General features: G+C 70.6%; 53 protein-coding genes (1 of these 53 running past the window's edge). 20 read left to right on the forward strand and 33 right to left on the reverse strand.

Features of this window, described 5'->3' with window-relative positions; all coding sequences use genetic code 11:
- Positions 1-212 precede the first annotated feature (212 nt).
- A complete protein-coding gene (locus tag K8638_RS31445) occupies positions 213-1,256 on the forward strand; it encodes a serine/threonine protein kinase (protein WP_223758514.1) in 1,044 nt (347 codons plus the stop codon).
- A 15-nt stretch (positions 1,257-1,271) separates the two neighbouring features.
- Here the strand turns inward: K8638_RS31445 and K8638_RS31450 are convergent, their stop codons facing one another.
- From K8638_RS31450 to K8638_RS31465, 4 genes are read right to left on the reverse strand one after another with little or no spacing between them, the layout of a single operon-like run.
- Positions 1,272-1,892, reverse strand: coding sequence for an MOSC domain-containing protein (locus K8638_RS31450; RefSeq protein ID WP_223758374.1), 621 nt, complete (start codon positions 1,890-1,892; stop codon positions 1,272-1,274).
- A 45-nt stretch (positions 1,893-1,937) separates the two neighbouring features.
- A complete protein-coding gene (locus K8638_RS31455; RefSeq protein ID WP_223758375.1) occupies positions 1,938-2,915 on the reverse strand; it encodes an MBL fold metallo-hydrolase in 978 nt (325 codons plus the stop codon).
- A gap of 42 nt (positions 2,916-2,957) precedes the next feature.
- Positions 2,958-3,929 (reverse strand): DMT family transporter, encoded by a 972-nt coding sequence (locus K8638_RS31460; protein ID WP_223758376.1) that lies wholly within the window; start codon positions 3,927-3,929, stop codon positions 2,958-2,960.
- Positions 3,930-3,981: 52 nt separating this feature from the next.
- Positions 3,982-4,965, reverse strand: a complete 984-nt coding sequence (locus K8638_RS31465) for a GNAT family N-acetyltransferase (RefSeq protein ID WP_223758377.1) — start codon at positions 4,963-4,965, stop codon at positions 3,982-3,984.
- Between the two features lie 111 nt (positions 4,966-5,076).
- Here K8638_RS31465 and K8638_RS31470 point away from each other — a divergent pair, with 111 nt between their 5' ends.
- Complete coding sequence (locus K8638_RS31470) at positions 5,077-5,634, forward strand: cytochrome c oxidase assembly factor Coa1 family protein (protein ID WP_223758378.1); 558 nt, start codon at positions 5,077-5,079, stop codon at positions 5,632-5,634.
- A 76-nt stretch (positions 5,635-5,710) separates the two neighbouring features.
- Here the strand turns inward: K8638_RS31470 and K8638_RS31475 are convergent, their stop codons facing one another.
- The 4 genes from K8638_RS31475 to fsa form a co-directional block, all read right to left on the reverse strand.
- Positions 5,711-6,676: an electron transfer flavoprotein subunit alpha/FixB family protein gene (locus K8638_RS31475; RefSeq protein ID WP_223758379.1), complete on the reverse strand. Its 966-nt coding sequence runs from the start codon at positions 6,674-6,676 to the stop codon at positions 5,711-5,713.
- Between the two features lie 64 nt (positions 6,677-6,740).
- Positions 6,741-7,538, reverse strand: a complete 798-nt coding sequence (locus K8638_RS31480; protein ID WP_223758380.1) for an electron transfer flavoprotein subunit beta/FixA family protein — start codon at positions 7,536-7,538, stop codon at positions 6,741-6,743.
- A gap of 151 nt (positions 7,539-7,689) precedes the next feature.
- Entirely contained in the window at positions 7,690-8,826 is a 1,137-nt protein-coding gene (locus K8638_RS31485; protein ID WP_223758381.1) for an acyl-CoA dehydrogenase family protein, read from the reverse strand.
- Between the two features lie 175 nt (positions 8,827-9,001).
- Positions 9,002-9,670 carry a fructose-6-phosphate aldolase gene (gene fsa, locus K8638_RS31490; RefSeq protein ID WP_223758382.1) on the reverse strand — a complete coding sequence of 223 codons (669 nt, stop codon included), beginning with the start codon at positions 9,668-9,670 and terminating at the stop codon, positions 9,002-9,004.
- A gap of 177 nt (positions 9,671-9,847) precedes the next feature.
- On the opposite strand from fsa, the gene K8638_RS31495 reads away from it, so the two are divergent.
- On the forward strand, positions 9,848-10,906 hold the full coding sequence (locus K8638_RS31495) for an SIS domain-containing protein (protein ID WP_223758383.1): 1,059 nt from the start codon (positions 9,848-9,850) through the stop codon (positions 10,904-10,906).
- A 9-nt stretch (positions 10,907-10,915) separates the two neighbouring features.
- Here K8638_RS31495 and K8638_RS31500 read toward each other — a convergent pair whose 3' ends face one another.
- The 9 genes from K8638_RS31500 to mutM form a co-directional block, all read right to left on the reverse strand.
- On the reverse strand, positions 10,916-12,280 hold the full coding sequence (locus K8638_RS31500) for a lipopolysaccharide assembly protein LapB (protein WP_223758384.1): 1,365 nt from the start codon (positions 12,278-12,280) through the stop codon (positions 10,916-10,918).
- A complete protein-coding gene (gene folK / locus K8638_RS31505; protein ID WP_223758385.1) occupies positions 12,277-12,801 on the reverse strand; it encodes a 2-amino-4-hydroxy-6-hydroxymethyldihydropteridine diphosphokinase in 525 nt (174 codons plus the stop codon). The genes K8638_RS31500 and folK overlap by 4 nt, the downstream gene beginning before the upstream one ends.
- Positions 12,798-13,571 carry a fumarylacetoacetate hydrolase family protein gene (locus tag K8638_RS31510; RefSeq protein ID WP_223758386.1) on the reverse strand — a complete coding sequence of 258 codons (774 nt, stop codon included), beginning with the start codon at positions 13,569-13,571 and terminating at the stop codon, positions 12,798-12,800. The genes folK and K8638_RS31510 overlap by 4 nt, the downstream gene beginning before the upstream one ends.
- Entirely contained in the window at positions 13,568-14,383 is an 816-nt protein-coding gene (dapB, locus tag K8638_RS31515; RefSeq protein ID WP_223758387.1) for a 4-hydroxy-tetrahydrodipicolinate reductase, read from the reverse strand. The genes K8638_RS31510 and dapB overlap by 4 nt, the downstream gene beginning before the upstream one ends.
- A 56-nt stretch (positions 14,384-14,439) precedes the next feature.
- Entirely contained in the window at positions 14,440-15,327 is an 888-nt protein-coding gene (dapA, locus tag K8638_RS31520) for a 4-hydroxy-tetrahydrodipicolinate synthase (RefSeq protein ID WP_223758388.1), read from the reverse strand.
- Positions 15,328-15,342: 15 nt separating this feature from the next.
- Positions 15,343-16,584 carry a diaminopimelate decarboxylase gene (lysA, locus tag K8638_RS31525; protein WP_223758389.1) on the reverse strand — a complete coding sequence of 414 codons (1,242 nt, stop codon included), beginning with the start codon at positions 16,582-16,584 and terminating at the stop codon, positions 15,343-15,345.
- Positions 16,581-16,799, reverse strand: coding sequence for a hypothetical protein (locus tag K8638_RS31530; protein WP_223758390.1), 219 nt, complete (start codon positions 16,797-16,799; stop codon positions 16,581-16,583). The genes lysA and K8638_RS31530 overlap by 4 nt, the downstream gene beginning before the upstream one ends.
- A 2-nt stretch (positions 16,800-16,801) precedes the next feature.
- Positions 16,802-18,622 carry a TIGR04551 family protein gene (locus K8638_RS31535; protein ID WP_223758391.1) on the reverse strand — a complete coding sequence of 607 codons (1,821 nt, stop codon included), beginning with the start codon at positions 18,620-18,622 and terminating at the stop codon, positions 16,802-16,804.
- Between the two features lie 76 nt (positions 18,623-18,698).
- Positions 18,699-19,544: a bifunctional DNA-formamidopyrimidine glycosylase/DNA-(apurinic or apyrimidinic site) lyase gene (mutM, locus tag K8638_RS31540; protein ID WP_223758392.1), complete on the reverse strand. Its 846-nt coding sequence runs from the start codon at positions 19,542-19,544 to the stop codon at positions 18,699-18,701.
- A gap of 140 nt (positions 19,545-19,684) precedes the next feature.
- On the opposite strand from mutM, the gene K8638_RS31545 reads away from it, so the two are divergent.
- Positions 19,685-20,293, forward strand: a complete 609-nt coding sequence (locus K8638_RS31545) for a superoxide dismutase (protein ID WP_223758393.1) — start codon at positions 19,685-19,687, stop codon at positions 20,291-20,293.
- 6 nt (positions 20,294-20,299) lie between these two features.
- Here the strand turns inward: K8638_RS31545 and K8638_RS31550 are convergent, their stop codons facing one another.
- A complete protein-coding gene (locus K8638_RS31550) occupies positions 20,300-21,250 on the reverse strand; it encodes a Ku protein (RefSeq protein ID WP_223758394.1) in 951 nt (316 codons plus the stop codon).
- A gap of 235 nt (positions 21,251-21,485) precedes the next feature.
- On the opposite strand from K8638_RS31550, the gene K8638_RS31555 reads away from it, so the two are divergent.
- A complete protein-coding gene (locus tag K8638_RS31555; RefSeq protein WP_223758395.1) occupies positions 21,486-22,313 on the forward strand; it encodes a M48 family metallopeptidase in 828 nt (275 codons plus the stop codon).
- A gap of 12 nt (positions 22,314-22,325) precedes the next feature.
- On the opposite strand, the gene K8638_RS31560 is transcribed toward K8638_RS31555, so the two are convergent.
- The 5 genes from K8638_RS31560 to K8638_RS31575 form a co-directional block, all read right to left on the reverse strand.
- Positions 22,326-23,375, reverse strand: a complete 1,050-nt coding sequence (locus tag K8638_RS31560) for a YihY/virulence factor BrkB family protein (RefSeq protein ID WP_223758396.1) — start codon at positions 23,373-23,375, stop codon at positions 22,326-22,328.
- Between the two features lie 97 nt (positions 23,376-23,472).
- Positions 23,473-24,813 (reverse strand): hypothetical protein, encoded by a 1,341-nt coding sequence (locus K8638_RS31565; RefSeq protein ID WP_223758397.1) that lies wholly within the window; start codon positions 24,811-24,813, stop codon positions 23,473-23,475.
- Complete coding sequence (locus K8638_RS45365; RefSeq protein WP_370644155.1) at positions 24,810-25,097, reverse strand: hypothetical protein; 288 nt, start codon at positions 25,095-25,097, stop codon at positions 24,810-24,812. Before K8638_RS45365 ends, K8638_RS31565 begins: the two co-directional genes overlap by 4 nt.
- Positions 25,064-26,704: a hypothetical protein gene (locus K8638_RS31570; protein WP_370644156.1), complete on the reverse strand. Its 1,641-nt coding sequence runs from the start codon at positions 26,702-26,704 to the stop codon at positions 25,064-25,066. The genes K8638_RS45365 and K8638_RS31570 overlap by 34 nt, the downstream gene beginning before the upstream one ends.
- Positions 26,705-27,430: 726 nt before the next feature.
- Positions 27,431-28,318, reverse strand: coding sequence for an MTAP family purine nucleoside phosphorylase (locus K8638_RS31575; RefSeq protein WP_223758398.1), 888 nt, complete (start codon positions 28,316-28,318; stop codon positions 27,431-27,433).
- 101 nt (positions 28,319-28,419) lie between these two features.
- Between K8638_RS31575 and K8638_RS31580 the strand changes: the two genes are divergently transcribed.
- Complete coding sequence (locus K8638_RS31580) at positions 28,420-29,301, forward strand: hypothetical protein (RefSeq protein WP_223758399.1); 882 nt, start codon at positions 28,420-28,422, stop codon at positions 29,299-29,301.
- A gap of 84 nt (positions 29,302-29,385) precedes the next feature.
- Here K8638_RS31580 and K8638_RS31585 read toward each other — a convergent pair whose 3' ends face one another.
- A complete protein-coding gene (locus K8638_RS31585) occupies positions 29,386-29,610 on the reverse strand; it encodes a hypothetical protein (RefSeq protein ID WP_223758400.1) in 225 nt (74 codons plus the stop codon).
- 175 nt (positions 29,611-29,785) lie between these two features.
- Here K8638_RS31585 and K8638_RS31590 point away from each other — a divergent pair, with 175 nt between their 5' ends.
- The 3 genes from K8638_RS31590 (at position 29,786) to K8638_RS31605 (ending at position 32,578) form a co-directional block, all read left to right on the forward strand.
- Positions 29,786-30,151, forward strand: coding sequence for a hypothetical protein (locus tag K8638_RS31590; protein WP_223758401.1), 366 nt, complete (start codon positions 29,786-29,788; stop codon positions 30,149-30,151).
- A gap of 217 nt (positions 30,152-30,368) precedes the next feature.
- Positions 30,369-31,889 carry a polysaccharide deacetylase family protein gene (locus K8638_RS44990; protein ID WP_305071204.1) on the forward strand — a complete coding sequence of 507 codons (1,521 nt, stop codon included), beginning with the start codon at positions 30,369-30,371 and terminating at the stop codon, positions 31,887-31,889.
- Entirely contained in the window at positions 31,802-32,578 is a 777-nt protein-coding gene (locus K8638_RS31605; protein WP_223758402.1) for a hypothetical protein, read from the forward strand. The genes K8638_RS44990 and K8638_RS31605 overlap by 88 nt, the downstream gene beginning before the upstream one ends.
- Positions 32,579-32,684: 106 nt before the next feature.
- Here the strand turns inward: K8638_RS31605 and K8638_RS31610 are convergent, their stop codons facing one another.
- Positions 32,685-33,881 carry an acyltransferase gene (locus tag K8638_RS31610; protein ID WP_223758403.1) on the reverse strand — a complete coding sequence of 399 codons (1,197 nt, stop codon included), beginning with the start codon at positions 33,879-33,881 and terminating at the stop codon, positions 32,685-32,687.
- A 184-nt stretch (positions 33,882-34,065) separates the two neighbouring features.
- Here K8638_RS31610 and K8638_RS31615 point away from each other — a divergent pair, with 184 nt between their 5' ends.
- Positions 34,066-36,207: a M28 family peptidase gene (locus K8638_RS31615; protein ID WP_223758404.1), complete on the forward strand. Its 2,142-nt coding sequence runs from the start codon at positions 34,066-34,068 to the stop codon at positions 36,205-36,207.
- Positions 36,208-36,250: 43 nt separating this feature from the next.
- Here the strand turns inward: K8638_RS31615 and K8638_RS31620 are convergent, their stop codons facing one another.
- From K8638_RS31620 to K8638_RS31640, 5 genes are all read right to left on the reverse strand, one after another.
- Entirely contained in the window at positions 36,251-37,255 is a 1,005-nt protein-coding gene (locus tag K8638_RS31620; RefSeq protein ID WP_223758405.1) for an SRPBCC domain-containing protein, read from the reverse strand.
- 188 nt (positions 37,256-37,443) lie between these two features.
- Entirely contained in the window at positions 37,444-37,983 is a 540-nt protein-coding gene (locus tag K8638_RS31625) for a flavodoxin domain-containing protein (protein WP_223758406.1), read from the reverse strand.
- A 196-nt stretch (positions 37,984-38,179) separates the two neighbouring features.
- Entirely contained in the window at positions 38,180-39,148 is a 969-nt protein-coding gene (locus K8638_RS31630; protein WP_223758407.1) for a DMT family transporter, read from the reverse strand.
- Complete coding sequence (gene queG / locus K8638_RS31635) at positions 39,121-40,140, reverse strand: tRNA epoxyqueuosine(34) reductase QueG (protein ID WP_223758408.1); 1,020 nt, start codon at positions 40,138-40,140, stop codon at positions 39,121-39,123. Before queG ends, K8638_RS31630 begins: the two co-directional genes overlap by 28 nt.
- 9 nt (positions 40,141-40,149) lie before the next feature.
- Positions 40,150-40,716, reverse strand: a complete 567-nt coding sequence (locus tag K8638_RS31640; RefSeq protein WP_223758409.1) for a cob(I)yrinic acid a,c-diamide adenosyltransferase — start codon at positions 40,714-40,716, stop codon at positions 40,150-40,152.
- 101 nt (positions 40,717-40,817) lie between these two features.
- Between K8638_RS31640 and K8638_RS31645 the strand changes: the two genes are divergently transcribed.
- The 5 genes from K8638_RS31645 to K8638_RS31665 all read left to right on the forward strand — a co-directional run bounded on the left by K8638_RS31645 (position 40,818) and on the right by K8638_RS31665 (position 45,323).
- Positions 40,818-41,612, forward strand: a complete 795-nt coding sequence (locus K8638_RS31645; RefSeq protein ID WP_223758410.1) for a thymidylate synthase — start codon at positions 40,818-40,820, stop codon at positions 41,610-41,612.
- Complete coding sequence (locus K8638_RS31650) at positions 41,609-42,088, forward strand: dihydrofolate reductase (RefSeq protein WP_223758411.1); 480 nt, start codon at positions 41,609-41,611, stop codon at positions 42,086-42,088. Before K8638_RS31645 ends, K8638_RS31650 begins: the two co-directional genes overlap by 4 nt.
- A 156-nt stretch (positions 42,089-42,244) precedes the next feature.
- Complete coding sequence (locus tag K8638_RS31655) at positions 42,245-42,601, forward strand: hypothetical protein (protein WP_223758412.1); 357 nt, start codon at positions 42,245-42,247, stop codon at positions 42,599-42,601.
- Between the two features lie 66 nt (positions 42,602-42,667).
- A complete protein-coding gene (locus K8638_RS31660; protein WP_223758413.1) occupies positions 42,668-44,518 on the forward strand; it encodes an FTR1 family protein in 1,851 nt (616 codons plus the stop codon).
- A gap of 37 nt (positions 44,519-44,555) precedes the next feature.
- Positions 44,556-45,323: a GlsB/YeaQ/YmgE family stress response membrane protein gene (locus tag K8638_RS31665; protein ID WP_223758414.1), complete on the forward strand. Its 768-nt coding sequence runs from the start codon at positions 44,556-44,558 to the stop codon at positions 45,321-45,323.
- Here the strand turns inward: K8638_RS31665 and K8638_RS31670 are convergent.
- The gene (locus K8638_RS31670) at positions 45,320-46,846 is read right to left on the reverse strand and encodes an MBL fold metallo-hydrolase (RefSeq protein ID WP_223758415.1); all 1,527 of its coding nucleotides are present in this window, start codon (positions 46,844-46,846) and stop codon (positions 45,320-45,322) included. The genes K8638_RS31665 and K8638_RS31670 overlap by 4 nt on opposite strands.
- Complete coding sequence (locus K8638_RS31675) at positions 46,843-48,138, reverse strand: HD domain-containing protein (RefSeq protein WP_223758416.1); 1,296 nt, start codon at positions 48,136-48,138, stop codon at positions 46,843-46,845. Before K8638_RS31675 ends, K8638_RS31670 begins: the two co-directional genes overlap by 4 nt.
- 148 nt (positions 48,139-48,286) lie before the next feature.
- Here K8638_RS31675 and K8638_RS31680 point away from each other — a divergent pair, with 148 nt between their 5' ends.
- The 5 genes from K8638_RS31680 to K8638_RS31700 all read left to right on the forward strand — a co-directional run bounded on the left by K8638_RS31680 (position 48,287) and on the right by K8638_RS31700 (position 54,203).
- Entirely contained in the window at positions 48,287-49,366 is a 1,080-nt protein-coding gene (locus K8638_RS31680) for an ATP-grasp domain-containing protein (protein WP_223758417.1), read from the forward strand.
- A gap of 16 nt (positions 49,367-49,382) precedes the next feature.
- Entirely contained in the window at positions 49,383-49,745 is a 363-nt protein-coding gene (locus K8638_RS31685) for a GNAT family N-acetyltransferase (RefSeq protein ID WP_223758418.1), read from the forward strand.
- A 67-nt stretch (positions 49,746-49,812) separates the two neighbouring features.
- Entirely contained in the window at positions 49,813-51,318 is a 1,506-nt protein-coding gene (locus K8638_RS31690; protein ID WP_223758419.1) for a transglutaminase family protein, read from the forward strand.
- A 125-nt stretch (positions 51,319-51,443) separates the two neighbouring features.
- Entirely contained in the window at positions 51,444-52,700 is a 1,257-nt protein-coding gene (locus K8638_RS31695; protein WP_223758420.1) for a hypothetical protein, read from the forward strand.
- Positions 52,701-52,889: 189 nt separating this feature from the next.
- Complete coding sequence (locus tag K8638_RS31700) at positions 52,890-54,203, forward strand: polysaccharide deacetylase family protein (protein ID WP_223758421.1); 1,314 nt, start codon at positions 52,890-52,892, stop codon at positions 54,201-54,203.
- Positions 54,204-54,257: 54 nt separating this feature from the next.
- Here K8638_RS31700 and K8638_RS31705 read toward each other — a convergent pair whose 3' ends face one another.
- Positions 54,258-56,036: the 3' portion of a thioredoxin domain-containing protein gene (locus K8638_RS31705; RefSeq protein WP_223758422.1), read on the reverse strand. Its footprint extends 306 nt past the window's final position; only the last 1,779 of its 2,085 coding nucleotides appear in the window; the start codon falls outside the window, past its right edge; its stop codon occupies positions 54,258-54,260.

Consider the following 56,036-nt stretch of genomic DNA (forward strand, 5'->3'; position numbering starts at 1 on the left):
GGAGGAGAGTTCATGTCCATCCCCCCTTCTGACCATTCAACCCTCCCCGTCTTTAGCCACTTCCCCGAAGCTGTTTAAAAAGGAAAAGAGATGAACTCCCCACCGAACCAGAACTTGGCAGCCATCATCGGGAGTGCGGTCCGCGTCGCCCTGCAGCGGCTGGAGCTGACCCAGGCCGACGTGGCCACGTCCTCGCCCGCCTCGCCAGCGCCCTGGCTGCCACCCATTCCGCGGGCGGCGTTCACCGCGACTTCAAGGGCGACAACGTCCTTGTGCGCGAGGCGGATGGCTGGCCCTTCCTCACCGACTTCGGTTCCGGCCACTTCCTCGGCGCCGCACCGCTGACCGAGCCCCCCTTTCCTCCCGGAACTCCGGCCTACCGCTCTCCCGAGGCCTGGCGCTCCGCGCGCCGGCCCGTCCCGGAGCCGGTACTCCCGTATGCACCCACGGCCGCGGATGACGTCTTCGCGCTGGGCGTCACGGCCTGGCGCCTGCTGACCGACGAGTACCCTTCTCCACCGGACTCCGCTTTCCGCCCCTCTCCCCTGGACGAAGCCGCGCCCCCGTCCCCGCGCACACTCAACCCCCGCTGCATCGAGGTGCTCAGCGGCCTGACGACCCGGATGCTCTCCGCAAACCCTGAGGCCCGTGGCTCCGCCCGCGAGCTGGCCAAGGCGCTGGAGCAGGCGGCGCGTGAAGCAGGAGCGGAGGCGGATGTGCCGCTCTTCTTCGACCGAGAGGCAACGGGGCCCATGCTCACGCGGCCCAGGCACACACTCGCCGCGCCGCATGGCCGCGCCCGTATGGTGCACCCCTGGCTCACGGCCGCGGGCCTGGGGGCTGCTCTGGCGCTGGGAGCCGTGTGGACGCTCCGCGCTCACCCCGGCGTGGAGGTCGAGAAGGAGCACGCTTCAAGAGCCGAGGAGGGGGAGGACGGGGGCACCGTCGCCGTCGGAGACACGGCGCTGACATCCCCGGTACCTCTCTCGCCGGCCCCCTCTGCATGGTCCACCATCTCCGTGGACATGCCTCCCAGGCCCGTGCCAGGGCAGCAGCGGCTGGACGCCAACGGTCGCTGTCCCAAGCTCCAGGTGCCCATCAATGGAGGCTGCTGGTTCAAGCTGCGCCTGGAACCGAAGGACTGCGAAGGGGAGGGCTACTACGTCTACAAGGGCGGGTGTTATGCGCCCGTCCTCGCTCCCGCGCGCCCGCCGACTTCGCGACCCGTGGAGCGTACCGGAGACACTCCAAGGTAATGCCGCTCCGAGCCGTCATGCGTCATCGCACAGCCGTCCCTTCCCGCCCGTGGGCTCCGCCGGCAGCACGTACGTCACGGGCTTCGGCAGCATCACCCGCACCTCATCCCCCGCGCGGATGAGGCCCGGCCGCTCCACCCAGGCCACCAGCCCCCGGCGCTGCCACGCGGCCTTCACGAAGCGGCTCGCCAACTTCTGCATGTCCGGGAAGTGCGCCTCGATGACGCGCCCCGGGCCGGTGCAGGGCTCGTTCTCCCCTTCCACCGCCAGCACCGCGTCCTCGGGGAAGAACAGCCGCGTGCCCGGCGGCAGGTGCGTCAGCCTCGGCACTCCCGCCACCTCCAGGTTCGCTCCCAGCCACGCCGCCAGCACCTTCGGAATCCCGAGCGCCTCCGCTACCTGCGCCAGCTCCTCGCTCGACACCAGTGACAACTGCCGCGTGTTGCGGATGGGCGTGCCCTTCGGGAACCACGGCGTGCGCACGTCCGCCGGCCGCGTCAGCCCCGCGTGCCGGTCTCCCTCGATGCCCTCGAAAGTCAGCCGCGTCTCCGACAGCTCCCGGGTGACGAAGGTCTTCCGCTCGGTGCAGACGAGGACGCGCACGATGCGTCCGAAGAGCTGAGGCGTACGGGCCATGATGGCCCGCGTTCTAACCCGCCCCGCCCTCCCGCGCTCGTTGCGTCAGAGCAGCGTGAGCTGCTGCGGCTTCCCGCCCAGCGGGCGCGCGTCCATGCCCGCGTCCCGCAGCGCCTGCGCCAGCTCCTCCGCGAAGCCATGGCACGTAATCACCTCTCGCGCGCCCGTGGACTTCGCATAGGCCACCAGTGACGGAAAGTCCGCATGGTCCGACAGCGGGAAGGCCACGTCCGCGCCGTAGCGCCGCGCCGCCCCCGGGTCCACCGCCCAGCCCGTCAGCACCGCCGTCGCCCTCGGCCATAGCGGCGCCAGCGCCCCACCCCGCGCCTGGTGCGGAGGGATGAAGAGCACCTCGCCCGGCTCCACCTTCCCGCTGTAGAGCCGCAGGTTCTCGATCGGCACGCCCAGCTCCGCGTAGAGCCGCGCCACCTCGTAGATGGACGCGTGCGCCACCAGCGGGAAGCCCCGGCCAGCGAGGTACTTCATCGCCTCCTGGCTCTTGCCCAGCGGATAGCCGAGCAGCACCGGCACCGCTCCACGCTCGAGCTGCGTGCGCACCCACGCCTCCACCTGCCCCAGCACCTCCGCGCGCGGCGGGAAGCGGTAGCGCGGGTGGCCGAACGTGGACTCGATGACGAGCGTGTCGCACTCGGCCACCTCCGTTGCCTCGGCCGTGAGCGAGGGCGCCACGTTCAAATCACCGGTGTAGACGACGCGCCGCCCGTCCGAGCGAATGGCACGAAGCTGCGTGCTGCCCAGGATGTGGCCCGCGGGCAACAGCTCCAGCACCAGCGGCCCCAGCTCGAAGGGTTGGCGGTAGGGCACCGCCAGCGGCGCATTCACCGGCCCCAGCCGGTGCGTCATGAAGCGCAGCGTGGCCGCCGTGGCGATGGTCCGCTCATGCCGGGCGATGTGGTCCGAGTGCCCATGACTGACGAAGCAAAGCGGCGACTTGCGCTTCGCGTCCAGGGACAGGGGGGTGCCCGTCAGGTGCATCCCGTTTCGCCGCAGCTCCACGCTCATGGGAAGGACCCGCGATATAGCGCGTCCCGCCGCCGCTGGCCCTCAGTGGTTCTCCGCCCCGCCCGCCTGGCTGCTGTGCAGGCCCGCCCGCGCCCTCCACCATCCCCAGGCCGCCGCGCCCACGTCCGATACCAGCACGCCCAGGAGGATGAGGCTGCCCCCCGCCCACTCGCGCGCACCCAGCACCTCGTAGCCCAGCGCCACCGAGTACGCCGCGGCGAACACCGGCTCCATGGAGTAGATGACCGCCGCCCGCACCGCCGTGGTGCGCGCCTGTCCCCAGGTCTGCACGCTGATGGCCACCGCGCTGGCGAGCACGCCGCAGACGAGCACCGCCCCCACGAAGGACGGAGTCCACTCCACCCGCCGCTCCACGAAGGGCAGGCTCAGCGCCGACAGCAGCGCCACGCCCCAGAGCTGCACCGCCACCAGCCCCGTCACGCCCTCCTTCGGCGCGTAGCGCTCCGTGAGGGTGATGTGGCCCGCGTACGCCACCGCGCAGCCCAGCGTCAGCAGGTCGCCCCGTGCGAGCCCGCCCTCTTGCGCGCCCACCTCCGGCCGCGTGAGGAAGTAGAGCCCCACCGCCGCCAGCACCACGCCCAGCAGCGACGTGGGCTTCGGTACCCGCTTGAAGAGCAGCAGCGAAAGCAGCGGGACGAACACCACGCTCATCCCGGTGATGAAGGCCGAGCGCGACGGCGTGGTCAGCGTGAGCCCCACCGTCTGCAGCGCGAAGCCCGCGAACAGGAAGAGGGCCAGCACCGCGCCGTTGCGCAGGTTGCGGGGCTGGAGCACCTGCCGCCCCGCCAGCGCGCTCAGCACCAGCGCCCCCACGAGGAAGCGCAGCGCGAGGAACGAGAACGGGTCTCCGTACCCCAGGGCGTCCTTCACCACCACGAAGGTGACGCCCCAGAAGACGGTGATGAGGGCCAGCGCGCCGTCCGCCTGGAGCCGCTGCACGCGCTCGGCGCGGGTCGCGCCGCCGTCCATGATGTCGGAAGTCGAGGTGCTCAAGACGCGGAGGCTTCTGGCCCAGGTCGGGGGCGCGATGCAACCGCACGCCCCGTCACGGTGGCAGCTCCCGCTCCATGACGACCAGGGCCTTGGTGCGGCCCGCCGCGTCCCAGGCCAGGTTGGTGCGCCAGGTGAGCTCCGGGGAGGAGGGCCGGAAGCCCATCCCTCCGAAGGTGCGCAGCGAGGCGGTGTTGTCGTCGTCGATGTCGGCGTACAGGCGCTCCTCGCCCTGACGCCGTGCCTCGGCCATCAGGCAGCCGAGCAGCCGAGTGGCCACTCCCATGCGCCGGGCCCGCGGCGCCACCACCAGCGAGCGCACCCAGAAGCCGTCCAGCGGGAGCGCCTCCTGCCGGTAGGAGTCCACCCAGGCGAAGCCATGCAGCCGCCCCTGCGCGTCGAACGCGCCCGCGGCGGCGCCCCGCCGGTCCGGCTCGGGCAGGCCCCACCGCTCGCGGAGCTGGCGGCGAAGGAAACCGGGGGACACCACCAGCTGCTCGCCCGCGAAGGCGAGCAAGGCGTCCAGGTCGTCGGTCCGCAGCAGCCGCACGTCCAGCGGCCCCACGAGCCTCCGCCGCAAGGGTCGCGACCAGCCGGAGAAGAAGAAGTCCCGCACGTGGCGGTAGACTACCCGGCTCTCGGGCCGGGCCCACGCCGCCGACAGGGCTTGTTGCGTCATCCACATCGCCGGCCGGAAGGGCCGGGGCAACGGCAACACCCACTGCCCGCGCCGCACCGCCACCACGCGCCCCAGCGTCACCCCGCCCGGAGGGTCCATGCCCCCCACCAGCGAGGCCGTCGCCCACGGCTCCGTGGACACCACCACGTGCGCCACCAGCTGGCGGCCCTGCCGCACCAGCGCCACGTCGCCCCGCGACATCGCCCCGGGGCCACACCGCAGCACCCGCACCGAGTCCCCGCCGCGCAGCAGGGGGTACAGGCTCCGCCCCGCGCCACGCACCCACAGCCGCTGCCCGGGCGGCAGCGCCTCGAGCACGTCCAGCAGTACCTCGGTGGGGGGAGACTTCCGCGGCGGCATGTACTCAGCCCTCGACGTTCCTACATCCGGGTTCTACCCCGCCCTTCGCGGTCCCGATATGAGGGGCACCCGCACCTGCCCGCCGCTGGCAGGCGAAGGAAGGATGGGTCCATGGACACGAGGCCGGAAGGCTCGTTGGTGCCCCAACAGGGCTGGTGGAGCCGCAACTGGAAGTGGGTGGTGCCCGTGGGCTGCCTGGGCACGCTGGCGTCGTGTGGCTGCCTGGGCGCCGCCATCGTCGTCATGGGCCTGTCCTCTCTCACGAAGCTGGGCGCATACACGGAGGCGGTGGCCATCGCCACCTCGGACGCGGAGGTGCGGCGCGAGCTGGGCACGCCCATCGACACCGGCTGGCCCCGCCAGTCCTCGGTGAGCTCGAACAACGGCCGCACCCAGGCCCGCTTCTCCATTCCCCTGGATGGCCCCGAGGCGGACGGCACGCTGCACGTGGACGCGGAGAAGGAGGACGACAGCGAGTGGCGCTACCGTACTCTCGACGTGGAGCTGGAGAACGGCACCCGCATCGACCTGCGGGACGACGCGCCTCCCGGTGAGCCCCTGCCTCCCCCAACGCCGCCCGTCCCTCCGGAGCCGCCCTTCGGAGCCGAGCCGCCCGGACGCGGTGAGGAAGAGCCCCCGAGCGAGGGCGAGAGCGACATCGAGCTGTAGCCCGCAAGCACGAAGGGGCGGCGCGGGGAATGTCCCCACGTCCGCCCCTCGCGGCCCGACCGGTGTACCGGTGGGACTACTTCAGCTTGGCCAGCTCCGAGCGCAGCTCGGGCAGCACCTTGAAGAGGTCCGCGACGATGCCGTAGTCCGCCACCTGGAAGATGGGGGCCTCCGGGTCCTTGTTGATGGCGACGATGGTCTTCGAGCTCTTCATGCCCGCCAGGTGCTGGATGGCGCCGCTGATGCCGGCCGCGATGTAGAGCTGCGGAGCCACCACCTTGCCCGTCTGGCCGACCTGCAAGTCGTTGGGCACCCAACCCGCGTCGCACACCGCGCGGGACGCGCCCACCGCGGCGCCCAGGTCATCCGCCAGCGCTTCAATCTCCTTGAAGTCGCCCTTGGTGCCACGGCCGCCGGAGACCACCACGCGCGCCTCGGTCAGCTCGGGGCGGGCGCTCTTCACTTCCTTGAAGTCGACGAACTTCGTCTTGGAGGCCTCGACCTTCGGGGTGAAGGCCTTCACCTCGGCGGCGCCCTGGCCGCCCTGGGCGGCGGGGAACTCGGTGGCGCGCAGGCTGAACACCTTCACCGGCGTGGTGAGCTTCACCTCGGCGAAGACGTTGCCGGCCCACATGGGGCGGTTGAAGGTGATGTCCGCGCCGCTGCCGTTGAAGCCCATGACGTCCGTGGCCATGGCGGCGCGCAGGCGGGCGGCCAGGCGCGGCATCAGGTCCTTGCCCTGCGCCGTGGAGGCCATGCCCACGTAGTCCGCCTTCAGCTCCTGCGCGAGGGCGGCCAGCGCGGGGGCGTACGTCTCGGCGAGGTAGTGCTCCAGCTCAGGGGCGGCGCCCACGTGCACGGCCTTGGCGCCGTAGCCCTTGAGCTCGTCCGCGACCTTCGCGGGGTCCTTGCCCACCAGGGCGATGTGAAGCTCGGCACCGGCCTTCTCGGCGAGCTGCTTGCCCGCGCCAATGGCGTTGAGGGTGGCCTTGCGGAGGTTCCCGTCCGGCTGCTGCTCGGCGACGATGAGAACGATTGGCATCTGAGTGACTCCGTATCTCTCTCTAAAGGTTCGTTCCGAAGAAGGAGGAAGCGGCCAAAGCCGCTCAGACGACCTTCGCCTCGTTGTGCAGCTTCTCCACCAGGGCCGGCACGTCCGCCACCTTGATGCCCGCCTTGCGAGCCGGGGGCGCCGACATCTTCAGCACCTGGATGGCCGGGGTGACGTCCACGCCCAGCTTGGCCGGCGTCAGCTCCTCAATCGGCTTGCTCTTGGCCTTCATGATGCCCGGGAGGCTGGCGTAGCGCGGCTGGTTGAGGCGCAGGTCCGTGGTGACGATGGCCGGCAGCTGGCACTCCAGGGTGGCCAGGCCGTTGTCGACCTCGCGAATCACGCGCACCGTCTTGCCGTCGGCGCCGACGACGAGCGCGGGCACCTTGTTCTTCTCCTGCTCGCTCTCCAGCGACTCGACCTTGGAGGCGAAGGTGGCCTGGCCCCAGCCGAGGAACTCGGCGAGGTACTGGCCCACCTGGTTCTGGTCATCGTCGATGGACTGCTTGCCGAGGATGACGAGGTCCGGCTTCTCCTTCTCCACCACCTTCTGGAGCAGGCCGGCGATGGCGAGCTGGTCCAGCGGGCCGGTGTGGTTCACCCACACCGCGCGGTGGGCGCCCATGGCCAGGGCGTGCCGGAGCTGCTCCTGCACCTCCTTGCCACCAATGGACACCACGACAACCTCACCCTGGTGCTTCGCCACGAGGCGCAGGCCCTCTTCGACGCCAATCTCGTCGAAGGGGTTGATCTTGTACTTGAGCCCCTCCTGAACGATGCCCGAGCCATCCGGCTTCACCTTGATTTTGGACTCGGGGTCTTCCACGCGCTTGGCGGTGACGAGGATCTTCACGGCGGTGCTTCTCCTTGCCGAGGAGGCAGTTGAAGGCTGGAAAACAGTCCGCACGCGCCGCATTGACGCGACGCACGAGCGGTCCGGGTTAATAGGCATCCGTGTGTCACGGCGGCAATGGGAAACGGCCGCCGGACACAGTTCTGCTTTTCTACTTGAACAGTTCCCGCGCGATGACGAGCCGCTGGACCTGGCTGGTTCCCTCGTAGACCTGGATGAGCTTGGCGTCGCGCATCAGCTTCTCCACGGGGTAGTCCTTGATGTAGCCGTAACCGCCGTACACCTGCACGGCGTCGGTGGCGACCTTCATGGCCATGTCCGCGGCGAAGCACTTGGCATAGCTGGACTGGAGGGTGTTGCGCTTGCCCTCATCCAACAGCCAGGCGCTCTCGTAGGTGAGCATGCGCGCGGCGTGGGTGTTCATGGCCATGTCGGCAATCATGAACTGGATGGCCTGGTGCTCGATGATGGGCTTGCCGAACGTCTTGCGCTGGCTGGCGTACTCCATGGAGTACTCGAGCGCGGCGCGGGCGATGCCCACGGAGAACATGGCGGTGAGCGGGCGGCTGTTGTCCAGCGTGGCCATGGCGACGGCGAAGCCCTGGCCCTCCTCACCGATGCGGTTGGCGACGGGGACGCGCACGTCCTCGAAGGTCAGCGAGACAGTCTCGCTGGCGCGCTGGCCCATCTTGTTCTCGTGCTTGCTGGCGGTGAGGCCCTTGGGACGGCCCTCCACCACGAAGCAGGTGATGCCCTTGTGCTTCTTCGCCTTGTCCATCGTGGCGAACACCGTGTACTGCTCGGCCTGGCCGCCGTTGGTGATGAAGCACTTGGCGCCGTTGAGGACGTAGTGGTCACCGTCCCGGACCGCGGTGGTCTGCATGCTGGCCACGTCGCTGCCGGCCTCGGGCTCGGTGAGGCAGAAGGACGAGAACTTCAGCCGCTCGGAGAAGTGGCCCAGCAGGCGCTTCTTCTGCTCCTCCGTGCCGTGGAGGATGATGGGCAGGTTGGCCAGGTCGTTGGCGATGATGGACGTCGCCACGCCGGCGCAGCCCCAGCTCAGCTCCTCCGCGACGATGACCTGCTCCAGGTGGGACAGGCCCACGCCGCCGTACTCGGCGGGGATGGCCATGTTCAGCAGGCCCAGCTCCCACGCGGTGGACAACAAATCCCGGGGGAAGGTGGCCGTCTCGTCGTAGTGCGCGGCCTTGGGGCGCACCACTTCGCGGGCATACTTGCGTGCGGCTTCCTGCAGTGCGCGCTGGGCCTCGGTGAGCTGGAATTCCATGCGACTCCTCGTGACTCGGGGCTGCTCGTTGACTCGGGAGTCAACGAATACATGCCGCGCCGCGAAATCGCCAGTCCAACCCGCTTTCAGCACATGAGGGAGACGCTCCCACATCCCCGGAGGGCCGCTCCGGCCCCCGCGTGGGGGGCCGGGAGGGCCGGGAGCCGGGCGGGGGCTACTTCGCCGCCGGGGGCCTGGCGGCCTTGGGGACCTTCTCCCAGTCCGCGAGGAACTTCTTGATGCCCGCGTCGGTGAGCGGGTGGTTGGCCAGTTGGGTGATGACGCTGTAGGGCAGCGTGGCGACATCCGCGCCCAGGCGGGCGGCCTGGAGGACGTGGACGGGGTTGCGGACGCTGGCGACCAGCACCTGGGTGGTGAAGTCGTAGTTCCGGTAGATCTCCAGGATTTGGGCGATGAGGTCCATGCCGTCCTGGGAGATGTCGTCCAGCCGGCCCACGAAGGGCGACACGTAGGTGGCGCCGGCCTTGGCGCACAGCAGGGCCTGGTTGGCGGAGAAGCAGAGGGTGACGTTGGTGCGGATGCCCTCGGCGGTGAGCGCCTTGGTGGCCTTCATGCCCTCCACGCCCATGGGAATCTTCACGACGACGTTGTCGTGAATCTTCGCCAGGGTGCGGCCCTCCTTCACCAGCTCGTCCGCCTCCAGGGAGACGCACTCGGCGCTGACGGGGCCGTCCACGATGGAGCAGATCTCCCGGATGGTCTCCTCCAGGGGACGCCCCACCTTGGCGAGGAGCGACGGGTTGGTGGTGACGCCGTCCACGCAGCCCATCGCGTAAGCCTTGCGGATCTCCTCAACGTCCGCGGTGTCGATGAAGAACTTCATCTCGTCCCTCTCCTGGGTTTGTTTCAATCCACGCCCCTCGTGTTCACGAGGAGCGGCAAGGTGGGTACCACCATCCGCCCCGGGGTGCCCGGGCGAGCAGGCGCGTAACCGATGCCCCCCCATGCGTCAAGGGTGGCCACCATGGGGTGCCCGAGGGTAGAAGCTTCCGCCATCGACATGGCCCGCTCCCCTCGCTCCGCCGCCAAGAAGCCTCGCCTGCGCGCCCTCCCCGGCCGCCCTGCCCAGGCCCCCGCCTCCGCCTCGGACGCCGAGGCCACGCTCGCCTACGCACGGGGCGTGCTGGAAGCCGAGGCCCGAGCCATCCTCGGAGTGACGGAGCGCCTGGGCGACTCCTTCCTCCGCGCCGTGCAGCTCGTGCGCGAGTGCACGGGCCAGGTGGTGGTGACGGGCATGGGCAAGGCGGGCCACATCGGCCAGAAGCTGTCCGCCACGCTGGCGTCCACGGGCATCCGCTCGGTGTACCTGCACCCGGCCGAGGCCGTGCACGGCGACCTGGGCCGCGTGGCGCGCGGGGACGTCATCCTCGCCCTGTCCAACAGCGGCTCCACCGAGGAGCTCATCCGGCTGCTGCCCTCGTTCAAGCGCATGGCCACGCCGGTCATCGCGCTGACGGGGGACGCGCAGAGCCCGCTGGCGCGTGGCTCGGAGGTGGTGCTGGACATCGGCCCCATTGAAGAGGCGTGCCCCATGGGGCTGGTGCCCACGGCCTCCACCGCCGCGCTGCACGCGCTGGGCGACGCGCTGGCCATGGCGCTGCTGCGCTCGCGGCCCTTCGGCACGGAGGACTACGCGCTGCTTCACCCGGGCGGGAAGCTGGGACGCTCCGTGCAGCGCGTCTTCGACCTGATGCGCACGGGCAATGCCAATCCGCTGGTGGTCGACACCGCGCCCCTGGCCCAGGTGGTGGGGGTGATGACGAAGACACCGGGCCGGCCGGGCGCCGCGTGCGTGGTGGACAAGACCGGACTGCTGGTGGGCATCTTCACCGACGGCGACCTGCGCCGCCGCGTGGAGGCGGGGCTGACGGACTTCACCATTCCGGTGCGCGACGTCATGGGCAAGCACCCGCGCTGCGTGACGCCGGAGACGCTGGTGCTCACCGCCACCGCGCAGATGCGCGAGCTGAAGGTGGACCAGCTCCCCGTCGTGGACGCGGAAGGGCACGCCGTGGGCCTGCTGGACGTGCAGGACCTGCTGGCCGCGAAGTTCTTCTGACGCCAGCGCCTACTGCGCCAGCTTGGCCTGCAAGGCCGCCTTGTTGGCGTAGTCCGGCGCGTCGGTGGCGAGCTTCTCCCAGAGCGCCTTCGCGCCCTTGGCGTCGCCCTTGGCCTTCAGCGTGTCGCCCAGCTTCTCCACCGCCGCCGGGTCCGACTGCACGGCCACGCCCCACACTCGCGCCGACATGGGACGGCCCAGGCCCACCAGCGCCCACGCCATGCCCGCCTTCGCGCGCCCGTTCTCCGGCTGGAAGGGCACCACGCGCGTGTAGTTGGCGAGCGCCTCCTGGTAGCGGCCCTTCGCCAGGTGCTCCTCGCCCTCCTCCACCAGCTTCGCCAGGCCCTGCTCCAGTTCCGGCGTGCGCTCGGTGTTCTTCACCGCCTCGATGGCTTCCTGGGACAGCGGACGCGGGGCGTCCGGCTGCGCGGGAGCGGCCGCCTGCGACAGGCGGATGCGACGGTCCTCGGCGCGCGAGGCAAGCAGCTTCTTGCGGCCCCCCGCCTTCACCGTCTCCTCCACCAGGGCGCTCATCCGCTTCGCCATGGGCGCGCGCGCCGAGTCCGGGTGCGCGGCCACCAGCGCGTCGAAGCCCGCGCGGGCCTGCTTCAGCGCCGCCAGGTCCTCGCCCTTCGTCTCGAACAGCAGCGACGCGCGCGAGAAGAGGGCCTCCTCGTGCGCCGGCTCCACCTCCAGCACGCCGTCGTACACCGCCATCGCCCCGGCCGAATCACCGGAGAGCAGGAGCGCGTGGCCGCGCATCATCTGCACGTCCAGCACCGGCGTCAGCGCCGCCCGCGCGCAGGCCGCCGCGCCCGCGGCGTCACCCTTCTTCGCGCGCTCCTGCGCCGCCGCCGTCATGTCCTCCACCGGCATGCCCGGGGTGAAGCCGCAGCCCGCCGCGTCCGGCGAGGGCACGGCCGCCTTGCCCAGCCTCTTGCGCTGCGCCAGGAACAACTCCCGCGCCGGCTTCGCCCGCGCCTCCGCCTGCAGGAGGTAGGTGACGGCCTCCGTGTTGCGGCCGTTCACGTAGTAGAGCCGCCCCAGCGACGAGGCGATTTCGAAGGTCTTCTCCCGCTCCTTCAGCCCCTCCGTCGAGTCGAGCTGGCGCAGCAGCTCGTCCGCGGACGGAGGCGCCCGGCCCGTGCCCGACATGGGCGGGTGCCCTGGCGGCAGCTCACCCGAAGGCGCCGCCGCGCCCTCCTGCATCGTGGGGTGCCCCTCGGGCATCGCACCGGCGCCAGGAGCGGTGCCAGCGGGCGGGTTGGCGGGCGAAGCCGTGGTCCCCGGAGGGACGGGCGGGTGGCCGGGGGGCAGCTGGGTGGGCTCGGCGGCGAGCAGCGCCGCGGTGGCCAGGGCAAGGGAGAGGTTCATGAGTCGTTGCTCGGGTAGCTCGCTTCGGGCCAGAAGCTGGCCTCGCTCCTGCGAACGTCCTGCGGGGCGAGTTTCCCGAGGAGCTCCTTCACGGTGACACCCAGCACCGGGTGCACCAGGTGCGGGGCCAGCTCGGCCAGCGGCTCGAGCGCGAAGCGGCGCTTGTGCAGCTCCAGGTGGGGCACCTGGAGGTGCGGGTCGGCCACCACCTGTCCCTCCCAGAAGAGGATGTCCAGGTCGATGGGACGCGGCCCCCAGCGCACTTCACGGCGCCGGCCCTGGTCCTTCTCAATCTGCTGGAGGATGCCCAGCAACCGCTGGGGCGACAGGCCGCACTCCAGGGCCACCACCGCGTTGAGGTAGCGCGGCTGCGGCGGCCCCACGGGGGCACTGTCGAAGAGGGACGAGCAGCGCAGCACCGCCACCGCGTCGATGCGGGACAGCGCGGTCAGGGCGTCGACGAGGTGGCCCTCGCGGTCACCCTCGTTTGAACCCAACCCGACGTAGACGGTGTCGCTCACGGCTCCATCTCAACCGGGTTGACCAGGGTCCCGATTCCCTCGATCTCCACTTCCACCGAGTCCCCCGCCGCCAGCTTCCCCACCCCCGACGGTGTCCCCGTGCTCACCATGTCGCCCGGCAGCAGCGTCATGATGTGGGAGATGAAGGACACCAGGCGGGCGGGGCTGAAAATCATGTCGGACGTCCTGCTGTCCTGGCGCACCTGTCCATTCACCCGGCAGACGATACGCAGGTCCGCCGGGGACAGGCCCGTCACCGCCCAGGGCCCGGCACAGGCGAAGGTGTCATACCCCTTGGCGCGGGTGTGCTGCACCTCGCGCTTCTGGATGTCACGCGCCGTCACGTCGTTGAAGCAGGTGAGGCCCCAGATGGCGCGGGCGGCCGTCGTCTCGTCCGCGTTCTTCAGCCGCTCGCCGATGACGAGCGCCAGCTCCGCCTCGTAGTGCACCTCCTGGCTCGCCTTCGGAATCCGGATGGGCGAGCCCATGCCGTTGAGGGCCGTGGAGGGCTTGGTGAAGATGAGCGGCTCGGGAGGCACGGGCTTGCCCATCTCCTCCGCGTGCTTGCGGTAGTTCTGCCCGATGCACACCACCTTGGACGCGTCCGAGGGCACCAGCAGCGTCACCGCGGACAGCGAGCGGCGGATGCCCGTGTCCTTCGAGCCCGCCGTCCACGGCGCCGCGGAGAGGACCACCACCTCGGTGCCCTCGACACGGCCGTGGTGCGCGCGGCCCTCGTACAGGAAGCGGCAGTAGCGCGCCGTCGTCATGCGGTCCTCTGGAAGCCGAGCACGTCGGCCATGTCATAGAGCCCCGGCGCCCGGCCCGCCACCCACCTCGCCGCCCGCAGCGCCCCCAGGCCGAACTGGTCCCTGCTGGTGGCCCGGTGCGTGAGCTCGATGCGCTCGCCCTCGCCGAAGAAGAACACGGTGTGCTCGCCCACCACGTCCCCGCCCCGGAGCGTCTGCACGCCAATCTCGTTGGCCGGCCGCGCGCCCACCATGCCGTGGCGCGCGAAGGTGAGGTCCTCGCTGGAGCGCCCCAGCGCCCCGGCCAGCACCTCCGCCAGCCGCAGCGCGGTGCCGCTGGGCGCGTCCTTCTTCATGCGGTGGTGCGCCTCCAGCACCTCCACGTCGAAGCCCGGCCCCAGCACCCGCGCCAGCTCGGCCGCCATGCGGATGACCACGTTGACGCCCACGGACATGTTGGGCGCGGCCACCACGGGGATGCTCTTCGCGGACGCGGCCAGCGCCGCCGTGGACTCCGGGGTGAAGCCGGTGGAGCCCACCACCAGCGCCACGCCGCGCGCCGCGCACGCCTTCGCGTGAGCCACGCTCACCTCGGCGCTGGTGAAGTCGATGACGACGTCCGCCTTCGCCGCGTCCAGCGCCTTGCCCAGGTCATCCACCACCGGGACTTCCATGGCGCCCAGCCGCGCGGCCAGTCCCGCGTCCAGGCCCACCGCGGCGCTGCCCGGGCGCTCCGTGGCGCCCACCACCCGTAGGTCCTCCGAATCCCGCGCCAGGCGCAGCAGCGTGCTGCCCATGCGGCCGGTGACTCCGGTGATGACGGTGCGAATCATGTCTGCCGCGCTCCTCGGGTGACGTGTCGAAGCTGGGGTTTCCGGGGGCGGAAGGCTCAGCCCTTGAGCAGCCCCAGGTGGCGCAGCTCGTCGCGAAGCTTCGACGCGTGGGGCTCGCTCATCGGCACCAGCGGCAGCCGCAGCTCCGGACCGAACAGGCCCATGACGTGCAGGGCCCACTTCACCGGAATGGGGTTGGACTCCACGAAGAGCAGCCGGTGCAGGTTGTTCATCCGCACCTGGAGGTCACGCGCCTTCGCGATGTCACCCGCGCGCGCCAGCGACACCAGGTCCGCCATCATCCGCGGCGCCACGTTGGAGGACACGGAGATGACGCCCTTGCCGCCGCAGGCGATGAAGGGCAGCACGGTGAAGTCGTCGCCGGACAGGAGCGTCATCCGCTCGCCGCACTTCTCCAGGATTTCGAGCGCCCGGAACATGTTGCCGGTGGCCTCCTTGATGGCCACCACCTCCGGGATGTCGCACAGGCGCTGCACCGTCTCCGGCAGCATGTCCACGCCGGTGCGGCCCGGTACGTTGTAGGCGACAATCGGGAAGCCCGGGTGCGCGCGCGCAATCGCGCGGAAGTGCTCCACCAGGCCCGCCTGCGTGGGCTTGTTGTAGTACGGCGTGACGATGAGCGTGCCGTCCGCGCCCGTCTCGCGCACGCGCTTCACGGACTCGATGGCCTCCGCGGTGCTGTTGGAGCCGCCGCCGCCCACCACCGCCGCGCGTCCCTTCGCCTCCTCCACCGCCACCTTCACGGCGCGGGCGCGCTCGTCGGGCGTCATGGTCACCGACTCGCCGGTGGTGCCCATGGGAATCAGGACGCTGGTGCCACCCTCAATCTGGTAGCGCACCAGGGCCCGGTAGGCCTGCTCATCGAACGCCCCGTCGCGGAACGGGGTGGCGAGCGCCGTCATGGAGCCTTCGAAGGTCTTCATGCGGCGCTTATACGTTCAGGCCCGCTCGCCGCGCCAGAGATCCTCAATCCGCTCGCGTTCGCGGACGACTCTCCAGGCGTCCCCGTCCACCATCACCTCGGCCGGACGGGGCCGGGAGTTGTAGTTGGAAGCCATGCTCATTCCGTAAGCCCCGGCGCTCATGAAGGCGAACAGCTCGCCTGCCTGGGGGAGGACCAGGGGGCGGGCCTTCGCCAGCACGTCGGTGGACTCACACACCGGCCCCACGACGTCCACCTCCACCGCCTTGCCCCGGCGCTTCACCAGGGGCTGCATGGCATGGTGCGCCTCGTAGAGGGCCGGGCGGAGCAGGTCGTTCATCCCCGCATCCACCACGACGAAGTGCTTCGCGGGCGTCCTCTTCCGGTACAGCACGCGGGTGAGCAGCACGCCGGCATTGCCCACCAGCGCCCGGCCCGGCTCCAGAATCAGGTGGGCGCCGGTGTCCTTCGTCGCGGCCAGCACGGTGCGCGCGTACTCCTCGGGGGACGGCGGCGTCTCGTCCGAGTAGGTGATGCCCAGGCCGCCACCCACGTCCAGGTACGCCAGCGGGTGCCCCTGGGTCTTCAACTCCGAATACAGGCCCGCCACCTTGGTGAGGGCGGCGCGCACGGGCGAGGACTGGGTGAGCTGCGAGCCGATGTGGCAGTCCAGCCCGGCCGCGCGCACGCCCTTCAGCTTCTTCGCGCGCGTGTAGAGGGCCACCGCCTCCTCGAAGGGCACGCCGAACTTGGACGTCTTCAGCCCGGTGGAGATGTAGCGGTGCGTGCGCGCGTCCACGTCCGGGTTCACCCGTAGCGCGAAGGGCGCGCGGCGGCCCAGGCGGCGGCCCACCGCGTCCAGCGCCTCCAGCTCCTCGGCGCTCTCCACGTTGAAGAGGAGGATGCCCGCGGCCAGGGCCGCCTCCATCTCCTCCTGCGTCTTGCCCACGCCGGCGAACACCGTCTTCCCCGCGTCCCCTCCGGCCTGCCGCACCCGGGCCAGCTCGCCTCCGGAGACGATGTCGAAGCCGCCGCCCAGCCCGGCGAGGAGCCGGAGGATGGCGAGCGTGGAGTTGGCCTTCACCGAGTAGCAGATGAGGTGCGGCGCGCCGCCGAAGGCCTCCGACACCACCCGGAAGTGCCGGGTGAGCGTGGCCGACGAGTACACGTACGTGGGCGTCCCCACCGCGTCCGCGATGGCCGTCAGCGGGACGCCCTCGGCGTGCAGCACGCCCTTGCGCCAGACGAAGTGGTTCACGGCGTCTCGGCGCCCGGGACGATGGTGCCCCCATCCGGGGCGGGGGTGATGGTGGGCCCCGACGGCTCGAGGGGCGCCCGCTCGGCCTCCTCCCGCGGGGACGGCTGAGTCTCCGTGGGAGGCGCGGGAGGCGGGCCCGGCGGCCGGGGCGAGCCCTTGATGCCGCACGCCCCCAGCACCAGCACGAGACCGACGAACGAGAGGGCGCGGCGCATGGCTAGAAGTTGATCCCCAGCCAGCCGCGGATGGTCTGCGGCGTCTCCAGCTCGTCTCGCAGGTTCGGGTCGAACTCCTGCAGGCCGCTCATGGGGAAGAGGATGCCGTAGGCGGCGCCCGCGATGAACCCATCCTCCGTCTTGTAGTCCGCGCCCACGTTGACCTCCACGCCCAGCGAGCGGCTGGTGTAGGACGGCGTGGACTCCGCGTAGAGCGTCTGCGAGTAGATGAGGCGGCCGTACAGGTCGAAGCCCTCGGTCACCGTGTACTTCGCCGAGGGCCGCACGTAGAAGGCGTCCGTCACCCCGCCGATGATTTCCCGCCAGAGGATGAGGTCCACGCGGTAGTCGCGGTTGAAGCGGAAGTTGCGGATGGCGTTGTCGGAGCAGCCGCCAGAGCCGCAGCGGTACTGCGGGCCCTCGACGTCGCCCGGCTCGGTGACGCCGTTGGGACCGGAGCCAGCGCGGACCGGGTAGTTGCCGAAGCCCGCCGCCTTGTCACCCGAGGCGAAGCCCAATTCCAGGCCGAGCGAGAGCTTGTTGTTCGCCAGCTTCAGCTCGCCCTGCGCCACGCCGCCGAACTGGGCGATGCGCAGGCTCTGGTTGAGCGAGGGCTCGTTGATGCCGCCCGCGTCCAGCGCGCGGTTGCCGATGTTGCCGAGGATGGCGGCCAGCTCGAACTCCAGCCGGAAGGTGCGCTCCTCGTACTTCAGCCAGAAGTCCGGGACGTAGAGCGCGGCGTCGCGGGGGATGAAGCCGGTGGCCGCGCCGTTCGTGGTGTCCGCGTCGTACTCCCAGTTCTGCGTGCGGTAGGTGAAGTGCAGGCCGTACTGGAGCACGCCCTGGTTGTTGTCCAGCTTGGAGCGGATGACCGCGTCGGTGTCGCGGCGGGCGATGGCAATCACCCAGCTATGGGAATCATCCGACTGGGTGAGGTCCACCGGCTCGCCCTGGGAGCCGCGCCCGTCGACCACGCCCTCGTCGTTGAAGTCCACCATGGGCGTCACGTACCAGCCCTCGAAGGGGTTGGTGACGAACTGGATGCGGTCCACGGTGTCGCCGTAGTCGCAGTCGAAGCAGGTGCCGTCGTTGCGCAGCATGCCCAGGCCCCAGTGGCTGCCCATGCGGCCGAAGCGCAGGATGCCCACCGGCGTCTTCACCTCGCCGTAGGCGCGGCGAATCTTGATGGAGTCCTCCAGCATGTCGACGGCGGAGTCCTGGCTCTCCGAGAAGATGCCGAAGAGGTTGCGCTGGTCACCCGGGTAGAGGGTGTCCGGCTGGGAGCCCAGCACCACGTTGTCCAGGCCGAGCACCTCCAGCTTCAGGCTGACCTGCTCTGAGACGTTGAAGGTGGGCTCCATGCGCAGCCGCATGGTGGCGAACGACTGGGTGTTCTCCGAGGCGCTGCGCGGCGAGCGCGGGAAGAGCTCCTGGCCGGCCTGCTTGCCCAGGTCGAACTTGTAGAAGAGCGTGGGGCGCAGGCGGAAGTAGCCGTCGAGCGTGAAGACCTCCAGCTTGCGCTTCTCCTCCGGGAACTCCTCCTTCCACTCGCCGGAGTCGACCGACTGTTTGGCCATCTCCGCGCGGATCTCCTCGCGCAGCTGCTCCCGGACGGCCTCCAGGTCCTCGCGGCTGACCGTCCCACCCTGGGCGGTGCCGGCGGCGGCGGGGGGCGGCTCGGCGGGGGGAGCGGCGGGGGCGGGCGCGGCCTCGGAGGGCGCGGCCTCGGCGGCGGGCGCGGGCGTGCCACCGTCGGGCACCGGCGTCTGGGCGGTGGCCGTGGACGAAGCGACGAGCAGCGCCGCCAGCAGGGCGTGAGACATGGGCAACGATCTCCAGGGCCGCGCGGGGCGGCCGGGTCTGAAAGGCGGGCGATTCAAGCCACGGGACATGGGGGTGTCAACGCTTACCGGCCCGGGGCTTCGACGCGTGAACGCCTGAGCGGGGCTGGCATTTCGGGCAGAAGTGGGTGGTGCGGCCTCCCTGGGTGAAGGACTCCACGGGGGTGCCGCACTGGGAGCATGGGCCCCCGGCGCGGCCATACACCAGGAAGGGGTTCTCCGAGCGGCCTTCTTCCAGGTACACGGGCTCCTCGCCCTCCTGCTCCTTCAGTCCGAAGTCGATGGTGGCCCGGATGGCCTGGACCAGGCGCTTCCATTCCGCCGGGGTGAGGGAGCCGGGCTCCCGGGAGGGGTGGAGGCCGGCGCGGAAGAGGGCCTCCGCGGCGTGGATGTTGCCCAGGCCGGCGAGGCGCTCCTGGTCCATCAGCGCCACCTTGAGCGGCTGCCGGGAGGAGCCCACCGCTTCCGCGAGCTGCCCCGCGGTGAGGCCGTCCGCCAGCGGGTCCCTCCCCAGGAGCCCCACCGGGTCCAGCGTCCTCAGGAGCGGGGCCGGCGCGGGCTCCATGCGGCCGAACATGCGCGGGTCGCTGAAGTGGATGACGTGGCCGTCGTCCAGGTGGAAGCGGGCGCGGCTGTGGGGCTCCACCTGGCCCTCCGTTCGCCGGACGAACTTGCCCGTCATCCCCAGGTGGCCCATCAGGCCCCGGCCTCCCTCGAAGGCGAAGAGGAGGTACTTGCCCCGGCGGACGAGGGACTCCAGCCGGCCGGAGAGCTCCTCGAAGTGCCGGCGCTCGGCGCCGCGGAAGATGCGGGTGTCGTCGGCCTCGGCGCGAACGAGGCGGCGGCCGCTGAACCAGCGGACCAGGTTGCGCCGGGCAATCTCCACTTCCGGAAGCTCAGGCATCCTCCCGGGCACATAGCACCCCGGGTAGGCTCACGCATGGGCTACTTGTCATGCCGCGTACACCGGCCCGAAGTTCCGCGCGCCGGGTGCCCCCACCTCCGTTATGAGGCGGCCTTCCGACCCCCGTTCCTGGAGGCAGCATGGCGGACGTTCCCCAGAAGAAATACACGCCGATGCAGTTCCCCCACTTGAAGAGCCTCAAGGGGCTCAGCGACGTGGTCCTGGACACGCACTTCAAGCTGTACGAGGGCTACGTCAACCGCACCAACAAGCTGACCGAGTCGCTGTCGGCCTTGCAGCTCAAGGGTGAGGCCGCGGGCACCAACCCGGCCTACGCGGAGATGACCCGCCGGCTGGGCTTCGAGTACAACGGCATGGTCCTCCACGAGTACTACTTCGGCAACATGAAGCCGGGGGGCTCGGGCGCGACGCCGCCGGGCAAGCTGAGGAAGGCCATGGAGGAGAGCTTCGGCTCCTTCGAGAACTGGCTGACGGACTTCAAGGCCGTGGCCACCATGCCGGGCATCGGCTGGGCCGTCACCTTCCAGGACCCGCGCACCGGGTGGCTGTCCAACCACTGGGTCAACCTGCACGAGACGAACAACATCGCCGGCTTCCGGCCCGTCATCATCATGGACGCGTGGGAGCACGCCTTCACCCCGGACTACAAGGCGAACGAGCGCGGCAAGTACGTGGACGCGTACTTCTCCAACCTCGACTACGACGCCTGCGAGGGCCGTCTGAAGTAGGCGGCCTCAGGCCGAGGGCTCTCCGCCGTCGTCCTCCTTCCGCCGGGGCTCGGAGGTGGGGGCCTCGCCTCCACCTCGTCTCTCCCGGGCCTCGCGGGCCGAGGCCTGGGGCCGCAGCCGCAGTGCCCCCTGCTCGGGTGGCGGCAGCGGTTGTCCGGCCCGGAGCGCGGCCACGCTCCGCTCCAGCGCCGAGAGCAGCTCGCCCTGCTGGGACGCCTGGGCGGTGGCCCCCGCGTGCGCGGGGCGCTCGCCGGCCGCCACGGGCCGGGCCAGCTTGGAGGCGCGGCGCTGGATGAAGGCGAGGAGCCGCTCGCGGTGGACATCGTGGTAGCGCCGGGGGTCGAAGTGCGTGGCGCGTGCCTCGACGAGGTTCAGCGCGGCCTGGAGCTCCCGCTCCTGGGGACGCGGGCCCGCCAGGGACAGCTCGGTGAGGCTGTCCTGGGACACCACCTCCTCCGCGTAGTGGAGCGTGGTCAGGAGCAGCCCCCGGCCATGGGGCCGCACCGCGCACAGGTGTCCCTTCTGGTACATGACGAACCGGCCGATGCCCACGCGCCCCGCCTCGCGCAGCGTGGCCACCAGCAGCTCGAAGGCGCGCTCCGCCCCCTCGGCGGGCACCAGGTGGTACGAGGTGTCGTAGTAGAGGGGGTCGATGTCCCCCAGCTCCACGAAGTCCTCCATCTCGATGGCGCGGCTGGCCTCCGGGTCGAAGGCCTCCAGCTCCCCGCGCGTCACCTCCACGTAGCGGCCGTCGCCCAGCTCGTACCCCTTCACCACGTGCTCGTAGGGCACCTCCTCCCCGTCCGCCGAGCACACCCGCTTGTTCTGGATGCGGGCGCCGTCCACGTCGTGCAGCAGGTGGAATTGCACCTGCTTCGAGCTGATGGCGCTGTAGAGCCTCACCGGGACGCTCACCAGCCCGAAGCTCAGCGAGCCGACCCACACGGGACGTGACATCGGGGCCTCCCCTCTCGTGCCGCGCGCGTGCGGCGCCGGTACCTTCAAAGGTCCGTATCCCCTCCCCTCCCCGCAAGGCCCGCCGGGCCCCCTGGCCAGGGCGCGGGCGGGGGTGGGCGGAGTGAAGTTCTCTTGGAAGGGCTCCGTCTACACTCGAGGCTTGCCGCGAGGGCGGACCCTGGCGAAGAGTCCGGCCGGCGCCACTCAACCGATGGAAAGGAAGGCACTCCTGGTCATGCAGCGAATCCTCTCGATGTTTCTGGGCCTCACCCTCGCAATGGGTGTGACGGCGGGCTGCACCAAGCAGCGCATCTCCGCGGAGAAGGCCATCGCGGCCACGCTCATCTCCGACGAGCAGGAAGAGGACCTGGGCAAGCAGGTCAAGCAGGAGCTGGAGACGAAGGAGAAGATCAAGTACGTGCAGGACCCGGCGGTGGTCGAGTACGTGCGGAGCCTCTCCGCGCCCATCATCCGGCAGGCCAACAAGGACCGGCCGGGGGTGAAGTGGAAGATCAACGTCATCGACGACCCGAAGACGGTGAATGCGTTCGCCACGCCGGGCGGCTACCTGTACGTCTACACGGGCCTCATCCTGGCGGCGGACACGGAGGCGGAGCTGGCCGGCGTCATGGCGCACGAGGCGGGCCACGTGGTGGGCCGGCACTCGGCGCGCGCGATGGTCAACCAGCTCGGCCTGCAGGCCGTCACCCAGGCGGCGCTCGGGAAGAACCCCGGCGCGGTGGCCACCATCGCCACGCAGCTGGTGGGCGGGGGCGCCATGCTGGCGCACGGCCGCGGCGAGGAGCTCGAAGCGGACGAGTACGGCGCCCGCTACGCCTCCGGCGCCAGCCATGACCCGCGTGGCCTCATCACCTTCTTCCAGAAGCTCCAGGAGCAGCAGGGCGGTGACGGGCCGGGCTTCATGAAGTGGCTGAGCACCCACCCGGCCAACAAGGACCGCATCGCCAACATCCAGAAAATCATCGCGGAGAAGAAGCTGCGAGGCAGCAACAACAGCCCGGGCGGACTGCCCGCCATCAAGCAGAAGCTGGGCGCGAAGTAGGACTCACGCCGCTCAGTGCAGGTGGGACGGGGGCTCGCGCTCCAGCTCCGCCACGGTGGGCTCGGGGGACTTGCCCCGGGCCACCCGCCGCCTCCACCGGAAGCGCGCCAGCCGCGACCTCTTCGCGCTGCTGGCGCTCTTCGCGGCGCCGGGCGTCTTGATGGGAGGCTCCAGCGGGGCCGGCTGCTCGAAGTCCCGCGCGCCCTTCTCCTTCCCCTCCGCGGAGGCATGCTCGAGGATGGCGTTGATTTCGCCGCCGAGGATGAAGACGAGCCCGGAGATGTAGAGCCACAGCATCAGCACCACGACGCCGCCGATGGAGCCGTAGGTGACGTTGTACCTGCCGAAGTGCTCCACGTACTGCGTGAAGCCCCACGTGCTCAGCAGCCACACGCCCGTGCCCATGACGGAGCCGGGGGTGATGTACTTGAACTTCTGCTTCACGTCGGGGAGCAGGTAGTAGCAGAGCGCCAGCACCAGCATCACCAGCGATGCGGTGAAGGGCCAGCGCAGCCAGGACCAGACCACGTGGAAGGCGTCCACGAGCTGAAGCTTCCGCGCGAGCCACGCCCCCAGCCGCCCGCCCAGCAGGAAGAGGGTGAAGGACAGCGGGATGAGCAGCGTGCCGGCGAGCGTCACCAGCATGGCCAGCCCCTGCGTCTTCCAGAAGGGGCGGGACTCGGGCACGTCGTAGGCCAGGTTGAGCGCCTTGCGCAGGGCGTCCACACCGCGCGAGGCCGTCCACAGGGCGATGACGAGACCCGCCGTCAGCAGCCTCGGCCTCGGCTGGTTGACGAGGGACTGCAGGTGGCCCGTCACCAGTTGCAGCGCGTCTCCGGGCACCAGCGGGCGGATGCGGTCGAGCATCGCGTCCACCGCGCCCGGGGCGAAGGGCAGGTAGGCGACGAGCGTGAAGAGGAAGAAGAGGAACGGGAAGAGGGAGAAGAGGAGGTAGTAGGAGAGCTGCGCCGCGATGTCGGTGACGGTGTCCTCCTGGATCTCCTTCACGAAGCGCCGGCTGAACTCGCGCCACGTCAGGTACTTGGGCCTGGGCCACCGCATGCTCCCCTCCTCCCTTGAATGCCCGTGGGGGTAGGAAGGTGGGGACGGTGGGGAGGAATGGCAGCAGGCGGGCAGGCGGGCGCCCGGCCGGGCGCTCTCAGGAGCGGTGCAGCCTGACCGCGCGGAAGAACTCGGTGAGGGAGAAGTCCAGCAGTGCCTGGCGTGAGCGCGTGTAGCGATGGGCCCGGAGGAAGGGCAACCACACGCGATTGCCCACACGCACCTGCGCTTCCTCCAGCTTCTTGCGCGGAATCCACTCGCCGCCGAGGTGCTTCACCAACACCCTCCCCAGGTACGCGCCCACCGCGGGCATCAGGTGCTCATCGATGACTCCCGGCCGGCGATTGCGCAGGAAGTCCTCGCACCAGAAATGGGCGTCCACGTCCATGAGGGACTCGGGCGAGGCCTCGAAGACGGAGGGCACGTCGGTGTGAAGCAGCGCCACGAGGCCCTCGGCAAGGTCGTCGTACTGCTGGCGCACGAAGTCCACGTCCTTCACATCCGAAGGCAGGGCGGCGCTGGCGGGCAGCCACTCATCCGGCTCCGGGGGGCGCCAGGCGTTGAGCTCGGCGATCATTCGCTGGCGCTCACTGATGCGGACACGGTCCACCACCCGCGTGAGGAGCGACTCCAGGTGGGGCGGGAAGCGCGGCTCCACGGGAGCCAGGATGGCGCTGCGCTCGCGCAGGGTGCGTAACAGGATGTCGTAGTCGAGGTCCGGGCGCAGGTGAGCGTGCGCACGGGCCTGGGCCTGGCGGGCCTCATCACTTGCGAAGTCCGCGGCAACGGGCCAGGTCACCAGCAGAACGGCACCATGGGGCAGTTCCTCCACCCGGTGGGCCGGCGTGGACAGCACCCGCTCGCGGCCAATGGACTCCACCAGCTTCGGGCCGAAGACGTTGAGCCAGGACACCTCGTAGATTCGGTCGAAGCCGTCTCGAATCGACGTATCCGTGTCGCGGCCGAAATTGGGGGCGCCCGACAACTGGTCCTCCGCCAGGCTGCTGGCCACGGCGTGGGTGACCGGGTAGTGGGAGGCCCAGGTGCGCACCATGTCTACGAGCTGTCCGCACTGCTCGGCGTCCGCGAAGACAGAGAGCGGCTGGACGGAGCTTCTGAAGTTCAGACGGGTCGGGAGCGGCGAAAACCAGAGCCTGAGCAGCATGTCCAGAGCAGGCCACTTCTCCCGATACAGCCAGATGGATGCGGAGTTCTCGTTACGGCACTCCTCGAGTCCCTTGAAGACCGCGGCGCGGGAGTACTTGCGCCACCGCTTGCCGTGGATGACCTCTGGCATCCAGGCGCCTGCATACGCCTCAAGGGACTGGAGGAAGGGGTCCAGCTCGCTATCCAGTGGAGCTTGCGGGTCGAAGCTGGCCTTGAAGGAGAAATTGAGCAGGTCTTCCGGCTTCAAGTCGTGGGACTCCAGCACCTTCATCGCAGCAGCACCTCGACTCCCGGGGCCTCGCTCTTGACGCCTTCCATGGCACCCTCCCACCACCCCGGGTTCCCAGGCCCAAGCCTGCCCCCCTCGTAGACGAGACGGACCCGCTGGACCTGGACCTGCGCCCGCGTGCCTTCGGGGTTGAGAGTACGCCGACGGATGTTCAGAGTTCCGCCGTAATAGCTCAAGGCGTCCCGCGCGTCCGCCAGCACCTGGGCATCCAGGAACTCCGGCTTCAGATGGCTCAGGTCCCGGCTCTTGCAACTGAAGGTCTCCACCAGAGGAGGCTGTCCCGGAGGCGGCCTCTCCTCGATGACGAGCACGTCCGCGTACCGCAGGCCCGTCTCCGGCTTCCACACCCCCACACGTGCGTCTCGATTCGCGGCACGTCGAAATCCTGGAGCCACTGGCGCTGCGCCCGGGGCAACTCCGCGTCCGCACGCAGCAGGTCCACCATGAGGCGCTCGAAGTCCAGCCCCCGGGCGAACAGCCCCCGCATCTCCCGGTAGCCCTCCCACCTCAGCGGTCCCTTCGTTGGCTGCCCCTGCTCCAGCTCCGCCAGCCGCCGCGTCCGGTACGTCACATACTCGCTCCACAACACGGAGCCCTCGCGCACTCCCGGCGGCGGGGCGCCGAGCGTGGGGTGCTGCCGCTTCAGCAGCGCCACGTCCACAGGCAGCCTCGGGCCCGGCGCCTCCAGCTCCGCACGCCGCAACTTCTCCGCCAGCGCCTCTCGCGTGTACCCCGCCGCCTCCTGTACCCGCGCCGCGACGCCCGGCCCCTTCTCCGCGCTGCCTCGCGACAGCGTGGGCCCCGCCCGCTGCCCCTTCGCCTCCGTCAGCCACGCCTGCGCCTTGCCCGCGTTGCCACGCGCCTCGTGCAGGGCCGCCGCCCCTGCCTCGCCCCACTCCGCCACGAGCAGGGCACTCTCCCGGCTCGCCTGGAGGCGCCGGGCCAGTTCTCCCACCGCGCCCCGGCCCAGCCTCGCCTCCAGCCGCGCCAACACTCCCTTCAGTGCCTCCAGGTGGGGCGCCAACGTAGAGAGCCGGACTCCCTCCCGCCCGGCAATGGTTCCTTCACGCACGTACCGCGCGCCCCGCCCTCCCGCGTACAGCCCCACCATCAGCGCCGCGGGCGCAAGCTCTCGTGTCGCCTGCTCGTACTCCCCCGCCGCCAACGCGCCCACTCCCTGCAACGTCCCCGCCGCCAGGTGGTAGAAGCCCACCGGAACGCCGAACGTCAGGTGATCGAAGCTCCCCAACGCCACGCTTCCCGGCGAGAAGCGCTCCACCATCAACGACCGCTCCACCTCGTGCAGCGCCTGCTGGTAGGCGGGCGGCAGTTGCGCGCGCTTCGCGCTGAAGTCCACGTACCGGGACTCGGCCAGCACGGGCGCGGTGGCGAGCGCATCCCGTCCAGCGCGGCCCAGCCCTCGCAGCACGTCCCCGGCTCGCTCGTCCCTGTCTGGAAAGTGCGCGAGCTTCAGGCCCCGCCCCTCCAGTTCCTCGCGGACGGCGGCCATGCGCCCCAGCGTTTCGCCAAGTTGCTTCTGCTGGGCCAGCAGCCGCACCACCTCGCGCACCTCGTCGTCGAAGGCGGAGTGGAGGATGAAGAGGACGAAGACCTCGGCAAAGGGGACGCCGTACTTCTCCGTGGCGGTGACGAGGAAGGCGGCGCGCTTGCGGGCCAGCACCTCCGACGCCTTCGCGTCCAGCAGCGGCCCCAGCGCGCCCAGCCGCACCGCGTCCCAATCCGTCAGGGACTCCACCAGCCGGGGCATGTCCACGGTGCGCTGTAACGCCACGAAGTCGGCGGGCGAGGCGCACGCCAGGAAGGGGGCCAGCACCTCCTCGCTGGAGCCCAGGCGCGGCCAGCCGGCAGACACTCTTCCACCACAGGCAGCCTTTCCACTGGCCACCCTGGAGGGCCTCGTCGCTTCCACGGAGGTGCCGTGCTCACGCGCTGGCTGGCGGCGGTGCAGCCGCTGCGACACGACCTCCTCCTCGGAGGCATCGCCCGCCACCTTCCATCCTCCTGTCGTCAGAGACAGGCGCGGACCAGACGCCAGGGCGCGGTGAGACGACGACGAGGCACAGCCCGTGGACAGAATGGCGGCGGCCAGCAGCAGGCACGCCCACCCATGAACCCAGGCCCCGACGCGTGGGGGCACCTCATTGCGAGGGCAATGCCGGGAAGCGCTGGCGTGCGGCATGGGGAGTCTCCATCCTGCGGCGCGGGCGTGAGCGCCACGCGAACGCCCGAAACGCCATTTTCGAGCAAATACAGAAAGAAAAGACTCCACTGGCAAGACGGCGGCACTTCCGCTCCCAGGTTGCCACCGCGGCTGGCGGTGGCCTGGACGGAGTACGAGGCACTCCTCGTTGCTTGGTGGCGCATGGCGTCGACGGCCCCCCCGGTCCCATACTGAAGGCCTGAGGGACATAATGGTGAGAACGCGCGTTCACCGCCCGCGCCAGCAGGGAGCCCTTCTCGGAGTCGCGCACCGGCGCGCCTTCACTTCACGCAGCCTGGCAATGGACTTTCCCGTACGCCTCCTGCGCAACATCAGCCCCCTCCTGCAACCGCGCCCTCCTCCGCTCGCTCCGTCCGGCTACGCGACGTTGGGTGGGAGGTATCTGCTCAGCAGGGGACGCAGGCGGCTGCGCACCTCGTCGGGGATGCGGGCCCGGTCGGTGCTGATGGCCATGGCCAGCGCGGAGTCACAACGGCACGAGGGCCGGGACTCGGCGAGGCGGGGCAGCGCGCGGCGGATGAGGGCGGCACCGCTGGCGGTGACGAGCTGGAGGTGGTGGGAGACCTGAGACAGGTGGTCCTCGTGCGACTGGCCCGCGGGAAGGGGCCGCCACGAGTCGTAGTCCGTGGGCAGCGCCACGAGGGCGTAGTGCATCTCCGCCTCGCGCGCGAGCCGGGCCTCGGGCATGGCCGTCATGCCGACGAGGTCCCCGCCCCAGGCCTGGTACAGGAGGCTCTCCGCGCGGGTGCTGAGCGAGGGCCCCTCGACGCAGACGTAGGTGGCCTCGGTGTGGACGGTGGGGCCATTCGGGTGGGCGGCGTTGGCCAGCACCTGCCGCAGGGTGGAGCAGAAGGGCGAGGCCAGCTCCACGTGGACGGCGACGTCGTCGTAGAAGGTGCAGGGCCGGCGGTAGGTGCGGTCGATGACCTGGTCCGGCAGGACGAGCTGGAGCGGCTGGAGGTGCTCGCGCAGGCTGCGCACGGTGCCGGTGGCGAGCACGTGGGTGACGCCCAGCAGCTTCATGGCGAAGAGGTTGGCGCGGTAGGGGGAGCGGGTGGCGTTGAAGACGTGGCCCCGGCCGTGGCGGGAGACGTAGACGACGGGGACGCCGTCCACCTCGGTGGTGATGATGGGGCCGGCGTGGGGGCCGAAGGGGGTCTCCAGCGTGTGGGATTCCCCCCGACCGTGGACTCCCAGTGCCAGCCCGAGTCCGTGGCTCCCGATGATGCCCACCCTGACAGCCATGTGCCTCCTCTTGGCGCGTGCGCCGCGCCCTCGCGGAGGCGGACCATAGCGCGGGCCCCTGTCACAGGGAGGCGAGAAGACTGGTAGTTTTCGCAATCGCCATGCGTGCCTTCCTGCTACTCGCCCTGACCCTCTCCGCCGGCTCCGCCGCCGCGGCCGCTCCCTCCGGCTGCCAGGAGGACTACTCCACGTGCAAGGAGGACTGCACCATCGAGTACGGCGGCAACAGCCGACACCTCAAGAAGCTCACCCTGTGCTTCGCCGACTGCCAGGAGAACCTGGACCTGTGCGCTGACCGGCACTCCTCGCTGAAGGGCCTGCCGCCCGGGGTGGCGGAGGATGTGCGCCCCAGGCGGAGGGCCGAGCGGGAAGAAGCAGAGGAGCGGAAGGGGAAGAAGAAGACCAAGGAGGAGGACCCCTGGGCGGATGAGGCGCCCGCGCCCGCCAGGAAGCGCAATCCGGACGACCCGTTTGGTTACGACGAGCCGGCCAACGCGAAGGGTGGGGAGGGACGGAGGGATTCGTACCGGGCGTCGGAGTCTCCGAAGGAGGAGATTCCGCCGGCGCCCGACGCCGCGCCCGTCACGGGAGCGAGAGCGACATCGAGCCGCGCGCACGCGGAGGAGAGCGTGTCGGGGGCCTCGGCGGATGGCACGCAGCGCACGGGGTACCGCGCTTCGGAGGCGAAGAAGAGTCCCGAGGTGTCGCTGGGGCTGGAGGATGAGGAGCCGGTGGAGGGGAAGTCCGAGCCGGAGCCTGAGCCCGTGGCGAAGAAGCCGGAGCCGAAGGCCGCGCCGGTGAAGGAGGCCCCCGAGGCCGCCGCCAGCAGCGAAGAAAAGGACCCACTGCTGGATTCGGAGCCGGCCGTCCTGGCAGCGCCCCCGCCCACGAAGAAGCCCGCGACCACCACGGCGCCTCAGCGCCCGGCGCCGCCCCCGGAGCCGAAGAAGGACATCTCCGAGTGGGACCCGAACGGGGACTGAAAGTGAAAAGACTTCAGGGCTTTGTCCTTCGGTTCAAAGCTCTTCTTCTTGCCTGCGGGCGCTCGGCGCGGGGGCTCCCTTCGCTCACCGCAGCGCCGCTTCGAGCGCGCCGACCACGCGGCGGACGCGCTGCACCTGACGCAGCTCCTTGTGGAACACCAGGAACACGGGGATGGACGGCAGCGGCAGCAGCCCGGCGAGGCTGATGAGGAGGACCGCCATGCCCAGGCGGAACAGCAGGGCCTGACTGCTGAGCTTCCGGGCCACCAACCGGATGGGGTCCTTCCCGACGGGAGTCTGTGCGCTCATGGCCTGGCCGGGCCCCGCCTCGAGCGGCGAACAGATGAACCGAGCCCCCTCCTCGAGACGGAGTCGCGGAGCGGTGGATGTGACGCGCCGCCCAGGGGGGCCTCATCGAGCGCTCGTTCGCCGAGGTCACAACCGATACGCGCGGCTCCTTCCACATCAGGAGGAGGGACATCACATGAGAAGGAATCTTCAGCGGGCCGCCATGCTGGCGGGAATGCTCGCGGCGGGCGGAGTCATGGCCCAGGCAGTGAAGAACTTCACGTTGGACAACAAGATAGGGGTGACCCTCGCGAGGGTCTATATTTCGCCCACCCTCGACAATGATTGGGGCCAGGATGTGCTGGGCCGCGATGTCTTGCGGCACGGAGAGTACGCTCCCATCGTGTTCTCACCCCTGAACCAGCTTTGTGTCTACGACATCAAGGTCGAGGACATCAGCAGCAACGAGTTGGTGTGGAGCGGCATCGACCTGTGTGAGGTCTCGGTCGTCACCCTGCTCTACGACCCGGTCTCGGGCGAGGGCTTCGCGGACACCCGGTAGCGCTGACTTCGGCCGTCAGGCCGTGGGGGCCACGGCCTCCCCGGCGGCGTCCGTGTGGCGGAGCAGGGTGAAGGTGTAGAGTTTGTGAAAGACATTCAGGCTGTCCGCGCGGGCCATTGGCGTACGGGCGGGGAGGTCGAACCTTGCCGCTCCCATGACAGGAAAGCCCCCTTCCCCTCCATGGCGCGCCCAACGGCTCGTCCGCCTGAGTCTCTTGTTGAGTTCGCTCGTCCTCGCCTGCAGCCCCGGTGTCCCCCCCGACGACGAGGAAGCAGCGGGCTCCGGAGCGGATTCTGTCGTTCCCGCCGGAGCGACAGTCGTCACCTTCACCTTCGCGGACACGAACAAGAGTCAGACGGTGGTGGGGCCGCTGTTCGCGAAATATGGGATGCGCTCCACCTTCCATCTCAACAGTGGGCGAATCGGCCGCGGCAGCGGCGACCTCTCGCTGGAGGACGTGCGTGCGCTCGCGGCAGCGGGACATGAGATTGCCAGCCACACCATCGACCACGTGAGGCTGGACGAGGTGTCCCTGGCGGAGGCACGGCACCAGATATGTGACGACCGGGCCCAGCTGATGGCGCTGGGCTTCCCGGTCACCTCGTTCGCCTATCCCTCCAGCTCGGACACCCCCGAGGCGCGGCAACTCGTCATCGAGTGCAACTTCAACAGTGCCCGGGCCACCGGTGGCATCAAGAATCCGTATGGCTGCTCCAGCTGCCCCCTGTCGGAGAGCATCCCCCCGGCGGACCCGTTCATCATCCGCACGCCGCAGTCCATCCAGAGTGACTGGACGCTCGCGGACCTGCAGAGCCTCGTCCTCCAGACCGAGGGGGCAGGCGGAGGTTGGATCCAGATTTCCCTGCACAAAATCTGTGATGGCTGCGACACGTACTCCATCCGGGAGCCGCTGCTGGATGCCTTCCTGGCCTGGCTCGCGCCGCGCACCTCCCGGGGCACGTTCGTGCTGACCACACATGAAGTCATTGGCGGGGCGGTGAAGCCTCCCGTCCGCAGCGATGGCGGGACCTTCGACGCTGGCACCTTCGACGCTGGCACCTTCGATGCGGGAGTCCCCGACGCGGGAGTCCCCGACGCGGGAGTCCCCGACGCGGGAGTCCCGGACGGCGGGACGGGAGGCGTGAATTTGCTGCGCAACGCGTCGCTGGAGACAGACGCGGACTCGGACAATGTTCCCGACTGCTGGAGGCGAGTGAATACCGGCTCCAGTTCGGGAGGATGGAGCCGCACGCCGGACGCCCACTCGGGAAGCTGGGCGCAGACGGCCCGCATCTCGAGCCTCTCCAGCGGTGCGGACCGCAGGCTCATCGTCTTCCAGGACACGGGCGTCTGCGCGCCCGCGGTGATGCCGGGGCATACCTACCGGGTGTCCGCCTGGTACAAGACGGCCGGGCGCGCCGGCTTCGTCACCGCCTACCGAACCTCCAGCGGCTGGGTGCCGTGGGTGAGCGGCCCGGACCTGCCCGCCAGCTCCACGTACCGGCTGGGTGAGTGGACAACACCGCCAGTGCCCGCGGGCGCGCTCAATCTCGGCATCGGCCTGGCATTGCGCAGCGCCAGCAGGCTCACCATGGACGACTTCAGCCTCGTGGACCTGTCCGTGGGCCCCCCCCCCCCGCGAGCCTTCGCGTGCTGGCGCCCAATGGAGGAGAGACCCTCACCGCCGGCTCCACGTATGACCTCCGCTGGGAGAGCACCGGCTCCTGGCCCACGGTGAGCCTCGCGTACTCGACCGACCTGGGGTCCACCTGGAGCACCGTCGTCGCGGCCGCGCCCAACACGGGCCGCTACAGCTGGCCGGTGCCGACCGCTCCGACGGCGCAAGGTCTCATCCGCGTCTCCAGCACCGAGGAGCCCTTCCTCTCGGACACCAGCGACGCGGCCTTCACCATCGGCACCGCGCCCACCACCGGGACGGTCATCCCCGAGGGAGCCATCTGGAAGTACTTCGCGAGCGGCGCGGACCCGGGCGCGAGCTGGAACCTGCCCTCCTTCGATGATTCGGCCTGGCCCTCGGGGCCGGCGGAGCTGGGCTATGGCGATGGCGACGAGGCCACCGTGCTGCCTCGGACCTCGCCCTCGCAGAGCAGCGTGTACTTCCGCCACGAGTTCACGCTGGCGGGTCCCATCTCCGCGGCCAGCGTGACGGTGCGCCATGACGATGGCGTGGCCATCTGGCTGAATGGCTCGCTCGTCTTCAGCGCGAACATGGCCGATGGGCTGGCGCACGCGGAATATGCGAGCGCCTCGGCGGAGAATGCCACGCTCACGACAGCCCTCCCCGCGAGCGCCTTCGTGGTGGGGGAGAACACCATGGCGGTCATGGTGAAGCAGGTGGGGCCCACGTCGCCGGACCTCTCCTTCCGGCTGAGGCTCGACGTCACCGGGTCGGCGGCCGGCCCCTGAGGGAAGCAGAACCAGGAAATACACGACCCGTCCGACAACAACGACAGCAGGTATGGACGGCGTGCCGGCGTGGCACTGCCGGTGCTTCCAGCGCTGGCTTCGGCCGTCAGGCAGTGGGAGCCGCGGCCTTCCCGGCGGCGTCCGTGTGGGTGAAGCGGTCCTTGAGACGCAGCAGGGGCTGCTCGAAGCAGCGCCACGACACGACGGCGAGCGCCAGCAGCACCGCGTACTCGAACAGCAGGCCGAGCGCGGTGGCGGCGATGCTCCAGGGGATGAAGCGGTAGAACAGCGGCCGCGTGTAGAGGCCGCCCGCGGGGATGACGAGCGCGTGGAAGAGGTAGAGCCCGTAGCTCACCTGCCCCACGAAGCGCAGCGGCCGACACTGAAGCACGGCCTGGAGCACCCGCGCGCGCCCGGTGAGCACCCACCCCAGCAGGCTGGCGAAGCCCACCGCCCACAACGTGTACAGGCCCGCTACCAGCAGCGCGCGGACATGCGGGCCGCCCGGCCCCACGAGCGCCGTTGCCATGTGGATGGCCTGCCCATGACTGAAGAAGACGATGGAGAGCCCGAAGGCCACGCCCAGCGCGAGCACCGCGAGCCCCCGGCTCCACTGTTCCAGGCGGTCCGCCGTGTAGCGGCCGTCCACCACGCCGAGCGCCAGCAGTCCCCCGAGCGCCAGCCCGTCCAGGCGGAACAGGGTGAAGGTGTAGACCTGGATGGGAGCAGCGCCCTCCCACAGCGCGGCGAAGCGCGCCACGGGGGAGAGCAGCACGCATGCCCACAGCAACGCGCGGAGCTGCCCGTTCCGCAGGAAGAACACGAGCAGCGGCCACACCAGGTAGAACTGCTCCTCGATGGCCAGGGACCACGTCACGTTGATGGGCGCGGGGCCGAAGTCCGTCTGCCAGAGGTTCTGGAGGTACAGCGCGTAGAGCACCCACGGATACCGCTGGGTGTCGAAGGCCAGGGCAGGCAGCAGCCGCCCCATGACGCCGAAGGTGAAGGCCAGCACCAGGAAGTACAGCGGCCAGATGCGCAGCGCGCGCCGCGCGTAGAAGGTGCGGAAGTAGGCCCCGCGCTCGCGCGTCTGCACGAGGATGCGCGTAATCAGGAAGCCGGAGAGGACGAAGAAGAGGTCCACGCCCGCCCAGCCCACCTGAAAGAGCGTGCCCAGTGACGCGCTGCGGAGTCCTGTCAGCGAGTGGTAGGCAATCACCAGCAGCACCGCCACGCCGCGCAGGCCATCCAGCGCGGGAAGGTGCGCGGGCAGGCGCAGGGGCTCCCAGGGTACGGTCTTCATCTCGGCGCGGACCATAGCCGGGATTCGCGGCGTGCCCCATCCGTGCGTGTGGGCCTCGTCCGTCGAGGGAGCGGCCGGGCTGCCCGGGACGGCGCGCCTGGGCCCTCCGAAGCCCTCGAGGAGCGCGACGTCGCGGCGCTCGTTGATGCGGGCCAGCAACGATACGTGTAGAGGCAGACCTCCCATGCGCACCCGCCTGCTCCTCGTTGCGTCCGTCGTCGCGCTTGCTTCGCTCAGAGCCGCCGCCCAGCCCCCCACGTCCCCGCTGGGGCGCGTGTCGCCCACCACCGGACTGGTGCTTCGGGACGAGGTGGTGCACGCCCTCATCCAGGAGAGCTCCGGCGACCGCATCCACGACAACGTGCAGCGGCTCGCCCTCCTCGCCCGGGACACCCAGGGGGGCTACACCGATGCGGCCGTGTGGCTGAAGGCCGCGGCCGAGGCGGCGGGGCTCCAGGACGTGCGCCTGGAGCCGATGAAGAGCGGCCCCCAGTGGCGCGCCACCCGCGGCGAGCTGTGGGTGGCCGGCCCGCACCGGTACCGGCTCACCTCCTACGCCGACCTGCCCATGGCTCTGGCGCCGGGCAGCGGCAGCTTCGAGGGCACGGGCCTGGAGCTGGTCGACGTGGACACCGGCACCCGGGACTCGGACTACGCGGGCAAGGACCTGAAGGGCAAGGTGGTCCTCACCCGCAGCCATCCCCGTGCCGTCCTGCAGAGGGCGGTGAGGCAGTACGGCGCCGTGGGCGTGGTCTCGTCCTACTCGACGCCGCCCTGGAACGCGCCCCACCGCATGGATGGCGACTTCCCGGACCAGGTGGGCTGGGCGCACGTCCCGCCGGGGCTGCGGCCGGCGGGTGAGCCGGCGCCCTTCCTGTTCATGGTCTCCGACCGCCAGGGGCGCGAGCTGCGCGCCCAGTTGCACGCAGGCCCGGTGAAGGTGGACGTGAGCGTCGCCAGCGAGGCCTTCGAGGGGCACTACAGCATCGTCAGCGGCGTCATCCCCGGCACCCGCGCCGGGGAGGAGGTCGTCCTCGCCGGCCACCTGGACCACTACAAGCCCGGAGCCGACGACAACGCCTCGGGGGCGGCCACCCTCTTGGAGATGGTGCGCACCTACACCACGCTCATCCGCCGGGGCGTGCTGCCACCGCCGGTGCGCACCCTGCGCGTGCTGTGGCTGCCGGAGTTCGAGGGCACCCGCGACTGGTTCTCCCACCACGCCGACGACCCGGTGCGGCGGGTGGCCCACTTCAACTTCGACATGCTCGGCGCGAGCCTGAGCCGCACCCACTCGCGCTTCATGGTGACGTACACGCCGGACTGGAACGCCAGCTTCGTGAATGCCGTGGCCGAGTCCACGGTGGCCTTCATGAACCGCTTCAACGGCGTGGCCTACCCGCAACGGAAGGACTTCCGCATCGGCTCCGTCACCGGCTCGCGGGACCCGCTGGACGCCCACCTGGAGCGCTACAGCCGCGGTTCGGACCACCAGCTCTTCAACGACCACGGCATCCCGGGCGTGGCCTTCTCCACCTGGCCCGACGACGGCTACCACACCAGCGGCGACCGGCCGGAGAACGTGGACCCGACCCAGCTGCACCGCGCCGCCTTCGCGGGCCTGGCCTCGGTCACCGTCGCCGCCTGGGCCGACGGCACCGGTGCCCTGGAGCTGGCACGCCTGGTGGCGGTGCACGGCGTGCGGCGCGTGGCGGAGGATGAGTTCAGCGCCCGCCGGGGCCTGGCCGCGGCCACCACCGAGCAATTGCCCGAGACCTACCGTCTGGCCCGCGCCGTGGTGCGTGCTGGCTACCGGCGTGAGCGCGAGGCCCTGCGCTCATGCATTCCCCTGGGCGCGCCCGCCTCACCGGTGCAGGCCATGGCCAGGGCGCTCGACGCCGCCGAGGCCCAGGCACTGAAGCGCCTGGAAGTGGACGGCAAGTCGCGCGGCGTGTCCCTGAAGGAGCCGGCCCCCACCGAGACCGAACGGCGGGCCCGAGCCCTCATCCCCCGCGGCGTGAAGGGCCAGGAGCTGGCCTCCTTCGACGAGGTGGCGAGCCGGGCCGGCCCGGAGCACCAGCCCCGGGTGGCCGCCGTGCAGGCCGCCATGGCCGCGGCGACCACCACCCTGCGAGAGCGCGGGGAGAGCGAGCTGCGCTTCTACCAACTGCCCGACGCCATCGCGAGCTACGCCGACGGCAAGCGCTCCGTCGCTGACATCCGCGACGCGGCCTATGCCGAGTACGGCCACGCCTTCCCCGTGGAGGCGCTCCTGGACCTCTTCGGGCTGCTGGAGCAGGGCGCCATCATGACGCGTGCCCGATGAGGACACCCGCGCGGGCGGGGACAGTGGAGCCGGGTGGAAACCATCAATCCTTCGCGAGGCTCCCGAGGACCTTCGACCAGTGCTCGCGCATTGCCTCCCGGGCCTTCGCGTCAGGCAGCTTCTCCATGTGCACATGGAAGGCGACGCCCCGCGCCTTCGGCACCAGCGAGAGCTGCAACGTCGCCGGCTTCTCCCAGCCGTCCGGCTGCCACGTCATTCGCACGCGCTGCCCGGGCTTCACCACCCGTATCTCTCCGCGCACGCCTGGCGCTCCACGGCGCTTGGGGACCTCATAGCGCTTGCCCGGCTCGAGCGTCAGCTTCGCGCCCGCGCCGAGCCAGCGCTCCGCCTGCTTCGTCACCAACTCCCACAGCGTCGTCGCGGTCATCGGCAGCGTGCGCACCACGCCCACCTGAAAACCCGTCAGGGCTGTCTCGCCGACCACCCGCTTGCCGCGAGCCTGTTCGTACGCCACCGCGATCGACTGCTGCCACCAGCCTGACTCAACCTCACGGACCAGGTGCGCGACGAGCTGCTTGTGGTTCAGCTCGGCCGCCCCCGCCGTGTCCAGCGCGCGCATCCAGGCCTTCCAATCACGCCCGGTGGCCTCCTTCACGGCACTGTCGGTCACGCGGTCGGTGATGCGCGCGTTCTTCCTCACAGCCGCGGGCTTCTTCCCTTTCGTGGCGAGCTCCGCGAGCCGCGCCTGCACCAGCTTCTTCACCAGCTTCGCCGGGAGCGGCTTGTCTGGCGGGAAGGTGACGCCGCTCTTCGACGTGGAGTAACCCTCCAGCTCCGGCTTCAAGACTGGCACGACACTGCCGCTGAAGGGGTAGTAGCCGCAGTGGGTCTTGAAGAACGCGAAGCCGGCCACGGCGTTCCCGTCCACCTTGAAGGTGGGTATCCGGTAGCTGATCGTCTCGACCGCTCCCGGGAGCAGCTTCCTGAGCTGCAAGCGCAGCGCTCCCAGCGTCTTCTTCGCCGCCGGGTCATTCAGGCTCGCCAGATATGCGTCGATCGGCTGCAGTGCTCGCGTGTTCGTCGCCATGGTCTTCGGCCCCCTGGAACGTTTCGTCACGACTTAACAGAGCCCTGGGGCGGCGCCACCCCGGCTCAGCTCCCGTCAGCAGCGGTTGTCCTCCGCGCGATGTCACATGCAGCAACTCCTCGCCCGAACGAAGCCTGGAGCGAGTCCACACTCCCGCTGGGCGTCGAGCGGAGCCGCGCGGACGCGGGTCAGTGGAGCCGGGCTTCCGGTGGCGGCTCCACCGGGATGGGGCGGCCCTCCTGGCGAGCCTTCAGCTCCGCGGCCACGCTACCGGCCCACCGGCGGATGTGTCCGGAGTCACGCCAGTCCCCCGTGTGCTCGCGAGCCATGGCCCTGGCGATGAAGCCCTTCGCATTCGCCTCCAGCCGTCCGCCAAACGTCATGTGGCCACGAGCCCCCACCTGCTCCATGAGTGCCTGGACCTGGTGCGTGGGAGCAATCTCGCCCTCCACCGCGGAGCTGTCGAGCGGGCCACTGGAGAAGAACCAGACAGGCTTCTCACGCAGCACCCCGGCATGCCGGTGCACGAAGCGCCTGGCCAGCCGGTACCAGCGGTTCGCATAGAGCGCCCCGCCGACGATGACGGCGTCATAGGCCGCCACGTCCTCGACCTCCTTGGGCGGACGCACTTCCGCGTCGAGTCCCTCGCCCCGGAGTACCTCGGCGACCTGCCGGGCAATGCCCTCGGTCCCCCCTCGCTTGGACCCATAGGTGACCAGAACCCGCATCGCTGACCTCCGTGGTGACTCCACCCTCGGAGTCATGCATGCGGCGGACCGACGGAGCTGACGAGGTGCCGACAGCCGAGCGCCCCCGAGCCCCTCCGGATGGAGGGACGCCCTCGCGCAAAGGCTGCGTGCCTCGCGGTTCCCCGCGAAAGAATCCCGCGAAGGCTGGCGCTCGTACCCGGAGGAGCCCCGGGGCCTATGCCGCCTGACGCCCGGGCTCCGGCGGAAGCGAGGACGCGGGCGGAGGCCGCACGTGCGCCGTCTGCGTCAGCCGCACGCCCAGGAGCACCAGCACCCCGCCGACGGCAATCGCCCAGTGCAGCGCCTCATCCAGCAGCGCCCACGCGGCCAGGGCGGTGGCCGCCGGCTGGAGGTTGGAGAAGATGGCCACCTTCGACGCCGGCACCTTCGACAGCGCGTAGTACCAGATGAGGTACGCAATCACCGACGTGAGCAGGCCCAGGTACACGATGGAGCCCTTCGCCGCGGTGCTCGCCGCCAACACCTGTGCCGGCTTCGCCATGAACGGCGCCAGGGGCAGCATCAGCACCGTGGACGCCACCATGCTCCACGCCGTCGCGCGCACCGGGCCGTGCACCGCGACGAAGGGCTTGCCCTCCGTCGTGTACACCACCCACGCCGCCACCGCTCCGAGGATGAGCAGGTCTCCCACCAGCGAGCCGCTCGCCTCCGCCAGCCCGCGCCCCAGCAGCAGCACCACCACGCCCGCGAAGGCCGTGGCGATGCCTCCCACCGCGCGCAGCGATGCCCGCTCCTGCCCCCGCGCCAGGCTCAGCAGGTACACGCCCAGCGGCGTCAGCGCGTAGAGCAGCGCCGCGTGCGCCGCCGTGGACTTCGACAGCCCATAGAAGAAGAACCCCTGGTTCACCGGCCCCGCCAGCAGCCCCAGGAACAGCACGCGCCGCCACTCGTCGCGCGGCGGCACCTTGGGTCCCGGTGAGAGCCACAGCAGCAGCACGAACACGGAGCCGCTCAGCAGGAAGCGCCACATCACCACCGTGAGCGGCGGCAGTTCCGCCATCGCGCGCTTGCCCGCGAGGTACGTGCCGGCGCTGATGAGCACCTGGACGCCCATCAAGGCGTACACCAGGGTGAGCGAAGAAGCAGCGGTGGAATTCAGGACTCGAGCTGGCTGAGCGCCCATTGCGCCGCGGTACGTACCAATTCACTCGAATCGCCGCAGAGCTTTTCGAGCAGGCGCCGCGCATCCGCGCGCTTCGAGACGCCCAGCGCATACACGGCGTTGCGGCGCAGACCGTCATAGCGTGCGCGTGCCAGCGCTGTACCGGGCACCAGGTGCTCGTACTGTTCCGGTGTCAGCCCCGCCAGCTCCAGCGTGCCCAGTCCCGCCACCGCTCTCGGCGCGAAGCGTGGATTCTCCGCGAACACGGGGTGACGGTTGAGCGGGCACACCTGCTGGCAGATGTCGCAGCCGAAGATGAGGTTGTCGAACTTGAGGCGGAACGCCTCGGGCACCTGCTGCTCGCGGTTCTCAATCGTCTGGTAGGAGAGACACGCCCGCGCGTCCACACGGCCGTTGCCCACCAGCGCGCCCGTGGGACAGGACATGAGGCAGCGGCGGCACGCGCCACAGCGGTCCGCCGCCGGGCCGTTGCCGTACGCGTCCACCTCCGCGTCCAGCACGAGCGTGGCCAGCAGCACCCACGAGCCATACGGCTCCGTGATGAAGCAGCCGTTCTTCCCCACGTAGCCCAGCCCCGCGCGCGCCGCCCACACCTTCTCCATCAGCGGGCCACTGTCCACGCTCCCGTAGGTGCCCAGCCCCGGGTACCTGGAGGTGATGGCCTTGCGGAAGGCCTTCATCCTGTCGCGCAGCGTGGAGTGGTAGTCGCGCCCCCGCGCGTAGCGGGCAATGGGAGAGTCCGCCGACTCCGCGTCGTCCCGCCAGTAGTTGTTCACGAAGGCGATGACCGTCTTCGCGCCCGGGAGGAGCCTCTCGACCTCCAGGCGCTCGGCGGCCCGCTCGCCCATCCAGTCCATGTCCGCGGCGAAGCCCGCCTCCAGCCACTCCATGAGGAAGGAGGGAGGAATGGGCTCCGCGCGCGCGAAGCCCACCAGGTCGAAGCCGACCAGGCTGGCGAGCTCACGGAGCTGGGAGGTGGGCAGCACGTCCATCCAGGTGTTCTACGGCGTCTTCGTGGGCTTCTCCGGTATCCACTTCACGTCCGGGACGCCAGCCCGGTGGTTGGCCAGCCGCGCCATGACGAAGAGCAGGTCGGAGAGCCGGTTGAGGTAGACCACCACGGCCTGCGGAATCATTCCCTCGCGCAGCAGCGGCACGACGCGCCGCTCCGCGCGGCGGCACACGGTGCGCGCCAGGTGCAGCGCGGCGGCGGCCTGGGTGCCTCCGGGCAGGACGAAGTGGGTCATCTTCGGCAGCTCGGCCTCGAAGCGGTCGATGTTGTGCTCCATGTCCTCCGCCCACTCCGCCTTCAGCTCGGGGATGTACGCGGACGCCTTGGTGTCCGCGGGCGTGGCCAGCACCGCGCCGAGCGTGAAGAGCTGGTCCTGCAGGCGCTGCAGCAGCGCGTCCATGTCCGTGGGCATGGGAAAGCCCCGCGCCAGGCCCAGGGTCGCGTTCAGCTCGTCCACCTCGCCGTACGCATCCACGCGCGCGTCGTCCTTCGGAACCCGTCCGCCACCAAACAGACCGGTCTCTCCGGCATCACCGCTCTTCGTGTAGATCTTCATGGTCGACGGGCTTCTAACGGCCATCCGCGTGCGGCGTCCATGGGAAGGCGCACGCGCCGTCAAGGACTTGATCCAGCACGCGAGCGATCCTACATGGCCGTATGCGGCAATATCTGTCCCTGCTCGAACACGTCCTCACCCACGGGACGAAGAAGGGCGACCGTACCGGCACGGGCACGCTCAGCGTCTTCGGCCACCAACTGCGTTTCGACCTCGCGCAGGGCTTCCCGCTCGTCACCACGAAGAAGCTGCACGTGAAGTCCATCCTCCACGAGCTGCTGTGGATGCTCGCGGGGGACACCAACGTGCGCTCGCTCCAGGCCCACAACGTCACCATCTGGGACGAGTGGGCCAACGCGGACGGCAGCCTGGGCCCCGTCTACGGCCACCAGTGGCGCTCGTGGACGGCGCCGAACGGCGAGCACATCGACCAGATGAAGCTCCTGGTCGAAGGGTTGAAGAAGAACCCCGACTCGCGCCGGCACATCGTCAGCGCGTGGAACGTGGCGGACCTGCCCGCCATGAAGCTGCCGCCCTGCCACGTGCTCTTCCAGTTCTACGTGGCCGACGGGCGCCTGTCCTGCCAGCTCTACCAGCGCAGCGCCGACCTCTTCCTCGGGCTGCCCTTCAACATCGCCTCGTACTCGCTGCTGACCATGATGGTGGCGCAGGTGACGGGCCTGAAGGCGCACGAGTTCATCCACACCGTGGGCGACGCGCACCTGTACCTCAACCACGTGGAGCAGGCGAAGGAGCAGCTCTCGCGAGAGCCCCGGCCCCTGCCGCGCATGCGCATCAACCCCGGCGTGACGGACCTCTTCGCCTTCCGGTACGAGGACTTCACGCTCGAGGGCTACGACCCGCACCCCGCCATCAAGGCGCCCGTGGCCGTATGAGACTGTCGGCCATCGTCGCCGCCGCTTCCAACCGGGTCATCGGCGCCGGAAACCAGCTCCCGTGGCGCCTGCCCGCGGACCTGGCCCGCTTCAAGCGGCTCACCATGGGCCACACCCTGGTCATGGGCCGCAAGACGTACGAGTCCATCGGCCGGCCGCTCCCGGGCCGCACCTTCATCGTCGTCACCCGCCAGCGGGACTACGCGCCCGCGGGCGTGCAGGTGGCGCACTCGGTGGACGAGGCACTCGCCCTCGCGCGGGCGCGCGGCGATGACGAGGTGTTCATCGCCGGCGGCGCGGACGTGTACGCGCAGACCATGGACCGGTGGAACCGGCTCTACCTCACCCGCATCGCCCGCGACTTCCCCGGCGACGCGCTCTTCCCCGAGGTGGACCTGTCCGGGTGGCGGCTCATCGAGGAGGAGCAGCACCCCGAGGCCGAATTGCCCTTCGCGTTCCTCACCTACGAGCGCTGAGGCGGCGCCGCGGCACCGGTGACGCCGCGGCCCGAAGCCCGCTGGTACCCCGGGCGTCCAGGCGGCGTGGCAACCCGTCCCCAGGGAGCCCCCAGACGGGCCGGGCCCCGCCCGCCGCCCGCTGGCACCCCACCGGTACGTGGCCACCTCCACCGCATGCAGACCGACATCACGCCCCGTTCCCCGGAGTTCTCCTGGCGCACGGCGCTCCTGGCCAGTGCCGCCGCGCTCACCGCCGCCAACACCGCGGCCCTCACCGCCACCCTGCGGCTGGCGTCCTCTCTCCAGCCACGCCGCGGCATCCGGCCCCGGCTCTTCCCCGCCCTCACCACGGGGGCCACCGCCCTGGGCGCGCTCGCCGTGGGAGCCGTCAGCGTCGGAGCCCTGGCCATCGGAGCGCTGGCCATTGGCAGGCTCCGCGGTGGAGACTGGAAGGTGGACAGCCTGCGCATCCGCTCCCTCCAGGTCGCCCAGTGGAGCGTCCCGGGGCCCCCCACCCCGGCTGGCACCTGACTGGCGCCATTTTGATTCTGACTCGCAAGATTGAAATGTAGCCCCCCGGCTGGTAAACCGGGGGGCATGACTCGCGCTGCCCTGGTCGTCCTGTGCCTGCTGTTCGCGCTGCCACTGTCAGCTCGTGCCGCCGATGGCACGTCCGAGGAGCGCACCTGGCACCGGCTGGTGGGCATCCTCCAGTATCTGGAGGCGGACTATCCGCTGGCCATCGAGTCGCAGTCCGCGTTCGAGCTGGCGGAGCAGAAGAGCTTCGCGGCGGAGGCGGTGGACGCGACGAAGGAGCTGGGCTCCGCGGCGGAGACCTTCCTGCCGCGCGTGAAGGCCATCCAGGCCCGCGTGGAGAAGGCGCAGGACGCCGAGGGCGTCAGCCGGGACTGCGGCGCGCTGGTGGAGGACCTGGTCCTGGCGGGAGGCCTGGCCCGCAGCCCGCGCCGGCCGCCGGACCTGAAGCGCGGCGAGGCGCTCTTCCAGACCAGCTGCGCGGCGTGCCACGGCGCGGACGGCAGCGCGAACCTGCCCATCGCGGCCACCATGGAGCCGGCCCCCGCCAACTTCCACAACGCGGACCTGATGGGAGGCCTCACCCCGTACAAGGCCTTCAACACCACCAGCTTCGGCGTGCCGGGCACGGCGATGCCGGCCTACCCCACCCTGACCGAGGAGGAGCGCTGGTCGCTGGCCTTCTTCGTCTTCACCCTGCGCCAGCCCGCGTGCGAGGGCACCCCGCCGCGCGCCTCGCTGGAGCGGCTGGCCAACGCCACCGACGACGACCTGGTGAAGCAGTACGGCCAGGAGCACCTCGCGTGCCTCCGCCGCAAGCTGCCGGACGCGGATGAAGAGCGCTCGCTGCTGGCGGCTCGCGAGGGCGTGCAGGAGGCCCTGCGCCAGGGCGCCGCCGGCAACGCCGCGGGCGCGAAGGCCGCCCTGCTGGACGCATACCTCAACGGGCTGGAGCCCGTGGAGCCCAAGCTGCGCTCGAGAGACCCGGCGCTGGTGGCGAAGCTGGAGGAGGCCTTCCTCGGGGCACGGCTCGCGGCCGAGCGCGGCAGCCCCGGCTTGCAGGACACGGGGCGGGAGCTGCTGTCGCTGCTGGACCAGGCGCGCCGGGACTCCGGCAACGCGGCGGGCCTGCTGTCCACGATGTGGCTGACGCTGCTCATCCTCATTCGCGAGGGCTTCGAGGCCACCATCATCGTCACCGCGCTGCTGGCCGCGCTGCGGAAGATGCAGGCCACCCAGCACGTGCGCGTGGTGCACGCCGGCTGGCTGTCCGCGCTGGTGGTGGGCGCCATCGCCTACGTGCTGGGCCGGCACCTGCTGGCCGGCGCCCAGCGCGAGTGGATGGAGGGCGTGGCCGCGCTGCTGGCGGTGGTCATGCTGCTGTACGCGGCGCTGTGGCTCAACGCGCGCTCCAACATGAGCCACTTCATGGGCGAGCTGCGCCAGAAGATGCAGGGCGCGCTGGGGCGCGGCAGCATGACGGGCCTGTTCCTCATCGCCTTCACCGCGGTGCTGCGCGAGAGCTTCGAGACGGCCATCTTCCTCCAGGGACTGGCGCTGGACTCGCCCGCGGGCGTGGCCTGGGGCGCGGCGGCCGGCGTCGTGGCGCTGCTGGCCCTGGTCCTCTTCGTCAACCGCCTCGGCTACCGCCTGCCCATGAAGACGCTCTTCAACGTGTCCACCGTCGTCCTCGTCGTCACCGCGGTGATGCTGCTGGGCAAGGGCCTGCACGCGCTGCAGGAGGTGGGCGCGCTGCCGCTGGTGCCGCTGCGCTTCATCACCGTGGACCTGCTGGGCCTCTACCCGGACGCGGTGTCGCTCGTCCCGCAGGCCCTGCTGGCGGCCGTGCCCCTGGCCCTGCTGCTGCGCCGCAAGGGGCGCACGCAGCGCATGTCCGAGGCTTCCGCCGGGTGACGCGACGCCGGCCGCGCCTTGCGGTAGCGTGGCCCCGGTGAAGCCTTCGCCCCTGCTCTCCACACTCCTGGCCATCCTGGTCCTGGCGGGTACGACTCCCGCCCGGGGACAGGAGGTGCCCGAGAATGAGCCGGCCCAGGCCCCCCCCGCCGACCTCACCCCTCCGCCGCTCCTCCCCGTCCCTCCGCCGGGTGCCCCGGACGGCCAGCCCAGGACTCCCGGGGACGAGGGCACCCTCAAGGCCTCCGGCAACACGCCCGCGCCCTCCGTGAGCGAGGGGGCACTTCCGAGCCGGGACGCCGCGCGCGCGGAGGACCCCGTGCCCCGGGTGGCCGTGGAGTTGGTGGGCGGCACGGCGGGCGGCCTCGTGTTGGGCACCGTGGGGCTGCTGGCGGGCTACCTCATCTCGGCCCCCACGGTGGGCTGTGACGAGTGCCGCGTCGTCTCGCTCGTGGGTGGCGCCACGGGCGTGCTGCTGGGCATCCCCACGGGCACGTGGGTGGGGGGCCGCCTCATGGGCGGCAAGGGCCACTTCTTCCCCACCGTGGGCGGAAGCGCGGTGGGCTGGGGCGGCGCGCTGCTGGGCTCGCTGCTGCTGGGGAGCGCGGCCGAGGACGACACCCTCTCGCTGCTCCTGCTGCTGCTACCCGTCGCGGGCGCCACGACGGGTTACGAGCTGTCCCACGCGTCCGAGCGCCACGTCACCCCGCCGCCCACGCCCCGCGCGTCGGGACAGTTCCACGTGCTGCCCGTGGCGGGGATGACCGAGCGGGGCCCCCGCCTGGGGTTGATGGGCCGCTTCTAGACGCGGAAGTACTGCAGGGCCTCCTCCCGCACCCGCCCCTCGTCCATCAGCTTCTCCAGCGTGGCCAGCGCGCTGCGCTCGGCCACCGGGTGCATGAGCGGCGGCGTGTCCGCGTAGGCCGTCGCCACCACCTGCGCCAGCGAGGCGCCCTCCGGCGGCACCGCCTGGAGGATGAGCGACTCGCGCAGGGCGCGGTGGTCCAGGTACTCCTGCAGCTTCGCGGGCCCCTCCGGGATGGGCGAGCCGTGCGCCGGGTACAGGGTGCTGACGGGCCAGTCCCGCAGCCGCGTGAGCTGCGCCAGGTACTCGCGCATGTTGCCCTCGGGCGGGTCGATGACGATGGTGCCCACGCCCGCCACCATGTCCCCCACCACCGCCGCGCGGCTGCGCTCGTCCACCAGGCACACGTGGCCCCGCGCATGGCCGGGCGTGTGCAACACGCGCCAGCGCTGCGGCACGTCGCCCGCCAGCTCCAGCACCTCGCCGTCCTCCAGCAGCCGCTCCACCGGGAAGTCCAGCCGGTCCGCCGTGCGCGCGTGGCACCACAGCGGAATGCCCAGCCGCTCCTTCACCGCGCGCGCCCCGCCGGTGTGGTCTCCATGGTGGTGGGTGAGCACCACCGCCACGGGGCGGAAGCCCTCCGCCTTCAGCCCCGAAAGCAGCGACAGCAGCTTCGCGTACTGCTTCACGTCGGACGCGCCCGGGTCGACGATGAGCAGCTCGCCGTTACCCAGCACGTACGCATTGGTGTGCGAGGCCGGCGGCAGCGTGGGCGTCTCCAGCGCCACCCCGCGCACGCCCTGCTGGAACTCGATGCGCTGCGCGACGTAGCCCGGGCAGTACGGCGGCGTCGTCATCCGCGCCCGCGCGTCCGCGTCGTCCGTGAAGGAGCCGAGCACCTGGAAGGCATGCAGCGCGGGCGGGTGCAACAGCGCCGAGCCGTCACCCCACCGCGCCAGCGCCTCCGCCGGCTTCACCCACGCGCCCTCCGCCAGCTCCCCGGGCCACCACTCCGCGCGCGCGTGCGCCGGCATCTCCACCAGGTAGAAGCGCGTGTCGAAGCGCACCGGCAATGACGGGGGCGTCACCCACCGGCCCGCCGCCCGGAAGTCCTCCGCCCGCAGCGCGAGCCCCTCCGCCCGCAGCACGTCCCCCCACCCCCGCTCCCCCGCCACCAGTGCCCGGCGCAGCTCGCCCAGCCGCTCGGGGGTGAGCGCCTCCGCGCCCTCCGCCACCAGCACGCCCGTCTCTTCAAACAGCTCGCGGGCGGCCGCCGAGCGCAGCGCCGCCTCCTCTCCGGACGCGCCCCGCACCGGCACCTCCGCGTCCGCCGCGTCCAGCTTTCCCCCCGGGAAGGCGTAGAAGCCGCCCGCGAAGCGCAGCGCCTTGCCGCGCTTCACCCAGAACACCTCCACCCCGTCGTCCGCGCGCCTGTACAGCACCGACACCGCGGACGGGCGGGGCTCGGCGGGGGTGTAGTCGGAGTCCAGGCCCAGGCCCAGACCGGGGAGACGCTCGCTCATGGTTGCACCGTCTGGCCGAGGAGCCGGCCCATCAGCTCGTGTGCCTTGTCCGCCTGGTCCGGCCGCACGTACAGCCGGCTGAGGCGCACCGCTCCACTGTAGCGCTGATACAGGGGGATGTAGCGCGCCACCTCCGTCAGCCGCCCGGTGGACGCGTCGATGATGAACAGGCTCGGCCCCTGCCCCCCCGCCCCCGAGGCGTACTTGCTGAGCACGTTCTGGGACTCGACGACGTAGTGCTCGAAGTTGGAGGACACCAGCGCGCTGCGCAGCACGTCCAAATCGTACCCCGCGTCACGCTCGGTGAACTGCGCCAGCAGCTTGAAGCCCTGCCGCGTGCTGATGCGCTCCGCCCACCGGTTCTTCGAGCGGCGCAGCGTGTACCAGAGCGCCGCGTCGTCGCAGAGGAGGAAGGCCTCCGGGTCCGCCGGAATCTCGAACTCGCCGGGCGACTCCTCGTAGTAGCGCCGCAGCATGTAGTCGAAGTTCACCGACGTGTGGTGCAGGTACACCGAGACGAACATGTGGTAGCGGCTGAGGAGGAAGTCCTCGAAGGCGAACGCCGCCGCCCGGCTGAGCGCGAGGTACGCCCGCCCGTCCTTCACCACCGGGTTGAGGTTGTTGATGATCCAGTCCATGTCGTACCGGCCGTAGTTGACCCCCGTGTAGAAGGAGTCCCGCAGCAGGTAGTCCATGCGGTCCGCGTCCAGCTCCCCGGAGACGATGGCGCGCAACAGCGGCGTCCAGTCCACGCCCTGGTGCGTGAAGCCCGGGTCCTTCGGCGGCTTCGCGCCGGTAATCAGCGCCACCGCCGCCATGGGGGTGATGTCCAGCGAGCCGAAGTGCCGCTCGATGATGGGCGTCAGCGAGCTGTCGAGGAGGATTTTCGCCGTGAAGTCCTCGTGGGTGGCCTGCTCGCCCTCCGCCGTGGCGTCCAGCCAGGAGGGCAGCCGCAGGAGCGAGCGCTTCGGGGCGATGCGCTCCGAGGCGTGGGACAGCGGCATGTGCCCCAGGTCGTGGCAGAGCACCGCCAGCCGCACCGCGGCACAGAAGCGCTCCCGCACCGCGTCCGGCAGCGACGAGCGCGAGGCCACCGCCCCGAAGACACGCGAGGCCACGTGCATGGCCCCCAGGGAGTGGATGTGCCGGGTGTGCGTGGCGCCGGGGAAGGCCAGGTCCCCGAAGCCGAGCTGCCGCACGTAGCGCAGGCGCTGGTAGTGCCGGCTGTCGATGACGGCCTTCTCCGGGTCGCTGACCGGGATGGTGCCGTGAATGGGGTCGCGGATGCGCATGGTTCCCTTTCCATACTCCTGGTTACCCCCGCGGGAGGTAGCCAACCGTACTTCATACCCTTCCGGGAGGTAGCCCAGGAGGTAGCCAACCGTCACGTGCGGACTGTGAAGGTGCCTGGGGACGTGCTAACCCTTCCGCCACCTACGAATGCACATCATCCTGTTGCACAACCGCGACCACGACCTCCTCGAGGACGACCCCGGACGGGAGGCCCGCGAGGATGTGGTGCGTGTCGCCTCGGCGCTCGCCGAGGCCCTCTCCCGAGGTGACACCCTGGCCGAGCCGCTCGCCATCGAAGGCGACCGGCTGGACTTCGTGGACACGCTGCGCCGGCGCCAGCCGGACCTCGTCGTCAACCTCTGCGAGTCGCTCGCGGCCGACAGCCGCGGGGAGATGGCGGTCCCCTGCCTGCTGGATGCACTGGGGCTGCCCTACACCGGCTCGTCCGCCCTCTCGCTCGGGCTGGCGCTGCACAAGCCCAAGGCGAAGGAGCTGCTGACGGCGCGCGGCGTGCCCACCCCCGCCTTCCGCGTGGTGCACCGGCTGGAGGACGCACTGGCGGTGGACCTGCCCTGGCCCCTCATCGTCAAGCCCGCGCGCGAGGACGCCAGCGTGGGCGTGACGGGGGACTCGGTGGTGTTCGACCGCGCCTCGCTGGTGCGCGCGTGTGACGCGGTGCTCCGCGAGTTCCACCAGCCCGCACTCGTGGAGCAGTTCATCGCCGGGCGGGAAATCTACGTGCCGCTGCTGGGCAACCAGCCGCGCCAGCCGCTGCCGTTGACGGAGATCCACTTCGGGCGGACCTTCGAGGAGCGGCCCAACATCGTCTCCTATACCGCCAAGTGGGAGCCGGAGTCGGCCGAGTACCGCGACACGACGAGCGGCCCCTGCCGGGCGGACGCGTCGCTGGAGGCCCGGTGCGTGCAGGTGGCGATGGAAGCGTTTGCAGCACTGGACTGTCAGGACTATGGACGGGTCGACCTCCGGGTTTCACGAGAGGGCGAGCCCTACGTCATCGACATCAACCCCAACTGTGACCTTCACCCGAGCGCAGGGTTCGCCAAGGCCGCCTCGGCCGCCGGCATGGACTACCCGGCCCTGGCGGCCCGGCTCGTGGAGGTCGCCCTCGAGAGAGCACATGGACATCCGTCCCATCGCCGCAAAGGACAGGGAACCCCTCGCCGCGCTGATTCGAAAGATCGAAACCTTCTCGCCGCAGGAGGTTGAGGTCGCGATTGAGCTGGTGGGCACGGCGCTCACGCCGGGCAACACGGACTACTCCATCATCGTCGCGGACCGGGGCGGGCAGCTCGTGGGCTACGTCTGCTACGGCCCCACGCCGATGACGGAGGACACCTATGATTTGTACTGGATTGCCTCCGCGCCCGAGGTGCGGGGCCAGGGCGTGGGCGCCGCGCTGGTGTCCGCCATGGAGGGCGACCTGCGCCGCCGCAACGGGCGCCTCATCCGCGTGGAGACGAGCGCCACGGAGGCCTACGGCCCCACCCGCGGCTTCTACGCCTCCATGAAGTACGGCGAGGAGGCGCGCATCCGCGACTTCTACAAGGTGGGGGACGACCTCATCATCCTCACCAAGCGGCTGTAGTCCCCGGGACGCGGGCCACGCCGGGCCGTTGAAGACAACGGCCCCTTCCCTCGTTAGAAGGGGCGTGATGATTCGACCGCTCCGACTGACGTCCCTGGCCGTCGTGTCCCTGTGCGCCCTGCTCGCGGGCGCACCCTCCGTCCAGGCGGGCGCGCCCGCCCAGGCGGCCACCGCGAAGTCCGCCCCGGCGAAGGCCGAGCTGTCGGACGTGGTGAAGGCCCCGCGCCCGAAGGGAGGCGAGTACTTCGGCCTGTACCTCATGGACAAGAAGGTGGGGTGGCTCTTCACGGACCTGGAGCTGCTCCCCGGTGAGCCGGCGCGGGTGAAGGCCACCAACCAGCTCGTCTTCAAGGCCATGGTGGCCACGCGGGTGTCGGAGCGCACGCACCGCGAGGAGCGCATCTACGAGGCCACGCCCGGCGGGCGGCTCCTGTCCTTCACGGTGATGCAGAAGGGCGACGGCGGAGACCAGACGCTCTTGGGCACCGCCACGCCGGACGGGGTGCGCGTGGTGCGCCAGCGCCCGGGCCGCCCGGACGAGGAGCTGCCGAAGCTGCCCCCCGCGAAGGAGCGCGTGGAGGACGCGGACGCGGCACGCGTGGCCCTGCTGCGCAAGGCGAAGGTGGACGGCTTCACGCTGGACGGCATGGACCTGCAGACCTACGGCGTCACCACCACCGTGGAGCCGCCCGAGCACCGGGTGGTGAACGGGGTGAAGGTGAAGCTGAGCAAGGTCAGCACCCTGTCGCAGAAGGAGAAGGTGCCGATGACGGCCTACGTCACCCAGCGCGGGGAGATGGTGCTGGTGGACTTCGGCCAGACGATGCAGGCGCGCAAGGAGACGGAGGCCGTCGCGAAGCGCCTGGACCTGGTGGAGGTGTTCGGCCTCACCCGCGTGGTGCTTCCCAGGCCGCTGCCCGAGTCCGCCCGCGCGGTGCCCGGCAGCGTCACGCTGGTGGTCCAGGGGCTGCCGGAGAAGTTCCGCGAGCAGACGTACCGGCAGAAGTACAAGGCCCTGCCGGACGGACGCGTGGAGGTGACGCTGTCGGCCGCGGCGCCGGCGGCCCGCAAGCCCCGGCCGCTGGCGGACCCGGACGGTGGGGACAACCTCAAGTCCACCCTCATCGTGGAGAGCGACGCCCCGGCCATCCGCGAGCTGGCGAAGAAAATCATTGGCGACGAGCAGGACGCGTACCGGGCGGCCCAGAAGGTCAACACGTGGGTGTTCAAGAACCTGGCGAAGGACTACGGGGCCAGCGCGGACCGGGCCACGGACGTGCTGAGCCAGAAGCGCGGGGACTGCACGGAGCACTCACTGCTGGCGGTGGCCCTGCTGCGCGCGGCGGGCATCCCGGCGCGGCGCGTGGACGGCGTCATCTACATGGTGAACGAGGACCAGGTGCCCGCCCTCTACTGGCACGAGTGGGTGGAGGCCTTCGTGGGCGAGTGGACCCAGCTGGACCCCACCTTCAACCAGGTCGTGGCCGACGCCACGCACTTCGCCTTCGGCGAGGAGGGGAACGCGGAAATCACCCCCCTCATCGGCGCGCTCAAGGTGACGGACGTGAAGTGAGCCCCCCCGGCACTCCAGGCCTGGACAAGCCCGGCCTGGGGTGAAGCCGCCCCTGTCCGGGCGGCCCCTGTTCAGGCGTTGAGTCCTGGACTATGAGCGGCCCCTCAATCCCAGGGGGACCCATCATGCAGAAGCTGAAGAAGGCGTTCGTCGTGCTCTCGCTCCTGACGGCCACGGGCTGTGGCAGCGGCGGCGAGGGCCGTGTCGTGGGGTTCGTGGTGGATGGCCAGAGCGGCCAGCGCCTGAACTTCTTCAAGGCCGACGACGGCAAGAACAACATCGACGACGACGACGAGTCGAAGTCGCAGGTGTACGCCATCATCGAGGGCGAGTTCCGCCGGGCGAAGCCCTGTGGCAAGGGCGACCTGTCGAAGGAGAACGCCATCGAGGCGGACGGCTGCTACCAGATTGAAGGCATTCCGCTGGGCGAGGAGTTCCCCATCTTCGCGCAGGCGCCGGGCTACGAGCGGTTCATGGGCCGCTACACCATGCAGACGTGGAACAACGACGTCGAGCAGGAAGGCGCGCAGGAGGTGGTCAACCTCCGCGTGTTCCCCGTGGGCTTCGCGGTGGACTACCGCTTCCTGGTGAATCTCAACGGCCGCGCGGTGCCGGACGCGAAGGTGAACTGCCAGTACCGGGTGGACCAGAGCAACCTGCTGCAGACGGCGGGCAACTTCCTGGCGCCGGAGGCCACGGGCAGCACCACGGTGAGCGCCACCTCGGACGCCAACGGCATCGCGGTGATTCCAGGCGCGCAGCTCGTCAACGGCGCTCCGTACCACTGCGAGGCGGTGCTGGCCGGCGCGGTCGACGGCCACGCGCTGTCGGGTCAGGCGGACATCATCGCGGGCATGAGCCAGCCGGAGCAGACCTTCATGCTCAGCAGCCCGGCCGCAACGGACGCGAACTTCTACGCGGTGTACTCCAACGCGGATGACCCGAACGCGCTCCTGGGGCAGAACGGCTCGCTGGTGGTCACCTTCAACCGGCCGGTGGAGATTGCCCCGCGCACGGAGGACTGCCAGGTGGCGGCGCTGGACACCGCGGACCGCGACGCCGACGGCAACATGGGCCGCTTCGTGACGGACCAGCTGAACAACAGCAGCTCGGAGACGGTGAACGCCACGGTGTCCGCGGACGGACTGACGCTGACCGTGGGCTTCAAGACGCCGGAGACTCCGCTGGACGCGGATGACCGCAACACGCAGGTGCGCTTCAGCGGCATCATCGTGCGCCCGCGTGGCGCCGCCGACAGCGTCCAGGTGCGCTACATCGGCGCGCTGGGGGCCTGCACCGAGGCCAACGTCTACGGCAGCGCCCAGCCGCTGCGCAGCGTGCGCACCAGCGGCGCCCAGCCGAGCAGCATCCGGCTGTTCTAGTCCTCACCCGCCCGCGTGCCGGACACCGTGGGGCGCGGGGCCACGACAGGCCCTCCGCGCCCCACGCGCGTTTTCGAGGGACGAGCGCACGCCCGCGCGCCTCCGTCCCATCCGGCGGCCCGGCCCGCATGTCCTACACGGCCGCCATCCCCACCTTTGGAGTGAAGCCGCCACCCAAAGGGGGACATCATGGCAACCACCACACGCGCACTCGCTCCGGGACAGGTCATCGTCTCGCTGAACTTCGACGACGGGCTCGCGAGCCAACTCCAGGCCGCGGCCATGCTCGAGGCCCGCGGCATGCGCGGCACCTTCTACATCAACAGCTCCAGAATCGGGCAGTCCGGCCGCCTCACGCTCGACCAGCTCCGCGCCCTGCGGGACGCGGGGCATGAGATTGGGGGCCACACGCTGAGCCACCCGCGCCTGACGACGCTCTCCGCGGACGACCAGCGCAAGGAAATCTGCAATGACAGGGTGGCCCTGCTGAACGCGGGCTTCCGGGTGACGTCCTTCGCCTACCCGTTCGGTGACAAGGACTCCTTCACGCGGCAGGTCGTCATCGACTGCAACTACAACTCGGCCCGCGAGAGCGGCGGCCTGCGCACGCCCACGGGCAGCAGCAGCAATCCCTACGCGGAGCGGGTACCTCCCGCGGACGCCTACGCGATTCGCACGCACGGCTCCGTCCAGGACACCACCACGCTCGACACCCTCAAGGCCTACGTGCTCCGGGCCGAGGAGTCCGGCGGCGGCTGGGTGCCCCTCGTCTTCCACCACATCTGCGGCCCGTGCGACCCGCCCCAGACGTACTCCACCGCGCCCGCCGTGCTGGCGGCGTTCCTCGACTGGCTGGCCCCTCGCGCCTCGCGGGGCACCACCGTCGCCCTCATGGACACCGTCATCGGCGGGACGCTGAAGCCCCCCGTGAGCTGGCCTCCAGTCCAGCCTTCGCAGCTCTTCAAGAACCCGTCGCTGGAGACGGACAGCAACGGCGACGGAACGCCGGACTGCTGGAAGCGCGGCGGCTTCGGCACCAACACCTTCACGTGGACGCGCACCTCGGACGCCCACGGCGGGAGCTGGGCACAGCAGGTGCGCATCAGCAGCATCTCCAGCGGAGACCGCAAGCTCATCAGCGAGCAGGACAGCGGCACCTGCTCCCCGGCGGCGGTCACCGGCCACCGCTACCGCATCTCCGCCTGGTACAAGTCCACCACGTCGGTGCGCTTCAAGGCGTACTACCGGAACAGCGCGGGCGGCTGGGACTACTGGACCCAGGGGCCCCTGCTGCCGGCCGCCAGCAGCTACACCCGCGCCGAGTGGACGACGCCCGGGGCGCCCAGCGCGGCCAAGCGGCTCAGCATGGGAATGTCGATTGACCGGGTGGGCACGCTCACCATGGACGACTTCACGCTCACCGACCTCGACGCGACCACGGCCCTCCGGGAGGAGTACCGGCGCGCCGAGGAGGAAGAGGTCGAAGCCCCCATCCCTCCCTGAGCCCAGGGCGCCGCGCGGCCTTCAGGGCCCGTGCGCGGCGCCCCGCCCGCCCGCTCAGGCCGGAGCCGCCGCCAGCCGCGAGGCCAGGGCCTCCGCGTCCGTGAGGGGCCGCTCGCAGACGAAGCCCCGGCACAGGTACGCCGCTCCCCTGCCGCCCACCGGCTCGCGGCCCTCGAAGAGGTCCGACAGCAGGGGAGGCACCGGCGCGCCCGGCTCCTTCCAGCCCACGGAGAACGTGGGCGCGTACACGCGATTCACCGAGGCCCGCAGCGGCGCCACGGCCTCGCGCGTTCCGGAGAGGGTGACGCCCGCCGCGCCGTCCAGCAGCGCGTCCGCCGCCAGCCCCAGGTAGCCTTGGCCCATGGCGTTCTTCACCAGCCCGTCGCGCATGCGCGCCACGTACTTCTCCGGCAGCTCCAGGTGCCGCTTGTCACCGGTGAGCGCCGCCAGCTCCACCTGCGCCTCCGTCAGCGTGGAGGCTCCTGAGGGGAAGGCGTTGTCGAAGAGGCCGTACGTGGCCACCACGAGGTCCTTCTGCCCACGAGGCGCGGTGAGGTACGCCGCCTTCTCCGAATCCCAGAACAGCTCCACCGCGCGCCGGACCAGCGCGTCCGCCGCCTCCAGGTACTTCACGTCGAAGGTGGCCTGGTAGAGCGCGGTGAGCCCCGAGGCCAGGTTTCCGTAGTCCTCCAGGAAGCCGTCGATGCGGGCCTCCCCCTGGAACGAGCGCGCCAGCCGCGTTCCGTCCCACATCCTGGCGAGCACGAAGTCCGCCGCGGACGCCGCCCGCCGCGCCCAGTCCGGCTGCTCGAAGACGCGCGCGGCCAGCGCCAGCCCGCGAATCATCAGCCCGTTCCAGCCCGAGAGCAGCTTGTCGTCCAGCCCCGGCTTCACGCGCCGCTCCCGTGTCTCGAAGAGCGTCCGCCGCGCGGCGGCCAGCTCCCGCTCCACCTCGTCCTCCGGCAGCCCGCGCTGGTGCGCCAGCTCCGCCGCCGGCACCGCCACCTCCAGCACCGTCGTGCCGTGCTCGAAGTTGCCTTGCGGGGTGACGCGGAAGTGACGCATCAGCAGCTCGGCCCGCGGGCCGGGCAGCACCGCCTGGATTTCCTCCGGGCGCCAGACGAAGAACTTCCCCTCCTCGCCCTCGCTGTCCGCGTCCTGCGCCGCGTAGAAGGCGCCGCCCGCGTCGGTCATCTCGCGGCGCACGTACTCCACCGTCTCCTCCACCACCTTGCGCCACAGCGGCCGGGGCTCCACCTGCTGCGCCTGCGCGTACAGGTGCAGGAGCTGCGCGTTGTCGTAGAGCATCTTCTCGAAGTGCGGCACCAGCCACCGCTCGTCCACCGAGTACCGGTGGAAGCCCCCGCCGAGCTGGTCATAGAGGCCCCCCAGCGCCATGCGCTCCAGCGTGCGGAACACGCCGTCCTTGAGCTGCGCGCCGCCGCCGCGCCGCCACGCGCGCAGCATCAGCGCCAGGTTCATGGGGTTGGGGAACTTGGGCGCGCCGCCGAAGCCGCCGTACACCGGGTCCAGTTGCCGCGCCATCCGGCGGCCCATGGCCACCAGGTCTTCGGCCGTCAGCGTGCCGGCGGTGGCGTCCAGCCCATACGTGGCCAGCTCGCCGAGGCCCTGTTCGAAGAGCGTGGACTGGCGCTGGACCTCGTCCCGCTTGTTCACCCATGCGTCACGCAGCGAGGCCAGCAGCCGGGGGAAGCCGGGCCGCCCGTACCTGTCCTCGGGCGGGAAGTAGGTGCCCCCGTAGAAGGGCTTGAGGTCCGGCGTGAGGAACACCGTGAGCGGCCAGCCCCCGCCCTGCCCCATGAGCTGCACCAC

The sequence above is a fragment of the Myxococcus sp. RHSTA-1-4 genome, assembly GCF_020037125.1.
In the GTDB taxonomy this organism is placed as follows: Bacteria; Myxococcota; Myxococcia; order Myxococcales; family Myxococcaceae; genus Myxococcus.

Coding starts and splice junctions, on each gene's coding strand:
- K8638_RS31450 (WP_223758374.1), bottom strand. CDS start 1,892: ATGGCCCGTACGCCTCAGCTCTTCGGACGCATCGTGCGCGTCCTCGTC.
- K8638_RS31455 (WP_223758375.1), bottom strand. CDS start 2,915: ATGAGCGTGGAGCTGCGGCGAAACGGGATGCACCTGACGGGCACCCCC.
- K8638_RS31465 (WP_223758377.1), bottom strand. CDS start 4,965: ATGCCGCCGCGGAAGTCTCCCCCCACCGAGGTACTGCTGGACGTGCTC.
- K8638_RS31470 (WP_223758378.1), top strand. CDS start 5,077: ATGGACACGAGGCCGGAAGGCTCGTTGGTGCCCCAACAGGGCTGGTGG.
- K8638_RS31475 (WP_223758379.1), bottom strand. CDS start 6,676: ATGCCAATCGTTCTCATCGTCGCCGAGCAGCAGCCGGACGGGAACCTC.
- K8638_RS31485 (WP_223758381.1), bottom strand. CDS start 8,826: ATGGAATTCCAGCTCACCGAGGCCCAGCGCGCACTGCAGGAAGCCGCA.
- fsa (WP_223758382.1), bottom strand. CDS start 9,670: ATGAAGTTCTTCATCGACACCGCGGACGTTGAGGAGATCCGCAAGGCT.
- K8638_RS31495 (WP_223758383.1), top strand. CDS start 9,848: ATGGCCCGCTCCCCTCGCTCCGCCGCCAAGAAGCCTCGCCTGCGCGCC.
- K8638_RS31500 (WP_223758384.1), bottom strand. CDS start 12,280: ATGAACCTCTCCCTTGCCCTGGCCACCGCGGCGCTGCTCGCCGCCGAG.
- K8638_RS31510 (WP_223758386.1), bottom strand. CDS start 13,571: ATGACGACGGCGCGCTACTGCCGCTTCCTGTACGAGGGCCGCGCGCAC.
- dapB (WP_223758387.1), bottom strand. CDS start 14,383: ATGATTCGCACCGTCATCACCGGAGTCACCGGCCGCATGGGCAGCACG.
- dapA (WP_223758388.1), bottom strand. CDS start 15,327: ATGAAGACCTTCGAAGGCTCCATGACGGCGCTCGCCACCCCGTTCCGC.
- K8638_RS31530 (WP_223758390.1), bottom strand. CDS start 16,799: ATGCGCCGCGCCCTCTCGTTCGTCGGTCTCGTGCTGGTGCTGGGGGCG.
- K8638_RS31535 (WP_223758391.1), bottom strand. CDS start 18,622: ATGTCTCACGCCCTGCTGGCGGCGCTGCTCGTCGCTTCGTCCACGGCC.
- mutM (WP_223758392.1), bottom strand. CDS start 19,544: ATGCCTGAGCTTCCGGAAGTGGAGATTGCCCGGCGCAACCTGGTCCGC.
- K8638_RS31545 (WP_223758393.1), top strand. CDS start 19,685: ATGGCGGACGTTCCCCAGAAGAAATACACGCCGATGCAGTTCCCCCAC.
- K8638_RS31550 (WP_223758394.1), bottom strand. CDS start 21,250: ATGTCACGTCCCGTGTGGGTCGGCTCGCTGAGCTTCGGGCTGGTGAGC.
- K8638_RS31555 (WP_223758395.1), top strand. CDS start 21,486: ATGCAGCGAATCCTCTCGATGTTTCTGGGCCTCACCCTCGCAATGGGT.
- K8638_RS31560 (WP_223758396.1), bottom strand. CDS start 23,375: ATGCGGTGGCCCAGGCCCAAGTACCTGACGTGGCGCGAGTTCAGCCGG.
- K8638_RS31565 (WP_223758397.1), bottom strand. CDS start 24,813: ATGAAGGTGCTGGAGTCCCACGACTTGAAGCCGGAAGACCTGCTCAAT.
- K8638_RS31575 (WP_223758398.1), bottom strand. CDS start 28,318: ATGGCTGTCAGGGTGGGCATCATCGGGAGCCACGGACTCGGGCTGGCA.
- K8638_RS31580 (WP_223758399.1), top strand. CDS start 28,420: ATGCGTGCCTTCCTGCTACTCGCCCTGACCCTCTCCGCCGGCTCCGCC.
- K8638_RS31585 (WP_223758400.1), bottom strand. CDS start 29,610: ATGAGCGCACAGACTCCCGTCGGGAAGGACCCCATCCGGTTGGTGGCC.
- K8638_RS31590 (WP_223758401.1), top strand. CDS start 29,786: ATGAGAAGGAATCTTCAGCGGGCCGCCATGCTGGCGGGAATGCTCGCG.
- K8638_RS31610 (WP_223758403.1), bottom strand. CDS start 33,881: ATGAAGACCGTACCCTGGGAGCCCCTGCGCCTGCCCGCGCACCTTCCC.
- K8638_RS31615 (WP_223758404.1), top strand. CDS start 34,066: ATGCGCACCCGCCTGCTCCTCGTTGCGTCCGTCGTCGCGCTTGCTTCG.
- K8638_RS31620 (WP_223758405.1), bottom strand. CDS start 37,255: ATGGCGACGAACACGCGAGCACTGCAGCCGATCGACGCATATCTGGCG.
- K8638_RS31625 (WP_223758406.1), bottom strand. CDS start 37,983: ATGCGGGTTCTGGTCACCTATGGGTCCAAGCGAGGGGGGACCGAGGGC.
- K8638_RS31630 (WP_223758407.1), bottom strand. CDS start 39,148: ATGGGCGCTCAGCCAGCTCGAGTCCTGAATTCCACCGCTGCTTCTTCG.
- queG (WP_223758408.1), bottom strand. CDS start 40,140: ATGGACGTGCTGCCCACCTCCCAGCTCCGTGAGCTCGCCAGCCTGGTC.
- K8638_RS31640 (WP_223758409.1), bottom strand. CDS start 40,716: ATGAAGATCTACACGAAGAGCGGTGATGCCGGAGAGACCGGTCTGTTT.
- K8638_RS31645 (WP_223758410.1), top strand. CDS start 40,818: ATGCGGCAATATCTGTCCCTGCTCGAACACGTCCTCACCCACGGGACG.
- K8638_RS31650 (WP_223758411.1), top strand. CDS start 41,609: ATGAGACTGTCGGCCATCGTCGCCGCCGCTTCCAACCGGGTCATCGGC.
- K8638_RS31655 (WP_223758412.1), top strand. CDS start 42,245: ATGCAGACCGACATCACGCCCCGTTCCCCGGAGTTCTCCTGGCGCACG.
- K8638_RS31660 (WP_223758413.1), top strand. CDS start 42,668: ATGACTCGCGCTGCCCTGGTCGTCCTGTGCCTGCTGTTCGCGCTGCCA.
- K8638_RS31670 (WP_223758415.1), bottom strand. CDS start 46,846: ATGAGCGAGCGTCTCCCCGGTCTGGGCCTGGGCCTGGACTCCGACTAC.
- K8638_RS31675 (WP_223758416.1), bottom strand. CDS start 48,138: ATGCGCATCCGCGACCCCATTCACGGCACCATCCCGGTCAGCGACCCG.
- K8638_RS31680 (WP_223758417.1), top strand. CDS start 48,287: ATGCACATCATCCTGTTGCACAACCGCGACCACGACCTCCTCGAGGAC.
- K8638_RS31690 (WP_223758419.1), top strand. CDS start 49,813: ATGATTCGACCGCTCCGACTGACGTCCCTGGCCGTCGTGTCCCTGTGC.
- K8638_RS31695 (WP_223758420.1), top strand. CDS start 51,444: ATGCAGAAGCTGAAGAAGGCGTTCGTCGTGCTCTCGCTCCTGACGGCC.
- K8638_RS31700 (WP_223758421.1), top strand. CDS start 52,890: ATGGCAACCACCACACGCGCACTCGCTCCGGGACAGGTCATCGTCTCG.